This window comes from Salinispora pacifica CNR114 (genome assembly GCF_000514775.1).
In the GTDB taxonomy this organism is placed as follows: domain Bacteria; phylum Actinomycetota; class Actinomycetes; order Mycobacteriales; family Micromonosporaceae; genus Micromonospora; species Micromonospora pacifica.
In genome coordinates this window covers 94819-152489 of the sequence record NZ_KI911468.1, presented here as the reverse complement: position 1 = coordinate 152489, position 57671 = coordinate 94819, and the positions used below count along the sequence as shown (strand labels likewise).

Here is a 57671-nt window from a genome sequence, read left to right as displayed (position 1 = left end):
GTACGGTCGCCGACCACCAGTTCGTGCTCTCTGCCGTCGCAACGCAGCACCATCGGCGGCGCGTCGGGGCGCCCGGCCAGGCCGGTGGCGACCTCGCGTAGGAGCCGGTGGCCGAACGCTTCCGGCCAGTCGGCGGGCTGGTAGTCGACGGCCAGGTCCACGTGGTGCACCTCGACCTCGCGAAGCCGGCCCCAGACGAGGTTCGCCGCGGACCACGGCCCGCGTCGGGTGGTGACCGTGGCGCCCCACGCCTCGGCCGGCATCGCCGCCACCGCCTCGGCGAACCGGTCCGCGCTGCGGCGCAGGTCGTCCCGGTGCGCGGCGGGTGGGCGGGCGGCGCCGGCCTCGATGTCCGCGGAGCGGGCGGCGGGGCTCGCGTACATGGGGATGGGGTCCCCGGTGCGGGCGGCGGTGAGCAGGTTGACGAACCCGTCGGCGTTGCGGGCAAGGTGGGACAGCACGTGTCCCCGGGTCCAACCGGGCAGCAGGGACGCGGCGGTCAGGCTCGTCTCTTCGAGGTCCGCCGTGGTGCGCAGGAGACGGGCCGTGGCGTCGTCCACCTCGCCGGTCAGCCGCAGTGGATCGGAGGTCACCTCTCGACCCTAGCGGTCGGGCCGTCCCTTCGTCGCCGGGGAAATCGGTTTCGGGTGTCGACGGTGCGCCCTACGGTCGGCGACAACGCGAGGCCGGGAGGTCGGAGGAGGTAGTGGATTTCATGACCATCGACCTGACCGCCCTGGGCTGGGACGCCGACCGGGCGTCCGACGCACGACGGCGCGCCGACTATCAGCCGGGCCGGGTGGCCCGGGTGGAGCGGGGGGTGTACACCGTCCTCGGGGCTGCCGGCCCGCTCCGCGCCACCCTCGGCGGGGCGGTGCTGGCCACGGCCGCCCGGGACCGGACGTACCTGCCGTGCGTGGGGGACTGGGTGCTGTTCGCCACCTGGCCCGACCGACACGTCACGGTCGAGGTCGTGCTGCCCCGGCGTACCGCGTTGCGGGAACCGCCCGCCGGCAAGGTCGCCCACGGGCAGATCCTGGCGGCCAACCTGACCGCCACGGCGGTGGTCGAGCCGATGCGTCCCGAGCCCGACCTCAGTCGGATTAGGTGCCTGCTCGCGTTCGCGCGGGAGTCGGGGGCCCGGCCACTGGTGGTGCTGACCAAAGCTGACCTGGTCGCCGATCCGGCTCCGGTGGTGCGGCGGGTTGCGGCGGCAGCGCCGGGGGTGCCGGTGCTGCCGGTGGGTGCGCGGCGGGGTGCGGGGCTCGACCCGCTACGCGCGGAGGTGGCGCCCGGTCGGACCCTCGGCCTGCTCGGCCCGCCCCGGGCGGGCCGGTCGGTTCTGGTAAACGCGCTGGCCGGCGCGGTGGCGCTGCCGACGTCGGCGAGCCGGCGGGTGGATGGCATGGGCCGACTCCACTCCGCCGGGCAGGCGCTGGTGGCGGTGCCGGGCGGTGGCGCGGTGGTGAAGGTCCCGGGGGTACGGGTGGTGCCCGGCTGACCGACGTGAGCTGGGGGAATGCGCGGGCGAAGGGAAGTGTCACACCCCAGGGCTAGGCTTGCCGAGGCACTCTTGGCGCTTGGTGACCAGGCAACCGGGTACATCAAGTGACCAGGTTACAAAGGCGACAAGTGACCAAGGTGGCCAGGTAATCATCCCGCCCAACGGGCGACACAACCGCACAGGTGACCGCTCGGCCGTCATCCGGGTCAAACCTCCCGGGCCGGCCGTCGGGCGACAGTTGCCGATCAATCCGCACCCCGGGAGAACACGCACCGTGGTTGACCGACTCATCATCCGTGGCGCGCGCGAGCACAACTTGCGTGACGTCAGTCTCGACCTGCCGCGGGACGCGCTCATCGTGTTCACCGGGTTGTCCGGTTCCGGCAAGTCGAGCCTGGCCTTCGACACCATCTTCGCCGAGGGGCAACGGCGCTACGTCGAGTCGTTGTCGTCGTACGCGCGGCAGTTCCTCGGCCAGATGGACAAGCCGGATGTCGACTTCATCGAAGGGCTCAGCCCGGCCGTCTCCATCGACCAGAAGTCGACCTCGCGTAACCCCCGGTCGACCGTGGGCACGATCACTGAGGTCTACGACTACCTGCGCCTGCTCTTCGCCCGGATCGGCCAGCCGCACTGCCCGGTCTGCGGCGAGCGGATCTCCCGGCAGACCCCGCAGCAGATTGTTGACCGGGTCCTGGCCATGGCTGAGGGCACCCGGTTCATGGTGCTCGCGCCGGTTGTCCGGGGTCGTAAGGGCGAATATGTGGACCTCTTCGCCGAGCTGCAGGCGAAGGGCTACGCCCGCGCCCGGGTGGACGGGGTGGTGCACCCGCTGACCGAGCCACCGAAGCTCAAGAAGCAGGAGAAGCACACCATCGAGGTGGTCATCGACCGGCTCACCGTGAAGCCGTCCGCCAAGCAGCGGCTGACGGACTCGGTCGAGGCGGCACTCGGGCTCTCCAGCGGTCTGGTGCTGCTGGACTTCGTCGACCTGCCCGAGGACGACCCGGAGCGGGAGCGCCGCTACTCGGAGCACCTGGCCTGCCCCAACGACCACCAGCTCGCGATCGAGGACCTGGAGCCCCGGGTCTTCTCCTTCAACGCCCCCTACGGCGCGTGCCCGGAGTGCACCGGCCTGGGCACGAAAAAGGAGGTCGACCCAGAGCTGGTGATCCCCGACCCGGAGCGCACCCTGCGGGAGGGGGCGATCCAGCCCTGGTCCGGCGGGCACACCCTGGAATACTTCCTGCGCCTGCTGGGAGCGCTGGGCGAGGCGGAGCACTTCGATCTCGACACGCCGTGGCGGGCGCTGCCGGCCCGGATCCAGAAGACGATCCTGCACGGCGCCGACGACCAGGTGCACGTGCGGTACCGCAACAAGTACGGCCGGGAACGCTCGTACTACACCGGCTTCGAGGGCGTGATGCAGTGGATCGAGCGCCGGCACTCGGATACCGAGTCGGAGTGGTCCCGGGAGAAGTACGAGGGCTACATGCGGGACGTGCCCTGTGCCGCCTGCGGCGGTGCCCGGCTCAAGCCGGAGGTGCTGGCGGTCACCGTCGCCGGTCGGAGTATCGCCGAGGTGTGCGGGATGTCCATCGGGGAGTGCGCCGAGCTGCTCGCCGGCGTCGAGCTGACCGATCGGCAGCGGCTGATCGCCGAACGGGTCCTCAAGGAGATCAACGCTCGGCTGCGGTTCCTGCTCGACGTCGGGCTGGACTACCTCTCCCTGGATCGCCCGGCCGGCACCCTCTCCGGGGGTGAGGCGCAGCGCATCCGGTTGGCCACCCAGATCGGTTCCGGCCTGGTCGGCGTCCTCTACGTGTTGGACGAGCCGTCGATCGGTCTGCACCAGCGAGACAACCACCGTTTGATCGAGACCTTGTTGCGCCTGCGCGGGCTCGGCAACACGTTGATCGTCGTCGAGCACGACGAGGACACCATCCGGACGGCGGACTGGATCGTCGACATCGGCCCGGGGGCGGGCGAACACGGCGGTCGGATCGTGCACAGCGGGTCGGTCCCGGCGCTGCTGGAGAACCCGGAGTCGATAACCGGGGCGTATCTCGCCGGCCGGAAGGAGATCCCGACGCCGGAGCGGCGCCGTCCGCAGACGCCGGGCCGGGAGCTGACGGTGCGGGGGGCCCGCGAACACAATCTGCGGAACCTGACCGTGACGTTCCCGCTCGGTCAGCTGATCGCTGTCACGGGGGTCAGCGGCTCCGGCAAGTCGACCCTGGTCAACGACATCCTGTACGCGGTGCTGGCCAACCAGATCAACGGGGCGCGGCTGGTGCCGGGCCGGCACACCCGGGTCGCCGGTCTGGAACACGTGGACAAGGTTGTCGGGGTGGACCAGTCGCCGATCGGCCGCACCCCGCGGTCCAACCCGGCCACCTACACCGGCGTCTGGGATCACGTTCGCAAGCTGTTCGCGGAGACGGTCGAGGCCAAAGTCCGGGGGTACGGGCCGGGCCGGTTCTCGTTCAACGTCAAGGGGGGCCGGTGTGAGGCCTGCTCCGGCGATGGCACTCTCAAGATCGAGATGAACTTCCTGCCCGACGTCTACGTGCCGTGCGAGGTCTGCAAGGGTGCTCGGTACAACCGGGAGACCCTGGAGGTGCACTACAAGGGCAAGACCGTCTCGGACGTGCTGGAGATGCCGATCGAGGAGGCGGCGGAGTTCTTCTCCGCCATTCCGGCCATCCACCGGCACCTTCGGACGCTGGTGGACGTGGGGCTCGGCTACGTCCGGCTGGGCCAGCCCGCGCCGACCCTCTCCGGGGGCGAGGCGCAGCGGGTCAAGCTCGCCTCCGAGTTGCAGAAGCGTTCTACCGGGCGGACGGTCTACGTGCTCGACGAGCCGACCACCGGGCTGCACTTCGAGGACATCCGGAAGCTGCTGATGGTCCTGGAGGGGTTGGTCGACAAGGGCAACACGGTGATCACCATCGAGCACAACCTCGACGTCATCAAGACCGCTGACTGGATCATCGACATGGGGCCGGAGGGTGGCCACCGCGGCGGCACGGTCCTCGCCGCCGGCACCCCGGAGGAGGTCGCCGAGGTGCCCGAGAGCCACACCGGCCAGTTTGTGCGCCAGGTGCTCAAGCTCGACGGTGCGGCGAAGGGCGCGGCGCAGGCCACCTCCCGGGCGGCCAAGGCCAACGGGGCGAAGACCCGCGCGGCCGGGGCGAAGACCCGTGCCCCACAGAGGGCCGCCGTCAAGGCTCGGTAACTGGCCTGCGTCACCGGTCCGGGTCACCCGAGGGCGACACGGACCGGTGAATGATCAGGGCGGCAAGGTGACCAGGACGGTGACCTTCGCCGGCCGGGTAGGGTCGCACGGGTGGCCCCGGGACGCGGACCGGGTGAACCGACGGGGTGCGTTGGTTTCGGGGGACCGACGGGGGCACACCATCATGGCGGTGGTCGTTGGCCGAGGAGACTGTGGAATGAGTGACGAGCAGACGGGGACCGGTGCGGGGGTCGGCACTGGCGACGGCGTACGGACCCGGCGGGCCGTGTTGGCCGGCGCAGGCGCGGTCGGCGCGGCGATGGCCCTGGCCGCCTGCGGCGACAACTCCACCGGCGAAGCCGAGGCCAGCCCTGGCCCGGCGTTGAGCGAGAGCGGCGACCCGGGTGGCGGCGATCGGGAGGGAGCCCAGTCGCTGGCCCGGACCAGTGACATCCCGGTCGGGGGCGGTGTCGTCTACGCCGCGCAGGGGGTTGTCATCACCCAACCGTCAGCGGGCGAGTTCAAGGGCTTCGACCCGATCTGCCCGCACCAGAACTGTCCGGTGGGAAACGTTGACGGTGGCACGATCAACTGCACCTGTCACGGGAGCAAGTTCTCGATCGAGGATGGTTCGGTGCTGACCGGCCCGTCCACCAAGCCCCTCGCCCCGCGGGATGTCAAAGTCAACGGCGACCAGATCTCGCTCGCCTGACCGGCGGCGGTCGGCCTGGTCGACCCCGGCCGGAGCCGACCAGGCCGGAGCTGGCGCGGACGGAGACTGTCGGAGCCGGCGACTAGGCTCGGAACGTGGCTGATCCCTCGTCCTACCGTCCCGCGCCCGGCACGATTCCGGAATCACCCGGGGTCTACCGGTTCCGTGACGGAACCGGCCGGGTGATCTATGTTGGCAAGGCGCGCAACCTGCGCAACCGGCTCAACTCCTACTTCGCCGACCCGGTCAATCTGCACCAGCGCACCCGGCAGATGGTCTTCACCGCCGAATCGGTGGACTGGATCTCCGTCGCCACCGAGGTCGAGGCGCTCCAGCAGGAGTTCACCGAGATCAAGCAGTACGATCCGCGGTTCAACGTCCGCTACCGGGACGACAAGTCCTACCCGTACCTGGCGGTCACCGTCGCCGAGGAGTTCCCCCGACTCCAGGTCATGCGGGGGTCGAAGCGCAAGGGGGTGCGCTACTTCGGGCCGTACTCGCACGCCTGGGCGATCCGCGAGACGCTCGACCTGCTGCTTCGGGTCTTTCCGGCGCGCACCTGCTCGTCCGGGGTGTTCAAGCGGGCCGGTCAGGTCGGCCGTCCCTGCCTCTTGGGCTACATCGACAAGTGCTCCGCGCCCTGCGTCGGCAGCGTCTCCGCCGAGGAGCACCGGGCGATCGTGGACGGCTTCTGCGATTTCATGGGCGGTCGGACCGACCTCATCGTCCGCCGGTTGGAGCGGGAGATGGCCGACGCCAGCGCGGCGCTGGAGTTCGAGCGGGCCGCCCGGCTCCGCGACGACCTGGCCGCCCTGCGCCGGGCGATGGAGAAACAGACCGTGGTCTTCGGCGACGGCACCGACGCCGACGTGGTCGCCTTCGCCGATGACCCGCTGGAGGCGGCCGTGCAGGTGTTTCACGTACGGGACGGGCGCATCCGCGGCCAACGCGGCTGGGTGGTCGAGAAGACCGAGGAGCTGACCATCGGCGACCTCGTCCACCACTTCTGCACCCAGGTTTATGGCGGGGAGCACGGTGAGGCCGATGTCCCCCGGGAACTGCTCGTGCCCGAGCTGCCCGCCGATGTCGAGGCGCTAGCCGACTGGCTCTCCGACCATCGCGGGAGCCGGGTGACGCTGCGGGTGCCGCAGCGCGGCGACAAGCGGGCCCTGCTGGAGACGGTCGCGCGTAACGCCACCGACGCCCTGGCCCGGCACAAGCTCAAACGCGCCGGTGATCTGACCACCCGGAGCAAGGCGCTCGACGAGATCGCTGAGACGCTGGGCCTGCAGACGGCGCCGCTGCGCATCGAGTGTTACGACATCTCCCAGATCCAGGGCACCGACGTGGTGGCCAGCATGGTGGTTTTCGAGGACGGGCTGCCGCGCAAGAGTGAGTACCGGCGGTTCATCATCCGGGGCGCCACCGACGACCTCTCGGCGATGTCGGAGGTGCTGCGGCGGCGGTTCGCCCGTTACCTGGACGCCCGGGCCGAGACGGGGGAGGCCGGGGTCGAGTCGGCCGGTGAGCCAGTCACCCCGGCCGGGCCGGCCTCGACCGGGCCGGGCGCGCCCGACGAGCCGCGGGTCGGCACCCTGGTCGATCCGACGACCGGCCGGCCACGCCGGTTCGCCTACCCACCACAGCTGGTGGTGGTGGACGGGGGTGCGCCGCAGGTAGCGGCGGCGGCGCAGGCCCTCGCCGAGTTGGGCGTCGATGATGTGGCGCTGTGCGGGCTGGCGAAGCGGCTGGAGGAGGTGTGGCTGCCCGACGACGACTTCCCGGCCATCCTGCCGCGCACCTCCGAGGGCCTCTACCTGCTGCAGCGGGTGCGGGACGAGGCGCACCGGTTCGCCATCACGTTCCACCGGCAGCGGCGTTCCCGGCGGATGACCGAGTCGGCGCTGGACCGGGTGTCCGGGCTGGGCGAGGTGCGGCGCAAGGCGCTGCTGCGGCACTTCGGCTCGCTGAAGCGGCTCTCCGCCGCCTCGGTGGAGGAGATCACCGAGGTCCCCGGGGTCGGCAGGCGCACCGCAGAGGCGATCCTCGCTGCGCTCGGCGGCTCTGCGGAGCCAGACGAACCACGCACGTAGCACCTGTTCAATCGGAGCGTTTCTGACAGAAGGGTACGGCACGGGCATGCTGAAGGTGACATCGGTGGACGGCACGGTGATCGCGTACGAACGCTGCGGGGAGCACGGCGCGGATCCGCTGATCGTGGTCGGCGGCGCCACCTGCGACCGGGCGAAGACCCGCCAACTGGCCGAGGGACTCGGCGCCCACCTGCCGGTCGTCAACTACGACCGGCGTGGTCGCGGCGACAGCGGCGACGTCAGCCCGTACGCCGTCGAGCGGGAGGTCGAGGATATCGCCGCCCTCGTCAACGACCTCGGTGCCGACGTCATCCTGTACGGGCACTCGTCCGGTGCCGCACTGGTGCTGCACGCCGCCGCGGCCGGGGTGCCGGCCCGGGCGATCGTGCTTCACGAACCACCCTTCGGCGCGGACACCGACGAGGACCGCCAGGAGGCCCGCGACTACGCCGAGGCCCTGACCACGCTGCTGGCGGAGGATCGACGCGACGACGCTGTGGCGCTGTTCTTCCAGACCACCGGCGTGCCGGCGGAGGCGGTGGCCGAGCTGCGCCACGAGCCGTGGTGGGCCGACGTGGTGGCGCTCGCGCCGACGCTCGCCTACGACTCGGCGGTCATGGGTGACCGTAGCCGTGGTGGCATCCTGCCGGTCGAGATCGCCGCCCGGGTTTCCGTGCCCGCGCTGGTGCTCAGCGGCGGCGAGAGCCCGGACTGGATGATCGAGGTGGCCCGCGCCGCCGCCGCGGCGCTGCCGCAGGGCACGCACCGGGTGCTGCCCGGCGAGGGTCACGTACCGTCGCCGCAGACCCTAACCCCAGTGCTGACGGACTTCATCGCCCGGTGCTGAACCGGCGCTGACGCCGGCACAGGACCTGCACACACCCGGCCAACGTGGGCCACGTGGGACGAGGTTGGGCGACGGAAGCTGCGGCAGAACGCCAGCGACCTGGTACGTCGGGCACGAGCGGGTGAACGCGTGACTATTACCGTCGCCGGTCGGCCAGCAGCCGTGCTCGGCCCGGTCGGTCCCGGCGCCCGGCATGGGTGGGATGACATGGCCAGCGTGTTCCAGCAACCCACGGGTCCTGGGTGGGCAGCGGATCGGCTGCCCACTTTTGATTAAGCAGGGTGTGGGGTGTCGGCGAGTACGGCCAGCACCTGCTCGCCGTACTTCGCCAACTTCGCCTCTCCGACGCCACTGACCTGGGCCAGGTCGGCCAGGGCGGCCGGTGCGTCGGTGGCGATCTGCCGCAGCGTGGCGTCGTGGAAGATCACGTATGCCGGTACGCCCTGCTCCTTGGCGGTGGTGGCCCGCCAGGCGCGTAGCCGCTCGAAGGCCTCGGCGGCGGCCGGCGCCAGCTCGGCGACCACGGTGGCCGCGCCGCGCGGCTTCGCCGGGCGGGCCTTCCGGGCCGGTTCGCGGCGGAGCATGACGGTGCGGCGCCGGCCCAGCACCTCCGCGCTGGTGTCGGTGAGGGCCAGGGTGCCGTAGTCTCCCTCGACCGCCAGCAGCCCCTCGGCGAGCAGTTGCCGGACCACTCCCCGCCACTCCGTCTCGCTCAGCTCGGTGCCGATGCCGAAGACCGTCAGGGAGTCGTGCCGGTGCTGCTGGATCTTGTCGGTGGCGCGGCCGAGCAGGATGTCGACGCAGTGCCCGGAGCCGAAGCGTTGGTTACGTTCCCGGTCGAGCCGGTAGACCGTGGAGAGCAGCTTCTGCGCGGCGACCGTGCCGTCCCACGACTCGGGCGGCTGCAGGCAGGTGTCGCAGTTGCCGCAGGCGGCGGCGGTCTCGCCGAAGTAGTCCAGCAGCTGCACCCGGCGGCAGCGGACCGTCTCGCAGAGCGCGAGCATCGCCTCCAGGTGGGCGGCGAGGTTACGCCGGTGCGCCAGGTCCCCCTCCGAGGTGTCGATCAACCGGCGCTGCTGCACCACATCCGTCAGACCGTAGGCGAGCCAGGCCGTCGCCGGCAGGCCGTCCCGTCCGGCGCGGCCGGTCTCCTGGTAGTAGCCCTCCACCGACTTCGGTAGGTCGAGGTGGGCGACGAATCGTACGTCCGGCTTGTCGATGCCCATCCCGAAAGCGATCGTCGCGACCATGACCAGGCCGTCCTCGCGCAGGAAACGCTGCTGGTGCCGGGCGCGGGTGACCGCGTCCAGGCCGGCGTGGTAGGGCAGCGCGGCAACACCGTTGTCGACCAGGAACTCCGCCGTCTTCTCCACGCTGGCCCGGGAGAGGCAGTAGATGATGCCGGCGTCTCCCGGGTGCTCGTCCCGGAGCAGGGCCAGCAGCTGCCGCTTCGGCTCCCGCTTCGCGGCGATGCGGTACTGGATGTTGGGCCGGTCGAAGCTGGCGACGAAGTGCCGGGCTGAGGTGAGCTGGAGCCGGGTGGCGATCTCGGCCCGGGTGGCGCTGGTCGCGGTGGCGGTCAACGCCACCCGGGGCACCCCCGGCCAACGTTCGTGCAGCATCGACAGGGCGAGGTAGTCCGGGCGGAAGTCGTGCCCCCACTGCGACACGCAGTGCGCCTCGTCGATTGCGAAGAGGCTGATCCGCCCCTGGTCGAGCAGGTGCTGCACGCCCCGGGTGCCCAGGGCCTCCGGGGCGAGGTAGAGCAGATCCAACTCCCCGGCGACGAAGGCCCGCTCGACGGCACGGCGGGCGTCGAGGTCCAGCGTCGAGTTGAGGAAGCCGGCCCGGACCCCGACCGCGGTCAGCGCGTCGACTTGGTCCTGCATCAGCGCGATCAACGGTGACACGACCACCGCGACCCCGTCCCGCAGCAGCGCCGGGATCTGGTAGCAGAGCGACTTGCCGCCGCCGGTGGGCATCAGCACCAGGGCGTCCCCACCGGCCGTCAGGTGCTCGATGACCTCCTGCTGGAAGCCCCGGAAGGCGTCGTAGCCGAAGACACGCCGCAGGGTTTCCAGCGCGGCGGGCTGCGGGTCGGTGGCGGAGGGCATGGGGCGCAGTCTACGAGTGGCCCCTGACGCGACGGTGCACGCCCGGGCCGTGCGGGGCCGGTGGCGGGGAGCCGCCGGACGAAACCTGGGTCGGGTTACCGCGGCCGGCGTCACCGTCGGGTGTGACTGCGCCGCTGATGGGGCAGCGAGCTGTCTCGGTGTCGGGAATGTGACGCGGCGGATCTGGGTGGTTCGGCGGGTTAGAGTCGCTGTTCGAACCCGTGGCCCAGTTCGGGTCGCGGTGCCACAGGTTGGGGGTACCAGGTGATCGAGGGGCAGCCGAGCGTGCCGGAGGGGCTCGACCCGTCGGGCACCGACACCACGCTCGTGGTGGTGACCGGGGTCTCCGGCGGTGGGCGCAGCACTGTCGCCCGCGCCCTGGAGAACGTCGGCTACTACGTGGTCGACAACCTGCCCCAGGCGCTGATGCTGGACATGGCCGAGCTGGCGATGAAGGCCGGTGGCGCCGCCCGCCGTACGGCGATGGTGCTGGATGTGCGCTCCCGGGCCTTCTCCACCGACCTGGCCGGTGCGATCCGGGAGCTCAAGGAGCGGGGCTTCGCCCCGCGGGTGGTCTTCGTTGACGCCGACGACGAGGTGTTGATCCGGCGCTTTGAGAGCGTCCGGCGTTCGCACCCGTTGCAGGGGGAGGGGCGGCTCGCCGACGGTATCGCGGTTGAGCGCGGGCTGCTGGAGGGGGCTCGCGACCAGGCCGATGTGTTCGTCGACACCAGCCACCTCAACGTCAACCAGCTGCGTCGGCGGATCGAGGAGCTCTTCGGCGCCGAGGACGCCCGCCGGCTGCGGGTGACCGTGGTCTCCTTCGGTTTCAAGTACGGCGTACCGCCGGATGCCGACTTCGTCTGCGACGCCCGGTTCCTGCCGAATCCGTACTGGGTTCCGGAGCTGCGCGAGCACACCGGGCAGGTGGAGGCGGTCAGCTCGTACGTCTTGGGCCAGGAGGGCGCCGAGGAATTCGTGGCGACCTTCGCCGACCTGCTCAATGCCACCACCGCTGGTTTCGAGCGGGAGGGTAAGCGGTATCTGACCGCCGCCGTCGGCTGTACCGGTGGCAAGCACCGCAGTGTCGCCATCGCCGAGGAGTTGGCCGCGCGGCTGCGTCAGACCGGGCTCGCCGTCAACGCGCAGCACCGTGACCTGGGGCGCGAGTGACGGCTATCCGGGTGGTCACCTTCGGCGGTGGGCACGGGCTCTCCGCTTCGCTGCGGGCACTGCGGCGCTGCGCTCCCGAACTCGACCTTGATCTGACCGCGGTGGTGACGGTCGGCGACGACGGCGGGTCCAGCGGCCGGCTGCGGGCGGAGCGGGGCGGGCTGCCGCCGGGGGACCTGCGGCAGGCGCTCGTCGCGCTGGCCGGAGATCATCCCGCCACCCAGCGCAGCGCCGGGCTCTTCCAACACCGCTTTGCCACAATCCCGACGCCGACGCCGACGCCGACGCCGACGCCGACGCCGACGCCGACGCCGACGCCGACGCCGACGCCGACCCCGACGCTCGGCGACCGGGCGGCCACCGCGAGCGGACTGACCGGGCACGCCGTCGGCAATCTCGTGCTCTGCGGGCTGATGGAGTTGCTCGGCGACCCGGTGGCGGCGCTGGAGCATGCCGGCGCGATGTTGGGCACGGTCGGGCAGGTGCTGCCGATGTCCTGCGAGCCGGTCGGGATCGAGGCGCGGGTCCGGGGTGTTGACCCCGGCCGGCCGGCGGAGGTCAGCATCGTCAGCGGCCAGCATCAGGTGGCCGTCACCACCGGTCGGGTCGAGTCGCTACGGCTGAACCCGGAGGCGCCGGCGGCCTGCCCCGAGGCGTTGGCCGCGATCGGCACAGCCGACTGGCTCCTCTTCGGCCCGGGCAGCTGGTATACCAGCGTACTGCCGCACCTGTTGGTGCCGGAGCTGGCCGCGGCCATCGCCGCGAGCCCCGCCCGCCGGCTGGTCACCCTGAACCTGGCCGCCGAGAAGGAGACGTTCGGGCTCTCGGTCGCCGATCACCTGGCCGAGCTGCGGTGGTACCTGCCGAAGCTGCGGGTCGACTGCGTGCTCGGAGACGTCAAGGCGGTGGGCGATCCCGCACCGGTCGAGCGTGCGGCAGAATCGCTGGGCGCTCGGCTGATCCTCGCCCCGGTCGCGGTCAACGACGGCACGCCCTGTCATGATTCGGCTGCTCTCGCCGCTGCTCTGGTGCCGGTCCTGGGCGCCGCTCGTTAGACACGTACGTAATCTCCGGCGACACGCCGGAACCGGTCCGTGAGAGGACGCACAATGGCGATGACGGCGGCGGTCAAGGACGAGCTGAGCCGGGTTGACGTGCCCAAGCCCTGCTGCCGGCGGGCGGAGATGGCGGCGCTGCTGCGCTTCGCCGGTGGGTTGCACATCGTCTCCGGTCGGGTGGTCGTGGAGGCCGAGCTGGATACTGGGGCGGTGGCCCGGCGGCTGCGGCGGGAGATCGCCGACGTCTATGGCTACCCCAGCGAGATCCATGTCCTCGCCTCCGGCGGCCTGCGCAAGGGCAGTCACTTCATCGTGCGGGTGGTCAAGGACGGGGAGTTCCTGGCCCGGCAGACCGGCCTGCTCGATGTCCGCGGTCGGCCGGTGCGGGGTCTGCCGCCGCATGTGGTGGCCGCCAACGTCTGCTGCGCGGTCTCGGCGTGGCGCGGCGCGTTCATGGCGCACGGTTCGCTGACCGAGCCGGGTCGCTCCAGTGCGATGGAGATCACCTGCCCCGGCCCGGAGTCGGCACTCGCCCTGGTCGGCGCGGCCCGCCGGATCGGCATCGCCGCGAAGAACCGCGAGGTGCGCGGCGTGGACCGGGTGGTCGTCAAGGACGGCGACGCCATCGCCGCCCTACTCACCCGGATCGGTGCCCACGCCAGCGTGCTGGCCTGGGAGGAACGTCGGGTCCGGCGGGAGGTGCGGGCCACCGCGAACCGGTTGGCGAACTTCGACGACGCGAACCTGCGTCGGTCGGCGCGGGCGGCGGTCGCCGCCGCCGCCCGGGTCACCCGTGCCCTGGAGATCCTCGCCGACGACGCGCCGTACCACCTGACCTCGGCCGGGCGGCTGCGGCTGGAGCATCGCCAGGCATCGCTGGAGGAGCTGGGCGCGCTCGCCGACCCGCCGTTGACCAAGGATGCGATCGCCGGACGGATCCGGCGGCTGCTCGCGCTCGCCGACAAGCGAGCCCGCGATCTCGGCATCCCGGATACCGAAGCGGCAGTCACGCCCGACATGCTCGTGGTCTGATAGGACGGCGGCGGGATCACCACCCGCCGGAGCAAGACCCCCCATGCTCGGATAGGGTCGCTGCGTACGGCAAGGGAGCCGGCACTCGGCACTCCTCGCCGTGCGCACCGCCTCGGGCGGTCGGTCCCTCGGACCGCGGCGGGGCGGCCGAGATGAACCGTCAAACGGCCGGTTCCACCGGCTGGCGCAGACTAGTCGCCGGCCCGTGGGTCATCACGCCGGCGGACTAGAACGCGAGGAGATGGGACCTGTGACCATCCGGGTTGGCATCAACGGCTTCGGCCGGATCGGCCGTAACTTCTTCCGGGCAGTGCTGGCGTCCGGCGCTGACATCGAGGTCGTGGCGGTCAACGACCTGACCGACAACGCGACGCTCGCCCACCTTGTCAAGTACGACAGCATCCTCGGCCGGCTGCCGCACGAGGTGAAGGCCAGCGCGGACGAGATCACCGTGGGTGGCAAGACCATCAAGGTGTACGCCGAGAAGGACCCGGCGAAGCTGCCCTGGGGCGAGGTGGGCGTGGACGTGGTCATCGAGTCCACCGGTCTGTTCACCGACGCCACCAAGGCGAAGGCGCACGTCGACGGCGGCGCCAAGAAGGTGATCATCTCCGCGCCGGCAAAGAACGAAGACGTCACCGTGGTGATGGGCGTCAACCAGGCGGAGTACGACCCGGCCAAGCACACCGTCATCTCCAACGCCTCCTGCACCACCAACTGCCTGGCGCCGATGGCGAAGGTCCTGCAGGACACGTTCGGCATCGAGCAGGGTCTGATGACCACCATCCACGCCTACACGCAGGACCAGAACCTCCAGGACGCTCCACACAAGGACCTGCGTCGGGCCCGTGCCGCCGCGCTGAACATCGTGCCGACCTCCACCGGTGCGGCGAAGGCGATCGGCCTGGTGCTGCCGGAGCTCAAGGGCCGGCTGGACGGCTACGCGCTGCGGGTGCCGATCCCGACCGGGTCCGCCACCGACCTGACCGTCACCGTCGGCCGGGAGACCACGGTGGACGAGGTCAACGCCGCGATGAAGGCGGCCGCCAACGGCCCGCTCAACGGTGTCCTGTCCTACAACGAGGACCCGATCGTCTCGGCCGACATCGTCACCGACCCGGCGTCCTGCATCTTCGACGCCCCGCTGACCAAGGTGATCGGCAACCAGGTCAAGGTCGTCGGCTGGTACGACAACGAGTGGGGCTACTCGAACCGCCTGGTGGATCTCGTGAAGCTGGTTGGTCAGTCGCTGTGAGTGCGCGTAGGCAGCTCGCGGGGGGCCTGGTGACGAAGGGAAGGTCGGTCCGGTGACTATCCGCACCCTCGACGACCTGCTCGCCGAGGAGGTAACGGGTCGGCGGGTGTTGGTCCGCGCGGACCTGAACGTCCCGCTTGACAAGCAGACCGGTCAGATCACCGACGACGGCCGGATCCGGGCCGTGCTGCCGACCCTGGGCGCGCTGGTCCAGGCCGGCGCGAAGGTGGTCGTCTGCTCCCACCTGGGGCGGCCGAAGGGCAGCCCCGACCCGGCGTTCAGCCTGCGTCCGGTGGCCGGGCGGCTCGGTGAGCTGCTCGGCGCGCCGGTCCACTTCGCCGAGGACACGGTCGGTGACTCGGCCCGGTCCACGGTGGCGGGTCTCGCCGACGGCCAGGTCGCCCTGCTGGAGAACCTTCGGTTCAATCCGGGTGAGACCAGCAAGGACGAGGCGGAGCGGGGCGCCTTCGCCGACCAGCTCGCCGCGCTCGCCGACGCGTATGTGGACGACGCGTTCGGCGCGGTGCACCGTCGGCACGCCAGCGTGTACGACGTACCGGCCCGGCTGCCACACGTGGCGGGCCGGCTGGTGCTGCGCGAGGTGGAGGTGCTCGGCGCCCTCGCCGGGGAGCCGGACCGCCCGTACGTGGTGGTGCTCGGTGGGTCGAAGGTCTCCGACAAGCTGGCGGTGATCGAGGCGTTGCTGCCGAAGGTCGACCGGTTGCTGGTCGGCGGCGGCATGTGCTTCACCTTCCTGAAGGCGCAGGGCCACGAGGTGGGCTCCTCGCTGCTGGAGGAGGAGATGGTCGAGACCTGCCGGAGCCTGCTGGAGCGCGCCGACGGCAAGATCATGCTGCCGGTTGACGTGGTGGTGGCGGATGCGTTCGCCCCCGACGCCCCACACGACACGGTGCGGGCCGACGGGATCCCCAGCAAGCGGGTCGGGCTCGACATCGGCCCGGAGACGGTGGCTGGTTTCGCCACCGCGGTGCGGGACGCTCGGACGATCTTCTGGAACGGCCCGATGGGCGTGTTCGAGATGGCGGCCTTCGCGCACGGCACTCGCGGTGTCGCCGAGGCGATCGCGGAGTCGGACGCGTTCACCGTGGTCGGTGGCGGCGACTCCGCCGCCGCGGTGCGGGCGCTCGGCCTCGACGAGCAGGCGTTCAGCCACATCTCCACCGGTGGCGGCGCCAGTCTTGAGTACCTGGAGGGCAAGACCCTCCCCGGCATCGCGGCCTTGGAGAGCTGAATGGCCAACCCCACCCGCCGGCCGCTGATGGCCGGCAACTGGAAGATGAACCTCAACCATCTCGAGGCGAACCTGCTGGTGCAGAAGCTCGCCGCGAGCCTCACCGCGAAGCAGCTCACCGACGTCGAGACGGTGGTGCTACCGCCGTTCACCGACCTACGGACGGTGCAGACCGCCGTGGACGGGGACAAGCTGCTGGTGGGTTACGGTGCGCAGGACCTCTCGCCGCACGCGTCGGGAGCGCACACCGGTGACATCGCCGGGCCGATGCTGACGAAGCTGGGCTGCACCTACGTGGCGGTCGGCCACTCCGAGCGGCGGGCGAACCACCACGAGGATGACGCGGTCGTCAACGCGAAGGTGCAGGCGGCGCTCACCCATGGCCTCGCCCCGATCCTCTGCGTGGGGGAGGGGCTGGACGTTCGGGAGCAGGGCGGCCAGGTGGCGCACTGCAACGACCAGCTCGACGCCGCCCTCAAGGGGCTCTCCGCCGAGCAGGTGACCCAGGTTGTCGTCGCGTACGAGCCAGTCTGGGCGATCGGCACCGGCAAGACGGCCACCCCGGAGGACGCCCAGGAGGTCTGCGGGGCGCTCCGTGAGCGCCTTGCCGGGCAGTTCGGCCAGGAGACGGCCGACCAGGTGCGGATCCTGTACGGCGGCTCGGTCAAGTCGTCGAACGTGGCGGCGATCATGGCTCAGCCAGACGTGGATGGCGCCCTTGTCGGCGGCGCCAGCCTGGACGCTGAGGAGTTCGCGAAGATCTGCCGGTTCCCGGAGCACACCACCGGCTGACCGCTTCGCTATCCTTGACTCCGCCCGTCCGCCGGTCGGTGCCACCGTGCCCGTTCTGCTCGGGCGAGGATCGCAACGAGAGGACTGTCCCCCGCCATGCCGATCTGGTTCGCGTACACGTTGATCGTGTTGCTGGTCATTACGAGCGTCATGCTCACCCTGCTGATCCTGCTACACCGGGGTAAGGGCGGTGGGATGTCCAGCATGTTCGGCGGCGGGGTCAGCTCCAGCCTGGCTGGGTCGTCGGTCGCCGAGAAGAACCTGGACCGCTACACCGTTCTGGTGGGCATTGTCTGGTTCGCCTGCATCGTCGGTCTTGGGCTCTGGCTGCGACTTCAGCAGGCCAGTGTCGGCTGAGCCCAGCACCTAGAGTCAAAACCGCGCGCGGTTCGTCTTCGGACGGGCCGCGCGCGGTTCGTTTTCCCAACCCGCCGCAGCTGCCGGGGCGTCCGCGGCGGCGCCCGATCCGCGGCGCCGCCACGGGCGGCAGCTCAGCGGATGCTGCGGAAACGGGCGGGTAGGTCGGCGGCGGCGCTGCGATCCAGCAGCCAGAGGGTGCGGTTGATGCCCCGCACACCCGCGGCCGGTAGCTGCATCGGCCCCGCACCAGCCAGCGCCAGGCCGACCGCGCGGGCTTTGTCCGCCCCGCTGGCGACCAGCCACACCTCCTCCGCGGTGTTGATCGTCGGCAGGGTCAGGGTGGTCCGGATCGGCGGTGGCTTCGGGCTGCCCCGGACCGCACTGACCGGCCGGCTCTCGTAGTGCACCGGATGCTCCGGGAAGACCGAGGCCACGTGTCCGTCCTCGCCCACCCCCAGCAGGAGCACGTCGAAGTGGGGGAGGACGGCGGTGCCGGGGCGGGCTGCCTGGGCCAGCTCCGCCGCGTACCGGGCGGCGGCCTCCTCCGGGTCACTGCCGGCCGGGTCGTCCGAAGCCGGCATCGGGTGTACCCGGGCCGGGTTCAGCGGCACCGCGTCCAGGAGCGCCGCCCGGGCCTGCGTCGCGTTGCGCTGCGGGTCGCCCTCGGGCAGGAACCGCTCGTCGCCCCACCAGACGTCCACCCGGGACCAGTCGACCGCGTCGCGAGCGGGCAGCGCCGCCAAGGCACGGTAGACGGCGGCGGCTATCCGCCCGCCGGTCAACACCACCGACGCCTGACCGCGCCCGGTCTGCGCATCGAGGATGCGGACCAGTAGCCGGGCGGCTACCGCCTGCGCCAGCAGCTCGGCGTCGGCGTGGACCGCGATGCTCGCCTCGCTCATGCCCGCGCGATCCCAGCGTGCGCGGCGATTCCCGCCTCGGCCCGGTGGGCCTGAGCCGGGTCCTTCCAGACATGTACCCGTTGGGCCGGGCGGCGTTCCAGCCCGGAGAGCCCCGTCGCGGCACCGAGCGCCTCCGCGTACACCTGGTCGGCGTCGAGTCGGCGTAACTCCTCGGCCAGCTCGTCGCCGAGCGGACGGCGTACCAGCGGCAGGAGGCGGTCCTCCTGGCCGGTGCGGCGGAACACCGCCATGCTGTCGTTGCGGGTCAGCGTCAGCTCGTCGCCGTTGGCGCAGCGCAACTGCACCTCATGCATCCGGGAGTACTGGTCGGTGTGCCGCCACTCGGGATCGATCTCCAGCCGGGCGGCGAGCCAGCCGCGCATCAGCGCGGCCGTCGGGTCGGTCGGCGGTGCCACCACGGTCGCCGCGGTGACCCGTGCCTCGGTGGTGTCGAAGGCGCCCGCCACCAGGGTGCGCCACAACGTGACCCGGGTCCAGGCCAGGTCGGTGTCACCGGGTGCGTAGTCGTGCGCCCGCTGCCGCAGCGCCTCGATCGGGTTGTCGGCCTGCGCGGCGTCGGTGATGCGCCGGTCGGCCACCACGCCCAGGAAGTCGGTGGCGATCTCGGCTGGCGGATCCGCGTGCCACCAGGTCACCACCGGTACGTCCGGCACCAGCAGCGGCATCACCACCGACTCGGCGTGCAGGGCCAGCCGCCCGTGCATCCGGGCCACCACTGCCTCGCCGGGGCCGAGTCGGCCCCCCACGACGATCTCCGCGTCCAGTCGGCTTCGGTCTCGATCCACATCGGAGCGAACCACGATCAACAGCCGGCACGGGTGGGCGGCGGAGGCGATCGTCGCCGCCGCCTCCGCCTCGCGGACCCGCTTCTCGTCCACCACCACGATCAGGGTGAGGGCCATGCCACTGGCCACCCCGCCGGCGCTGCGCCGCTCGGCAGCGAGCGCCTTGACCACCTCGTTGCCGGTGGTGTCCCACAGGCCGATCATCGCTGCCTCCCAGTCCGCTCGTGTCGCCCGGTCGTCACGCCCGCCGCCAGGCGCGGCCCGCCTGGGCCAGCATCTCGTCGGAGCGGCGGGGACCCCACTCACCGGATCGGTAGGGCTCCGGCTTCGTGCCCGCCCAGGCCTGTTCCAGCGGGTCCACCACCCGCCAGCTCTGCTCGACCTCGGCGGCGTCCGGGAAGAGGGTGCGGTCGCCGATCAGGACGTCCAGCACCAACCGCTCGTATGCCTTCGGGCTGGCCTCGGTGAACGCCTCGCCGTACTGGAAGTCCATCGCGATGTCGCGGACCTCCATCGCGGTACCGGGCACCTTGGAGCCGAACTTGAGGACCACGCCCTCGTCCGGCTGGACCCGGATGACGAGTTGGTTGTTGCCCAGCGACTTCACATCGGCGTCGTCGAACGGCAGGTGTGGGGCCTTCTTGAACATCACCGCGACCTCGGTCACCTGCCGGGGCATCCGCTTGCCGGCGCGGATGTAGAAGGGCACCCCCGCCCACCGGCGGTTCTGGATGCCGAGCTGCACCGCGACGTAGGTCTCGGTGGTCGAGTCCGCCGGGACCCCCTCCTCGTCCAGGTAGCCGAGTGCCCGTTCGCCGCCGACCCAGCCGGGCAGGTACTGGCCGCGTACGGTCCCCTGGCTCACATCTGGTGGCAGGGTGATGGCCTTGAGTACCTTGAGTTTCTCGGCGCGGATCTCGTCGGCGGCGAAGCTGGTGGGCTCCTCCATCGCCACCAGCGCGAGCAGCTGCAGGAGATGGTTCTGGAGCACGTCCCGGGCGGCGCCAGCGGTGTCGTAGAACCCGGCCCGGGTGCCGATCCCCACATCCTCGGCCATGGTGATCTGCACCGAGTCGACGTATCTCGAGTTCCACAACGGCTCGAACAGATTGTTGGCGAACCGCAGGGCGAGGATGTTCTGGACCGTCTCCTTGCCCAGATAGTGGTCGATGCGGAAGACGTCCCGACGGGTGAAGACATCGTCCACCAGGTCGTTGAGTTCCTTCGCCGAGGGCAGATCCTGCCCGAACGGTTTCTCGACCACGACTCGGCGCCACCCGCCGCAGCGGGCGTTATCCGACATTCCGGTGCGGGCGAGTTGCTTGAGCACCACCGGGAAAGCCGTTGGGGGGATGGCGAAGTAGAAGGCGGCGTTGCCGGGGATGCCATGCGATTGGCGTAGCCCGTCCAACGTGCCCGCCAACTGGTCGAAGGCGTCGTCGTCGTCGAAGGAACCACCGACGAACTTGATGTTGCCGGCCAGCCGCGCCCACACCTCCTCCCGCCAGGGAGTACGGGCGTGCGCCTTCGCCGCGGCCTGGGCGACGGACTCGAAGTCGCCGTCACCCCAGTCCCGGCGGGCGAAGCCGAGCACGACGAAGCTCGGGGGCAGCAGTCCCCGGTTCGCAAGGTCGTACACCGCGGGTAGTAGCTTTTTGCGGGCCAGGTCCCCGGTAACGCCGAAAATGACCAGAGTGCAGGGTTCCGGGATGCGGGGCAGCCGTCGGTCCTGCGGGTCGCGTAACGGGTTGGTCACGCCGTCTCCTCGCTCCGCCTTGTTTCGTCCGTCATCGTCGCTTGGGTAGCGCGCCAGCCGCCTCCAACAGCTGCGTCACCCCCGCCGACCGGTCGGTCAGGTGTAGCCGCAGCACCGGACGCTTCCGGTCAGCCAGGGCCTGCCGGTCGCCGGCGGCCTGCGCCGCCTGCAACTCCCCGAAGCTGTACGCCTTCCCGGGCACCGGCAGATCAACGTCGACCGTACCGGTTAGCTGGAGGAAGCTACCCACCTGTGGGCCGCCCTTGTGATATTGCCCGGTGGAATGCAGGAACCGGGGGCCCCAGCCGAAGGTCACCGGTGGGCTGAGGGCCTCGGCCAACGTGGGGCGGAGCCGGGCCGCGTCGGCATCGGCCCCGCGGTCGAGGTACGCCATGACCGCGAGGTAGCCGTCGTCATCCACGCCGTCGATCAGCCAGCGCACCGCGCCGGCCAGGTCGTTCGGTACACCCGCCGGGGCGTACACCTCGATCGCGCCTTCGGTGAAGGACGGCTGCTCCGTCGGCGCGCCCGAGGCCAGGATCCTGTTGGTGTTCTCCTTGCTCTCGGTGACGTTCGGTTGGTTGAACGCGTCGATGCCGAGCACCACGCCGGCAACCGCGATCGCATACTCCCAAGCGAGGAACTGCGCCCCCAACGGCCCGTTGACCGCCACGTCCGGCGCGCCGCCGGGCCCCTCCCCGCTGCTGAGTTCCCCGGCGGTCAAAGCCCCGCCGTAGCTGATGGTGAGGATGTCCTCGCCAGTCGCGCCCGGGCTGGTCGGCGACTCGACGACGACCGGCAGGATGCCGCTCCCGGACTTGCCGGTCGACTCGGCGATCAGCTGCTCGGCCCAGTCACCGAGCCCATCGATTCCGCTGCCGTCCGGGACCAGCGCCACCTTGTCCCGGCCGGCGGTGGCCGCCGCGCCCAGCGCGGCGCCCAGCGCCAGCGCCGGGTTGTCCCGCTCGGCGGCCAACGACCCGGCGAAGGCCTCGGCCTGGTCCAGCAGTTCGGCCACCTCGACGCCGGCCAGCGCCGTCGGAACGAGTCCGAACGCGGTCAGTGCGGCGAAGCGCCCGCCGACATTCGGATCGGCCAGCACGGTGAACGCGCCCATCTCGGCAGCGGTTGCCGCCAGCGGCGAACCCGGGTCGGTGACGATCACGAAGTGTCGCCCGGCCTCCGCCTCGGACATCCCCGCGTCGAGGAACGCCTGCCAGTACGCGCGTCGCTGGCTGTCCGTCTCCACGGTTGAACCGGACTTGCTGGCCACCACGACGACGGTCCGCTCCAGGCGGTCGGCGAGCGCCGCCCGGATCTGGCCCGGATCGGTGGTGTCCAGGATGGTCAGCGGTCGGCCGAGCGTCCGGGAGATCACCTCGGGAGCCAGCGACGAACCGCCCATCCCACAGAGCACCACGTGATCCAGGTCGGCCAGCTCCGAGGTCAGCTCGGCGAGTTGCGGAAGCAGATCCCGGCTGCGGGTGTGGGTGTCGACCCAACCCAGCCGGATCCGCGCCTCGGCCTCCGCCTCCGGCCCCCAGAGCGTGGGGTCCTTCGCCGCCAGTTTGCCTGGAACACCGGCCGTGGTCACCGCGGTCCGGGTGGAGGCGGCCGCGGCCTGGTCAACCGCGTCTGCCCCGCGCACCGAGAGGCCGGCGGCGGCCTCGACGGGCGGTCCGAGAAGCTCGCTCACGCGTTGCCCCCCGCCTGCTCGGCGGCCTGCGCGTTCTTCGTCGCGGCGTCGCCGGGGTGGTCGATGCCCCGGTTCGCGGCGGCGAGGGAACGGCGGACACCTTCGAGCAGCTCGTTCCAGCTCGCCGCGAACTTCTCCACCCCCTCGCGCTCCAGGGTGTCGATCACGTCGGTCAGGTCAACCCCCGCCGCCGCCAGGCCCGCGAAGACCTCCCGCGCCTCGTCGTAGCCGCCGGTGACGGTGTCGCCGCTGGTCTCGCCGTGCTCGGCGTAGGCGTCGATCACCGGTTCCGGCATCGTGTTGACGGTGCCGGGGGCGATCAGCTCCTCGACGTAGATCACGTCCCGGTAGTCCGGGTTCTTCGTCGAGGTGGAGGCCCAGAGCGGTCGCTGCGGATGCGCCCCGGCGTCGGCGAGCGCCTGCCACCGGTCGGAGGCGAAGACCTGGCTGTAGCGCTCGTAGGCCAGTCGGGCGTTGGCGATCGCGGCCCGACCGCGCAGCGCGCTGGCCTGCGCCGAGCCGACCTTCTCCAGCCGCTTGTCGACCTCGGTGTCGACCCGGGAGACGAAGAACGACGCCACCGAGCCGATCTTGGACAGGTCGTGGCCGTTCGCCTTCGCCTGCTCCAGGCCGGTCAGGAACGCCTCCATGACCGCCGAGTAGCGGTCCAGCCCGAAGATCAGGGTGACGTTCACGCTGATCCCCTCGGCCAGGGCAGCGGTGATCGCCGGCAATCCCGCCTCGGTGGCCGGGATCTTGATGAACAGGTTCGGGCGGTCCACCAGCCACCAGAGCGCCCGCGCCTCGGCGATGGTCTGGTCGGTCTCGTACGCCAGCCGCGGGTCCACCTCCAGCGAGACCCGTCCGTCCACGCCCGCCGACGCCTCGTACGCCGGTCGCATCACGTCACAGGCCCAGCGCACGTCGTACGCGGTGAGGGTGCGGACCGCCTCCTCGACCTTGACCCCGCGCATCGCGAGGTCGTGTAGCTGCCAGTCGTAGTCCTTGGCGTCGCCCAGGGCCTTGGCGAAGATCGTCGGGTTGGTGGTCACCCCGACCAGGTGCTTCTCCCGGCGCAGCCGGTCCAGCCCGCCCGAGCTGAGTCGCGTCCGCGAAAGATCGTCGAGCCAGACCGCCACGCCCGCGGCGGTGAGCTCACCCAGCCTGTCCGTCATGCCGTCGCGCTCCCCTCAGTTGCCGGTCGGATTACCGGTGATGTCGCCGACCCGGGTCAGCGCGGCATGCGCCGCACCCACGATCCGGTCCGGGGTGAAACCGAACTCCTCGAAGAGCACGGTGTGCGGGGCGCTCGCCCCGAAGTGCTCCAGGCTGATGGTCTCGCCGCAGTCACCGACGAAGGCCCGCCAGGACATCGCGACACCCGCCTCCACGCTCACCCGTGCCCTTACCCCACGGGGCAGGACCAACTCCCGGTACGCCTCGTCCTGGGTCCGGAACCACTCCTGGCAGGGCATGGAGACGACCCGGGTGGGGGTGCCGTCGGCCTCCAGCCGCTCCCGGGCGGTGAGGCAGAGCTGCACCTCCGAGCCGGTGCCGATGAGGATCACCTGCGGCTTGCCGCCAGTGGCCTCGGCCAGCACGTAGCCGCCGCGGGCCACCCCCTCCGCGCTGTTGAGCACGGCCCGATCCAGGGTCGGCAACGGCTGGCGGCTCAGTGCCAACGCGGCCGGTCGGTCGGTGTGCATCAGGACCTGCCGCCACGCCCAGGCGGTCTCGTTCGCGTCGGCGGGGCGTACCACGTCCAGTCCGGGGATCGCCCGCAGCGAGGTGAGGTGCTCCACCGGCTGGTGGGTCGGACCGTCCTCACCGAGGCCGATCGAGTCGTGCGTCCAGACGTAGGTCACCGGCAGCTTCATCATCGCCGCGAGCCGCACCGACGGGCGCATGTAGTCGCTGAAGACGAGGAAGGTGCCGCCGTACGGGCGGGTGCCGCCGTGCAGGGCGATCCCGTTGAGGATGGCGGCCATCGCGTGCTCACGGATGCCGAAGTGCAGCGTGCGGCCGTACTCGTTGCCCGGGAAGTCCTTGGTGGCGTGCTCGGCCGGGATGAAGGACGGCTCGCCCTTCATGGTGGTGTTGTTGCTGTCCGCCAGGTCGGCCGAGCCGCCCCACAGCTCCGGCAGCACCGGTGCGAGCGCGGCGAGGACCTTGCCGGAGGCCGCGCGGGTGGCGAGGCCCTTGGCGTCGGCGGGGAACGTGGGTAGGGCGTCCGTCCAGTCCGCCGGCAGGGTCCGGGTGGCCAGCCGGTCCCAGAGCGCCCGCCGTTCCGGGTTCGTCCGTCCCCAGGCCGTGAAGGTCTCGGTCCACTCGCGTTGCGCGGCGATGCCGCGTTCCAGTACCTGGCGGGTGTGCTTGAGGACGTCCTCGTCGACCTCGAAGGTGCGCTCCGGGTCGAAGCCGAGGAGTTCCTTGGTCGCCGCGACCTCGTCGGCGCCGAGCGCCGCACCGTGGATCTTGCCGGTGTTCCGCTTGTTCGGTGCTGGCCAGCCGATGATGGTGCGCAGCGCGATGAACGACGGCCGGCCGGTCTCCGCCCTGGCCGCCAGGAGCGCCCGGTACAGCGTGGCCACATCCTCGTGGTAGTCGCCCTGGTCGGCGTCGCCGGGCCGCCAGTCGACGGTCTGCACGTGCCACCCGTACGCCTGGTAGCGGGCCACGACGTCCTCGCTCTTGGCGATCCGGGTGTCGTCCTCGATCGAGATCTCGTTGTCGTCGTAGATCACGCAGAGGTTGCCCAGTTGCTGGTGCGCGGCGAGGGCGCTGACCTCGTGGCTGATCCCCTCCTCGATGTCGCCGTCGGAGGCGATGCACCAGATGTCGTGGTCGAAGAGCGAGGTGCCGCGCGCCGGCTCGGGGTCGAACAGTCCGCGTTCCCGGCGGGCGGCCATCGCCATTCCGACCGCATTGCCCAGGCCCTGCCCGAGCGGACCGGTGGTGGTCTCCACTCCCGGGGTGTGCCCGTACTCGGGGTGGCCGGGGGTGAGGGAGCCCCACTGCCGCAGCCCTTCAAGGTCGGCGAGGCTCATCGGGTAGCCGGCGAAGTAGAGCTGGATGTAGAGGCTGAGGCTGGAGTGCCCGGCGGAGAGGACGAAGCGGTCTCGGCCGGGCCAGGTCGGGTCGGCGGGGTTGTGGCGCATGACCCGGTTGAAGAGTAGGTAGGCCGCGGGCGCCAGGCTCATCGCGGTGCCGGGATGGCCGTTGCCGGATTTCTCGACGGCGTCCATGGCCAGTACGCGGACCGTGTCGACCGCCCGACGGTCGAGGTCGGACCAGTTGAGTGCAGGAAGCTCGGGTCGGTTGTCAGCCACGTTCGGTGTGCTCCTCGGCAGATGGGCGGAACCCTCACCCGTGACCCTATCGAGCGGTCCTAAACGTCCGCCCACGGATCCGTGCATGCTGTTCTCCCGGTTCGGGCCGCTTAGTCGCGTCCGGGTGTGACGCCCCGCACCGTTGCTGGGTCACCAGGGCAGCCACTACGGCGGCGCGTAGGGTGGGGCGGTGGTGGTCCCGGAGTGGGGCCCGATCATTTCGACCTCCCTCGCCCATGCCGGAAGGTGGCATCCGTGAGCATGATCACCGAGCGCCCCGTCAGCGACACCGCCGGGCAGTCGGTCAGCACAAGGGGGGAGGGGGCGGTCGGCTCGCGGCGGGAGCTGCGGGCGGTGGTCGCGGCGTACGTGGCGTTGACCAAGCCGCGGATCGTGGAGTTGCTGCTGGTTACCACCGTGCCGGCGATGATGCTCGCGCACGGCGGTCTGCCGTCGCTCTGGCTGATGGCGGTGGTGCTGGTCGGCGGGTCGCTGGCGGCTGGCGCGGCCAGCGTCCTGAACTGTTACATCGACCGGGATATCGATCAGGTGATGCGGCGCACCAAGCGTCGCCCGCTGCCGGCGCACACCGTCACACCGCGGAACGCATTGATCTTTGGCCTGGTGCTGGCAGTGGTCTCGGTCACCCTGCTGGCTGTCTTCACCAACGCGTTGGCCGCCGGGTTGACGCTGGCCGCGATTCTCTATTACGACCTGGTTTACACCGCCTGGCTCAAGCGCACCACCGCGGCGAACACCTTCTGGGGCGGGGCCTGTGGGGCGGCGCCGGTGTTGATCGGCTGGGCCGCGGTGACCGGTTCCCTCGCGCCGGCCGCCTGGGCGCTCTTCGGGGTCGTCTTCTTCTGGCAGATGCCGCACTTCTACCCGCTGGCGATGAAGTACAAGGACGACTATGCCCGGGCGGGCATCCCGATGCTGCCGGTGGTGGCGTCCACCCGGCGCGTCAACGCTGAGATTCTCATCTTCGCCTGGCTGACGGTGCTGGTCTCGCTGGTGGCCTGGCCGCTCGGGGCTGGGATCGGGCCGATCTACGGGCTGCCGACCCTCGTCGTGGGGGTCATCTTCCTGATCGAGGCGCACCGGCTGTGCCGTCGGGCGGCGCGGGGGCAGGCGGTCAAGCCGATGCGGCTGTTTCACTGGTCCACCACCTACCTGACCGTCGTCTTCGCGGCGGTTGCGCTGGACGCGCTGATCTGACCGCCCTGTCCTGGTCGGGGCGAAGGTATTGGGTTTGTCGGGTTTCGTCATTGACCTGTGGGAATCTCTGGTTGGTCGGAAATCCGTCACCCTGGTTTTTGTTTTGGAAATCCCCTGGCTGCTAATGCGAAAATTATGCAGGTAAATCGGACCAAAAGGGGCATCTTGGGTCACGCTTTCGGGGTAACTGGCATCACAAAAGGTTCACCGAACTCGCCCGCATGGGGGGAACTCTGCTTAGGCTTCGCGTCATGGCAGATCGTTCCGATACGACGCTGACGGCCGAGCAGGCCGCCAACGGTCCGGCCCCCAGCGGCCTGGTGGCCGGCATCAAGTCGTTCGCCGCCGGGCACGGTGGGGCGAAGGCGGTCATCGAGTATGTCGGCAAGCGTGGTGCGCGCATCGTCCTCGTCGGCTCCGACGGGGTCTGGGGCGACCAGTTCGCCGACGACACCGTCGTCGCGCGGCAGGCGTGCGCCAAGGCGGGCGTCACCGTCGAGAACGCGTGGGAGCGTGAACTGATGGACCAGATGCGTCCGAGTAACGATCTCTGGCGGTCGATGGCCCGGCGCACGATGGCTCGTTAGGCTCCCGGCTATGGTGATCACTTCGCCCGAGTCGGCCCGGCGGGAGCCCCGGGTCGCCATCGTGACCTGTGCGGCCCTTCCTGACCTTGAGACTGACGACCGCCTCGTCCACGCGCCGCTCGCGGCTCGTGGCATCACCGCCGAGGCGGTGATCTGGGATGATCCCGCCGTTGACTGGGCGGGTTATGACCTCGTGGTCCTCCGCTCGCCGTGGGACTACACCGCCCGTCGGGACGCCTTCGTCGCCTGGGCGGCGACGGTGCCGGCGCTGGCCAACCCGGCGGACATCGTCCGCTGGAACACCGACAAGCGCTACCTCGAGCAGCTCTCCGCCGCGGGAGTGGCCGTCGTCCCCACCTCCTGGATCGAACCGGGGCAGCAGTGGTCGCTCCCCGCGGAGCGTGGGCAGTTCGTCATCAAGCCCTCGGTCAGCGCGGACAGCCAGGACACCGGCCGGTACGACCTGGCCGACCCCGAGCACCGGGAGCTCGCCCAGGCGCATGTTCGGCGCATCGGCGCGGCCGGACGAGTGACCATGGTGCAGCCGTACCTCTCCGCCGTTGACACCGACGGGGAGACCGCGCTGCTCTTCCTTGCCGGCCCCGACGGCCTGCGTTTCAGTCACGCGATCCGTAAGGGCGCGATGCTGACCGGCCCGGACCTGGGGCCGGAGGAGCCCCGTAAAACCGAGCGGATCACCCCCCGCGCCGCGAGCCCGGAGCAGGTGGCGGTGGCGGAGAAGATCCTCGCCGAGGTTCCGGGCGGACCGGAGCGGCTGCTCTACGCCCGGGTCGACCTGATCCCGGGCGAGGGCGACGTGCCGCTCCTGGTCGAGCTGGAACTGACCGAGCCGTCACTCTTCCTCGGGTACGCCGACGGCGCCCCGGATCGCCTCGCGGATGCCATCCTGACCCACCTGCAAAGCCAACCCTGAGACATTCTCGCCCAACGTCGTCGGACGCGGTTTCGCGTCCGACGACGTTGGCGTTTGGGCCCCCAGGCCGCTGCGGTCCGGCCGGGGCCGACGGTTCAGGCTCGGCCGGGGTCGACGGCTCAGGCGGCTCAGGCGGGTACGGGGGCCGACGGCTCGTTCGTGGTGTCGCGGGCGGTGGTGGCGCTCGGGGTGGGGGCGACGGCCGGCCGTCGCTCCCGGGTCGACCGAAGCACCGCGAGGGTGGCCAGCAGTACCAGGCAGGAGCCGAGCATGTGGGCGCCGACGAGAAGTGCTGGCAGGTTGGTGAAGTACTGCACGTAGCCGATCACGCCCTGCCCCGCCTCCACCCCCACCAACACCAGCGCTGCCCGGGCGGGGCCGGCGGCGCCGACCGCCCGAAACGCGAAGACCAGGGCCACCGAGAGGCCGATCAGCAGGAACACGCCATCGGCGTGGATCTGGGAGAGCTGCTCGGGGTCGAGGCCGTTGCGGGCCGCCCCACCGTCACCGGCGTGCGGGCCGCTGCCGGTGACCCAGGTGCCGACCACGAGGACAGCCCCGCAGACCACGGTGGTGATCACAGCGAGGGTGCGCAGTGGCCCGGGCACCACCGGCACGGTCGGGCCGTCCGGTTCCGCGATCCGCCGCCAGAGGGCGTACGCGAGGGCGATCACGACCATCGAGGCGAGGAAGTGCAGCCCGACCACCCACGGGTTGAGATTGGTGCGGACGGTGATCCCACCGATCACCACCTGCGCCGGGATGCCGAGCAGGACGGCGACCGCGAGCGGCAGCAGGCCGCGTCGGCGTGGTCGGTGTAGCAGGACGGCCACCACCACGGCGATGGCGACGATGCCGACCGCGAAGGTGAGCAGCCGGTTGCCGAACTCGATCACCCCGTGCAGGCCCATCTCCGGCGTGGCGGTGTACGACGTGTCGGTACATCGGGGCCAGGTGGGGCAGCCCAGGCCGGAGGCGGTCAGCCGGACGGCCCCGCCGGTGACGACGATCAGCACGTTCGCGAGAATGTTGGCGAACGCCAGCCGGCGAAGCATGGTGGTGGAGACCGGGAACCGGGCGGCGACAGTCACGGCGCAAATCCTACGCATCGTAGTGGTGCCCCCTCGGGCGGCTTCGCCACAACGGTGTTTTGGATCACCGGACCCCGAGTTTGCAGGCCTCCGGCGAATTACGTAACGTTGGCGTTGTGAAAAAGGTGGCGGGGCTCTCGGGGCACCAGCCGGCGCCTGTCGGGCTCGCCGGTGGGTCGGCCGTCGCCGACCCGTCAACCCGCGACCGGGTTACCCAGCTGCTGCTGGAGCGAGGTGCCACCACCGCCGCGCAGCTCGGGCGCGAGCTCGGGCTCAGCCCCGCCGCGATTCGACGGCACCTGGACGCGATGCTCGCCGAGGGAGATGTCCTCGCCCGCGATCCGGCGGTCCGAGGTCACCGCGGGCGTGGCCGTCCGGCCAGGGTCTTCCTGCTGACCGAGGCGGCCCGCGGTCGGTGCGGCACCCACCACTACGACAACATGGCCACCGCCGCGCTGCGCTGGATCGCCCGGGGTGGGGGATCGGCGGCGGTGGCGGCCTTCGCCGCCGAGCAGGTCTCCGCCCTGGAGGCCCGCTGCCTGGCAGCCATGGAAGACGCCGGCGACGACCCGCTCGCCCGCGCAGAGGCACTCGCCGCCGCCCTGACCGCGGAGGGCTACGCTGCCAACGCCTCCACGATCGCCTCGGGGGGGCAGCTGTGCCAACATCACTGCCCGGTCGCGCATGTGGCCGCCGAGTTCCCCCAACTGTGCGAGGCCGAGACCGCGGTGATCTCCCGTCTGGTCGGCACCCACGTGCAGCGCCTGGCGACCATCGCGCACGGCGATGGGGTGTGCACGACGCACATCCCGGCCCAACCGGGGCATGTTCAGTCCAGTAAGACCGTCACCACTGTGAGGACAGATAGATGACCGAGCAGACCGTTCAGCCCCTGACCCAGGAGGAGCAGCTCGCCGCCCTCGGTCGCTACGAGTACGGCTGGGCCGACCCCGACGCGGCCGGGGCCGTCGCGCAGCGTGGCCTCAACGAGGCGGTCGTGCGGGACATCTCGGCCAAGAAGGCTGAGCCGGCCTGGATGCTCGACCTGCGGCGCAAGGGGCTGCGGTTGTTCGATCGCAAGCCCATGCCGGCCTGGGGCGCCGACCTCACCGGGATCGACTTCGACAACATCAAGTACTTCGTGCGCTCCACCGAGAAGCAGGCGACCAGCTGGGAGGAGCTGCCGGAGGACATCAAGAACACCTACGACAAGCTGGGTATCCCCGAGGCGGAGAAGCAGCGGCTGGTCGCGGGGGTGGCGGCGCAGTACGAGTCCGAGGTCGTCTACCACAAGATCCGTGATGACCTGGAGGAGCAGGGCGTCGTCTTCCTCGACACGGACACCGCGCTCAAAGAGCACGAGGATCTCTTCAAGGAGTACTTCGGCACGGTGATTCCGGTCGGCGACAACAAGTTCGCCGCCCTGAACACCGCGGTCTGGTCCGGTGGCTCCTTCATCTACGTGCCGAAGGGCGTGCACGTGGAGATCCCGCTCCAGGCCTACTTCCGGATCAACACGGAGAACATGGGCCAGTTCGAGCGGACCCTGATCATTGTTGACGAGGGTGCGTACGTGCACTACGTCGAGGGCTGCACCGCCCCCATCTACTCCTCGGACTCGCTGCACAGCGCCGTCGTGGAGATCATCGTCAAGAAGAACGCCCGCTGCCGCTACACCACCATCCAGAACTGGTCGAACAACGTCTACAACCTGGTCACCAAGCGCGCGGTGTGCCACGAGGGCGCGACCATGGAGTGGATCGACGGCAACATCGGCTCCAAGGTCACGATGAAGTACCCGGCGGTCTTCATGACCGGCGAGCACGCCAAGGGCGAGGTGCTCTCGGTGGCCATGGCCGGTGAGGGCCAGCACCAGGACGCCGGTGCCAAGATGGTGCACGCCGCACCGCGCACCAGCAGCACCATCGTCTCGAAGTCGATCGCCCGCGGCGGCGGTCGTACCTCGTACCGCGGTCTGGTGCAGGTGTTGGAGGGTTCCCACAGCAGCAAGAGCACCGTGAAGTGCGACGCGTTGCTGGTCGACACGATCTCCCGCTCGGACACCTACCCGTACGTCGACATCCGCGAGGACGACGTGTCGATGGGGCACGAGGCGACCGTCTCGAAGGTCAGCGAGGACCAGCTCTTCTACCTGATGAGCCGGGGACTGAGCGAGGACGAGGCGATGGCGATGATCGTCCGTGGCTTCATCGAGCCGATCGCCAAGGAGCTCCCGATGGAGTACGCGCTGGAGCTCAACCGCCTGATCGAGCTGCAGATGGAGGGCGCGGTCGGCTGAGACCGCCGCGGTCGTGGCGGACCCGACCCGTCCCCTGTTACTGACACCGTCGTCGCAGAACAGAACCAAGGAAGAGATGACTACCCAGGCTTCCGCGCCGCCCAGCACCAAGTCGCAGGCGCTGCGCTCATACGATGTCACCGACTTCTCGGCCCTCACCGGGCTGGAGGAAGAGTGGCGCTTCACCCCACTCAACCGACTCCGGGGCCTGACCGGCGAGGTGCCGGCCAGCGCGGGCGCGGTCCGGCACGAGTACGGCGACCTGCCCGCGGGCGTCACCGTCGAGCCGATCGCGAAGGACGATCCGCGGATCGGCAGCGTACTCGTCCCGGTGGACCGGATCAGCGCGCTGGCGTACCGCGGTGCGGCGCAGGCGCAGCTGGTGCGGGTCGCCGATGAGGCCGTGCTGGCCGAGCCGGTGACCCTGCGGGTGGTCGGCGCGGGCGCCGACGAGCTCGCCTTCGGGCACACCTTCGTCGAGGTGGGCCGGTTCGCCGAGGCGACGCTGGTGCTCGAGCACGTCGGTTCGGCGACGCTCGCCGACAACGTCGAGGTCTCGGTCGCCGACGGCGCGAAGCTGACCCTGGTCACCGTCGCCGACTGGGCCGAGGACGCGGTGCAGGCGCAACACCTGAAGGTGCGGCTGGGGCGCGCCGCCCGGGTTCTGCACGTCCAGGTCAGCCTCGGCGGCGACCTGGTCCGGCAGTACACCACCGTGGAGTACACCGAGCGGGGCGGCGAGGCCGAGCTGTACGGTGTCTACTTCGCCGACGAGGGGCAGCACCTGGAGCACCGGCAACTGGTGGACCATTCGGTCCCGGACTGCCGCAGCCACGTGGGCTACCGCGGTGCCCTACAGGGCGAGAGCGCCCGTACCGTCTGGGTCGGCGATGTGCTGATCCGGGCCGAGGCGACCGGCACCGACACCTACGAGATCAACCGGAACCTGCTGCTCACCGAGGGCGCGCGGGCGGACTCCGTACCCAATCTGGAGATCGAGACCGGGGAGATCGCCGGTGCCGGCCACGCGAGCGCGACCGGCCGTTTCGACGACGAGCAGTTGTTCTACCTGATGGCCCGGGGCATCCCGGAGGCCGAGGCGCGGCGGCTCGTGGTCCGCGGCTTCTTCGCCGAGCTGCTGAACAAGATTCCGGTCGAGTCCCTGCGGGAGCGGCTCGGCGCGGCGATCGAGGCCCGGCTGGCCGGCGGGGGGAGCGAGTTCGCCGACCCCACGCACGCGAGCGGGGACGTCGCCGCGAAGGCCGGCGCGTGATGATCCGCATCTGCTCCGCCGAGGACGTGCCGAAGGGCAGCGTGGTCAGCGCGGACATTGACGGTGTGAAGGTCGCGATCGTGCACGGCGAGGACGGCGCCTTCTACGCCGTCTACGACGAGTGCTCGCACGCCGCGGTGGCCCTCTCCGAGGGAGAGGTCGAGGGCTGCACCCTGGAGTGCTGGCTGCACGGTTCCCGGTTCGACCTGCGCACCGGTGAGCCGACCGGGCTACCCGCCACCGAACCCGTTCCCGTCTATCCCGTCGAGATCCGCGACGGCGACATCTACATCCCAGTGGGCGCCGACGGCCGCCCGATGCCAAGCAATGGAGTGACCCGATAATGAGCACCCTTGAGATCCGTGACCTGCAGGTGTCGGTCAAGCTGCCCGAGGGTGAGCTCAAGCCGATCCTGCACGGTGTCGACCTGACCGTCCGGTCGGGGGAGACGCACGCCATCATGGGCCCGAACGGCTCCGGCAAGTCCACCCTGGCCTACTCGGTCGCCGGGCATCCGAAGTACGAGATCACCGGTGGTTCGGTGACCCTCGACGGCGCCGACGTCCTGGCGATGTCCGTGGACGAGCGGGCCCGCGCCGGCCTCTTCCTGGCCATGCAGTACCCGGTCGAGGTGCCCGGGGTGTCGGTGGCGAACTTCCTGCGCACCGCGAAGACCGCGATCGACGGTGCGGCCCCGAAGCTGCGCACCTGGGCGGGTGAGCTGCGGGGCTCCATGGAGCGCCTGCAGATGGACCCGGCGTTCGCCCAGCGCAACGTCAACGAGGGCTTCTCCGGCGGCGAGAAGAAGCGGCACGAGATCGTGCAGCTGGAGCTGCTCAAGCCGAAGGTGGCGATCCTCGACGAGACCGACTCCGGCCTCGACGTGGACGCGCTCCGCGTCGTCAGCCAGGGCGTCAACCGGGTCCGGGAGACCGGCGACACCGGCCTGCTGCTGATCACCCACTACACCCGGATCCTGCGGTACATCAAGCCGGACCACGTGCACGTCTTCGTCGCCGGCCGGATTGTCGAGGAGGGCGGCCCGGAACTGGCCGACAAGCTCGAGGACGAGGGTTACGAGCGGTACGTCACCGGGGCCGGCTCGGCGCGGGCCTGACGACCTCAAGGAAAGGCCGGTCACGATGACCACCATCGCGATACCACCGGGTATGCCGCAGTACGGCGACGTACCAAGCTACGACGTGGCGGCGGTGCGCGCTGACTTCCCGATCCTGGACCGGAAGGTCAACGGGCACCCGCTGGTCTACCTGGACAGCGCGAACACGTCACACAAGCCACGGCAGGTGCTCGACGCGCTGCGGGAGCACTACGAGTGGCGTAACGCGAACGTGTCGCGCTCGGTGCACACGCTGGGCACCGAGGCGACGGAGGCGTACGAGGGCGCGCGAGCCAAGGTCGCCGCCTTCATCAACGCCCCGAGCCCGGACGAGGTGGTGTTCACCAAGAACTCCACCGAGGCGATCAACATCGTGGCGTACGCCTTCTCGAACGCGTCGCTGCGTCCCGACGCCGACCCGCGGTTCCGGTTGGGCCCGGGAGACGAGGTGGTGATCTCCGAGATGGAGCACCACTCGAACATCGTTCCCTGGCAGTTGCTCTGTGAGCGCACCGGCGCCACCCTGCGCTGGTTCCCGGTCACCGACCATGGTCGGCTGGACGAGTCCGGCTTGACGGACCTGGTCAACGAGCGGACGAAGATCGTCTCGCTGGTGCACATGTCCAACATTCTCGGCACCGTCAACGCGACGTCCCGGATCACGCAGCGGGTCCGGGAGGTCGGTGCGCTGCTGCTGCTCGACTGCTCGCAGTCGGTGCCGCACATGCCGATGGACGTGGTCGACTACGACCCGGACTTCATCGTCTTCACCGGGCACAAGATGTGTGCCCCGAGCGGCATCGGAGTGCTCTGGGGCCGCACCGAGCTGCTCGCGGCGATGCCGCCGGTGCTTGGCGGTGGGTCGATGATCGAAACGGTGGCGATGTCGGGGTCGACCTTCGCCCCGCCGCCGACCCGGTTCGAGGCGGGTACCCCGCCGATCGCCGAGGCGGTCGCGCTGGGCGCGGCGGTGGACTACCTCTCCGGGGTCGGCATGCGGGCCATCCAGTGGCACGAGAAGCAACTCACCGCGTACGCCCTGGACGCCCTGGCGACGGTGCCCGGGCTGCGGATCTTCGGGCCGAACGTTCCGGTGGGCCGGGGCGGGACGATCTCGTTCGCGCTGGGTGACATCCACCCGCACGACGTCGGGCAGGTACTCGACTCGCTGGGCGTGCAGGTGCGGGTCGGTCACCACTGTGCCCGCCCGGTCTGCACGCGGTTCGGGGTGCCGGCCACGACCCGGGCCTCGTTCTACCTCTACACCACCACCGAGGAGATCGACGCCCTGGTGGCGGGGCTGGAGCAGGTGCGGAAGGTGTTCGCCTGATGCAGGTTGACCAGCTCTACCAGGAGATCATCCTGGACCACTACAAGCACCCGCACGGCCGGGGGCTGCGCGACGCGGACGACCCGGCGGCATCCGTCGCCGAGGCGCACCACGTCAACCCGACCTGCGGGGACGAGGTCACCGTCCGGGTCGCCACCGACGGCGCGGTGCTGCACGACGTCTCGTACGACGGGTACGGCTGCTCTATCAGCCAGGCCTCGGCGAGTGTGCTGCACGAGCTACTCGCCGGCCGTCCGGCCGCCGAGGCGTTCGCGGTGCACGCGGCGTTCGTGGAGTTCATGTCCGGCCGGGGCGAGGTCACGCCGGACGAGGAGGTACTCGGGGACGGGGTGGCTTTCGCGGGCGTCGCCCGCTACCCCGCCCGGGTGAAGTGCGCGCTGTTGCCGTGGATGGCGTTCAAGGACGCCGCGGCACGCGCCGGTGTGGACACGAGCCCGACGGAGGTTCAGGGATGAGCGAGGACACTGCCACCGAGGCCACGCCGGCCCCTGGTGATGGCGCGACCGGTGCGGCGGCTCCGGAGGGCGTGCCGGCCGGCAAGGCCGCCGTCGCCGATGTCGAGGAGGCGATGAAGGATGTCGTCGACCCCGAGCTGGGCATCAACGTGGTCGACCTGGGCCTGCTGTACGGCGTCCACGTTGACGACGACAACGTCGCCACGCTGGACATGACGCTCACCTCGGCGGCCTGCCCGCTGACCGACGTCATCGAGGACCAGGCGCGGTCGGCCCTGACCACCGGTCCGGGGGGCGGCCTGGTCAACGAGATGCGGATCAACTGGGTGTGGCTTCCGCCGTGGGGCCCAGACAAGATCACCGACGAGGGGCGCGAGCAGCTTCGGGCGCTGGGCTTCAACGTCTGACGCCACGGGCGTCCGTCGGGCAAAACCGGTAGCCGCGGGCCTGGGGACGGCGCAGGATGACGGCATGATCGAGCCGTACCTGTTGCCGTTTCCGGTCCGCGTAGCCGAGGCCGGGTGCCGACAGCAAACTCGGCTGCCCGGCGCCGGCCCGGCCTGTTGCCCACGACCATGACCGGGGTGTTTCTGGCTGGGCTGGTCGCCGGATTCGGGGTGGCCATCCCAGTCGGCGCCATCGCGGTACTCGTCATGGGGCTGGCCGCGCGGACCTCGTTCCGGGTGGGGGCCGCCGCGGCCCTCGGGGTCGCCACGGCCGATGGACTGTATGCGGCCGTCGCTGCCCTTGGCGGGGCGGCCCTGGTCACGGTGCTCACCCCGGTCGCAGGTTCGCTGCGGGTGGTCGCCGCGGTGATCCTGCTTGCCTTGGCGACCCACACCGCGGTGCGGGCCCTACGCTCCGTCCGGTCGGGTTCGGTTGCTGGCCCCGGCTCCGACACCACATCCGGATCTGGCGGACCGGACGCCGGCAGCCGACCGTTCGCGGGCCGCTGGGGCCTGGAGACGCCGCCACGGGCGTTCACCGGGGTGCTGGCGTTGACCCTGTTGAACCCCGCCACCGTCGTCTATTTCGCGGCGCTGGTGCTCGGCCGTCAGGACTCCGCCGCCCCGGCTCTGCCGGCCGCCGGGGCGTTCGTGCTCGGGGCGTTCGTCGCCTCCGCGAGCTGGCAGCTACTGGTCGCCGGGGGCGGCACGATGGTCGGCCGGGTCCTCGCCGGTCGCCGTGGCCGGCTCGGCACGGCTCTGGTGTCCAGCGCCATTATCGCTGCCCTCGCCGTCGTCATGCTTGTGGCGGCCTGACCCGACGAAGGGCAGCCGGACCGCGGGGGTAGGTTCGGGGTGTGCGTAGTAGGCCCGCAGCGGGAGGCGGCCGGTGGGTTGAGGTGGACCCGGGCCGGGTCCCGCGCTGGGTTGCCGGCTTCGCCGACCGGCACGGTCCGTCGATCTCCACCCCGCAGGAGTACGGGCTGCTGTTGACCGCCCCGGACGGTACGACCGCCGAGGTGCATACCCCGCCCGGCGTACCCGGCACGGCTGACCTGGACGGGTTCCTGGCAGCCGTCTCCCGGCCCCGGCGGATCGGCCTGCTGCTCGTCCGCAAGGGCGCGGTGGCCCTCGGCGTCGCCGAGGGAGCGGAGCTGGTCGTGTCGAAGGTCGACACGCACTACGTCCAGGGCCGGACGGCTGCCGGCGGTTGGTCGCAGCAGCGGTTCGCCCGGCGGCGGGAGAACCAGGCGAAGGCGGCGGTGGCGGACGCGGTCGAGCTGGCTGTGCGTCTGCTGCTGCCGGCGGCTCCGACGCTGGCGGCCCTGGTCTGTGGTGGGGACCGGCGGACGGTGGACGCGGTGCTCGCGGATCGTCGGCTGGCTCCGCTGGTCGGGCTGCGGGCCGAGCGCCTCCTGACTGTGCCGGAGCCGCGCCGCGCCGTGCTGCTCGATGCCATTCCCGCCGCCCGGGCCGTTCACATCCTCGTTCGTGATCCCGAGGTGGGGGCCGCGGGCAACGCCGGATCCGCCACCTGACCGGTTGGTCGGCGCCGGCCACCCCGGCGGGCGGCCCGAGGCCGGTCAGTGATCTTGGCGGCGTTATCCGCAGGACCGGGTGGGGGGTGTCCCGGTACAATTGGCGCGTGCTGCTCTGCGAAGGCTGAACCGCCCCGCACCGACGGTCCTCCGGCCCGCCGGTGCTTTCGCGTGCCCTGAGTCAGCCCTTCCACCCCGAGAGCGAGTCTTCCGACATGATCACTGCCACCGGCCTGGAACTCCGCGCCGGCTCCCGAATCCTGCTCTCCGACACCACGCTGCGGGTGCAGCCGGGGGACCGGATCGGCCTGGTCGGCCGCAACGGCGCCGGCAAGACCACGACGCTGAAGGTGCTGGCCGGAGAGGGGCAGCCGTACGCCGGTCAGCTCGACCGCCGCAGCAACATCGGCTACCTGCCGCAGGATCCGCGTACCGGGGATCTCGACGTCACCGGACGAGATCGGGTCCTCTCCGCCCGCGGCCTCGACCAGCTGATGACCCGGATGGCGGAGCTGGAGGCGAAGCTCGCCGAGGCGCCGGAAGACAGGTTGGTCCGCCGCTACGGCACGCTGGAAGACCAGTTCGCCTCGCTCGGCGGATATGCGGCCGAGGCGGAGGCGGCCCGCATCTGCGCCAACCTCGGGCTCCCCGACCGGGCGCTGGCCCAGACCATCGGCACCCTCTCCGGTGGCCAGCGCCGCCGGATCGAACTGGCGCGGATTCTGTTCCGCGACGCGGGCGAGAACGGCGGCGGCATCCTGCTGCTCGACGAGCCGACCAACCACCTAGACGCCGACTCGATCACCTGGCTGCGCGGGTTCCTCGCCAACCACAAGGGTGGCCTGATCGTGATCTCCCACGACGCCGCTCTGCTGGAGGCGGTGGTCAACAAGGTCTGGTTCCTCGACGCCACCCGTTCGGTGGTGGACGTCTACAACCTTGGGTGGAAGGCGTACCTGGAGGCGCGGGAGACCGACGAGCGGCGTCGCCGCCGGGAGCGGGCCAACGCGGAGAAGAAGGCCGGCGCGCTGATGGCGCAGGCGGACAAGATGCGGGCCAAGGCCACCAAGACCGTCGCCGCCCAGAACATGGCTCGGCGGGCCCAGCGGCTGCTCTCCGGTTTGGAGGAGGTCCGGGTCTCCGACAAGGTGGCGAAGGTGCGCTTCCCCACCCCCGCGGCGTGCGGTCGTACCCCGCTGACCGCGAGTGGACTGTCGAAGTCGTACGGGTCGTTGGAGATCTTCACCGATGTGGATGTCGCGGTCGACCGCGGCTCCCGGGTGGCGATCCTCGGCCTCAACGGCGCCGGCAAGACCACCCTGTTGCGGATCCTCGGTGGCCTGCTGGAACCGGATACCGGCGAGGTGCGGCCCGGGCACGGCCTCCGGCTGGGCTACTACGCCCAGGAGCACGAGACCCTGGACGTCCAGCGGACGATCCTGGAGCACATGCGCAGCGCCGCGCCGGAGCAGAGTGACACCGATCTGCGCCGGATCCTCGGTGCGTTCCTCTTCTCCGGGGAGGACGTGGAGAAGCCCGCCGGAGTGCTCTCCGGTGGGGAGAAGACCCGGCTGGCCCTGGCTACTCTGGTCTGCTCCGGTGCGAACGTGCTGCTGCTGGACGAGCCGACGAACAACCTCGACCCGGTCAGCCGGGAGCAGGTGCTGGACGCCATCGCTCGCTATCCCGGTGCGATCGTGCTGGTCACGCACGACCCGGGCGCGGTGACCGCGCTCAAGCCGGATCGGGCCATCCTGCTGCCCGACGGGGACGAGGACGCCTGGAGTGACGACCTCCTGGAGTTGGTCGAGCTGGCCTGACCGATCGTGGGCCTTGGTATCGGGAAGCCGACATTACATAGCGTGTCGGTTGGCGAATAGTTGATATCTGGCGCATGATCGTTCGAGGCGGTCTAATAGGTGGGACCGTATCCGAACCGCACAGTCTGGGACGTGAGGACACAGTATGGCAGCCACTGGCACAGCCACCAGCACTGAGAAGGGTCGCCGGATCGTCGGGGCCGAGCGTCAGACGCTCGCCAAGGACCTGGTCAAGCGGTACACCTCGGGGGAGAGCATCCGTGCGCTCGCGGCCTCGACCGGCCGTTCCTACGGATTCATCCACCGGGTGCTCACCGAGTCCGGGGTGCAGCTGCGGCAGCGCGGCGGCGCCCGGCGTCGCAAGAAGGCGTGAGCCACCGAGCGGCGTCACCCATCAGCACCGTTCCCCGGGCCGCCCGGTGACTGCCGAGGCGACCGGGGTCCGGCTGGAGTGTGACGGGGCGGTGGCCACGGTCACGCTGGCTCGGCCCGACGTGCTCAACGCGCAGACTCCGGCGATGTGGCAGGCGCTGCGCGACTTCTCCCGGAAGCTCCCCGGTGACGTACGCGTCGTGGTCGTCCGCGGTGCGGGCCGGGCCTTCTCCGCTGGCCTTGACCTTTCCGTGGCGGGTGCTTCTGGGCCGGGTTCCTTCGCCGAGCTGTCCACCCTGCCCGAGCAGGAGTGCGCGGACCGGATCGCCGAGTTCCAGGACGCCTTCACCTGGCTGCACCGCCCTGACCTGGTGTCGGTCGCAGCGGTGCAGGGGCATGCGATCGGCGCGGGCTTTCAGCTGGCGCTCGCCTGCGACCTGCGGGTTCTTGCCGAGGATGTCCGGTTCTCCATGGCCGAGGTGACGCTCGGTCTGGTCCCCGATCTGGCTGGCACCAAGCGCCTGGTCGAGCTCGTGGGCTACTCGCGAGCCCTGGAGCTCTGCGCCACCGGGCGGCGGTTGGACGCCGCCGAGGCGGACCGGATTGGGCTGGCAACTCTGGTCGTGCCGACCGGGGAGCTGGCCGGCGCGGTCAGCGACCTGACGGCGGGGCTGCTCGCCAATGACCGGAACGCGGTCGTGGAGATCAAGGCGTTGCTCGCCGGTGCGTCCGGCCGGACCCCGGCCGAGCAGGAACGGGCTGAACGGGAGGCGCAGACCCGGCGGCTGCGGGAACTCGCCGGCCGGGGAGAGTAGTAAGGGCCGTACGGGAAGATTCGGGTTACTTACCGGGTTGTCACAGGCGTCGGGAGAATCGACCCGGAGGTTGTGGTCGGCCCGATGACCCGGAGGTGAGCGTGTCCAATCCGATGTCCGGCGGCGGCATGGGCGGCTGGAGCATGCTCCGGTCGATGCGTAGCCACGACGAGATCTCGGCGCACCGGCTCCAGCGCGGGGTGGCGCGTCGGATCGTCGGCTTCGCCCAGCCGTACCGGCGGGACATCGTCGTCTTCCTGGCTACCGTCGTGCTGGCCGCGATGATCGGGGTCGCCACCCCGGTGCTCGCCGGTAAGGTGATCGACGCCATCACCCGGGGCGGCACCGAGGCATCCGCCCTGGTCGTTCGGCTGGCATTGGTGATTGCCGCGCTCGCGGTGGCAGATGCGCTGCTCTCACTCGCCCAACGGTGGTACTCGGCCCGCATCGGTGAGGGCATCATTCTCGACCTGCGGACCCGGGTCTACGACCACGTCCAGCGGATGCCGTTGCAGTTCTTCACCCGGACGCAGACCGGTGCGCTGGTCAGCCGACTCAACAACGACGTGCTCGGAGCCCAGCGGGCGTTCACCTCGACCCTGTCCGGGGTGGTCAGCAACGTCATCCAGCTGGTGCTCACCGCGGCGGTGATGTTCACCCTCTCGTGGCAGATCACCGCGCTGTCGCTGGTGCTGCTGCCGGTGTTCATCATTCCGGCCCGTCGGGTCGGGCGGCGCCTCGCCGAGATCACCCGCGAGTCCTACAACCTCGACGCGAAGATGAACGCGACGATGACCGAGCGCTTCGGCGTCTCCGGAGCACTGCTGGTCAAGCTCTTCGGCCAGCCCGACAACGAGGCACGCCGGTTCACCGCGCGGGCCGAGCGGGTCCGGGACATCGGCATCCAGTCCGCGATGTACTCGCGGACCTTCTTCGTGGCGATGCTGCTGGTGGCCTCGCTCGCACAGGCGCTCACCTACGGGCTGGGCGGGTGGCTGGCAGTCACCGGCAGCGTCAGTGCCGGCACCGTCGTCACGCTCGCGCTACTACTCACCCGGCTCTACGGCCCACTCACCGCGCTGTCCAACGTACGGGTTGACGTGATGAGTGCGTTGGTCTCGTTCGACCGGGTCTACGAGGTGCTCGACCTACAACCCGCCATCACCGAGAAGGCCGCCGCCGTCACCGTGCCGCGGGGCGACGGACGGGTCGAGTTCCGGTCGGTGCGTTTCCAGTATCCGAGCGCCGCCGAGATCTCGCTGGCGTCTCTGGAGGAGGTCGCCGCCCTCGATCGGACGGCCACCGAGCCGGTGCTCCGGGGGGTGTCGTTCACCGTCCAGCCGGGGCAGATGGTCGCCCTGGTCGGGCCCTCCGGTGCGGGCAAGTCGACCCTGTCCATGCTGATCTCTCGGCTCTACGACGTTACCGACGGTCAGGTACTCGTCGGCGGGGTTGATGTCCGGGACGCCAGCCTGGACTCCCTGCGCGACGAGATCGGTGTCGTCACCCAGGATTCACACCTGTTCCACGAGACCATCGCCGAGAACCTGCGGTACGCCAAGCCGGCGGCCACCGACGACGAACTCTGGGCTGCCCTCGCCGGTGCGCAGGTGGCGGACCTGGTGCGGGCGTTGCCCGACGGCCTGGACACGGTGGTGGGTGAGCGTGGCTATCGCTTCTCCGGCGGGGAGAAGCAACGCATCGCGATCGCCCGGGTTCTGCTCAAGGCACCCTCGATCGTGATCCTCGACGAGGCCACCGCGCATCTGGACTCGGAAAGCGAGGCAGCGGTGCAGCAGGCGCTCTCGGTGGCGTTGACGGGGCGGACCGCGCTGGTCATCGCGCACCGGCTCTCCACGGTGCGAGAGGCCGACCAGATTCTCGTACTCGATCAGGGGCGGATCGTCGAGCAGGGGCGACATGAGGAGCTGGTCGTCCTGGGCGGGCTCTACGCCGAGCTGTACCGGACGCAGTTCGCGGTCGCCGACTCGCCGACGCCGTACCAGGACGCGACCGGGCCGGAACCGGTGACGCTGCCGATGCGCTCTTACGTCGCCGAGGAGGCGCTGCCGCCGGCCGCCGCCAACTAGCCAGCGCTGCCCCCGACCGTGGCCTGCTGTGGGACTGGCCGCCAACTACAGCCCGCGCAGCGCGCCGCCATCCACCGGTAGCGTGATTCCGGTCAGGTAGCTGGCGGCGGGGGAGAGCACGAACGCCGCCACCCGGCCGAACTCCGCCGGCTCACCCAGCCGGCGGAGCGGGATCTCCGCCTCCGCCGTGGCGCGGGCCTGTGCGGGGTCCCCGGCGGCGGCGAAGAGCTGCGCGCTCCGGTCGGTCAGGAGCCGCCCGGGCAGCAGCCCCACCACCCGGACGCCCTGGGGGCCGTACTCGTCGGCCAAATCCTTGGCGACCCCGGCCAGGCCGGGCCGGAGGCCGTTGGAGATGCCCAGGCCGGCCAGCGGCGCCCGGGCCGAGGTGGACAGCACCAGTCCGATCGCCCCGCCAGCGGGCAACGCGGCGGCGACGGTCCGGGCCATTCGGACGGTGCCGAGGAATATCGTTTCGAAGGAGTTGCGCCACTGCACGTCGGTCACCGTGGCCGCGCTACCCGGCGGTGGGCCGCCGACCGACACCAGCGCGCCATCCAGCCGCCCGAACGCGTCCCGGGCGGCCGCCGTCAGCCGCTCGGGCAGTTCCGGGTCGGCCAGGTCGGCGGTCACACCGACGGCGTACGCGGGGCCACCGAGGCGGTCAGCGGCGGCGGTCACCGCGTCGGCGTCCCGGGCGGCGAGGACGACGCGCGCCCCGTCCGCGACGAGCGCCGCCGCGGTCGCGTAGCCGAGGCCCCGGGAAGCACCGGTGAGTACGTACACGCGGTCAGTCAGGCCGAGATCCATGCCCTGATCCTGCCGTATCCGGTGCCCGCCGGCGGGGTTGGCTAGGGCTGGCGGCGGGCGGGACGCAGGAGGCGCACCCGCCCGGCGAACTGAATCGCGACGGCGCCGCCGACCCGCCCCCAGGACGGCAGCCGGCGTGGCCGGGGCGGGCGACCCGGCTCCGGGTAGTGGTATCCGGCCTGCCGGCAGGCCAACTCGTCCGCCCCCAACGGCGGCAGTTCACCGGCGCCGTGTAGGTAGCGGGCCAGATCCCAACCCTCGCGAGGGGCACCGGCGGGCGGTCGCCCGGCCGCCCAGTGCTGGAACACCTCCAGCCACCGCGGGTGCAGGCCGGTGGCGAGCAGTGGCCAGTACCGGGCCACCTCGCCGGCCCGCTTACGCAGCAGGGCGGTCCGGGTCGCGGCCAGCGCTTCCGGAACGAAACCTGGTGGCGGCGGGGCGCCGGCCACCAGAGCGGCGACGAGGGCGGCCTGCCGGGCGGCCAGCGTGGTCTCCGTCGGGCCGGTGGGCTGCGTCGCCGGTACGTTCGCCGGGCTGGTGGGGTTCATGTGATCACCGGCAGACCACCGACGGCGGCGAGCGCGTCCAACTCGGCGCGGAGGGCAGCGGCCGGGGGGTAGTTTCCGTCCCGCTCCAGCAGCAGGGCCGGCGGTCTGTGACGAGCGCACAGCTCACCCACCAGGTCGAGTACCGGCCGGGACACTGGGCTGGTGTGGGTGTCGTGGTAGTAACCGTCCTGTTCGGCCCCGCCGGCCACGTGCGCGTACGCGACCCGTTCCAGCGGCAGCCGGTCCAGCAGGTCGAGCGGGTCGGCGCCGCGGTTGCGGGCGTTGGCGTAGACGTTGGCGATGTCGAGCAGCAGGTGGGCGCCGGTGCGGTCCAGGATCTCGGTGAGGAACGCCGCCTCGTCCAGTTCGTCGTCGGGCCAGTCGAAGAGCGCGGCGATCGGCTCCAGCGCGATCGGCACCGGCAGTTCGGCTTGGGCGCGGGCGACGTTGGCGCAGACCGCCGTCACCGCCTCCCTGCTGCGCGGTAGGGGCAGCAGGTGACCAGCCTCCAACCCGCCGGCCCGGACGAAGGCGATGTGCTCGCTCACCAGCGCCGCGTCGGTCAGCTCAGCCACCGCGACCAGGTGAGCTACCCGGGCCGAATCGACCGGTTCGGCGCTGCCGAGGGAGAGCCGCACCCCGTGCGGCACGACGGCCACGCCGCGTTCCCGCAGCGCGGTGAGCTCAGCCGGCAGCGGACCGGCGGCCGGCACCGATTCGGCGATCACCTCGACGAAAGGTAGCCCGGGGAGTCCGGCGACGAAGCCAGCGATCTCGGGCCGCCATCCGATGCCCACTCCGACCGGACCGGTCATCCGCCGCACCCACCACCACCGCCGCCGCCACCGCCATCACCGCTACCTGCTCCGGCGGTCCCGCCCCCGCCGGCTGCCGTCCCACCAGCCAGGAACTGTTGCTGGATCTGCGCCTGCTCGGCGAAGCCGGGATCCATGGCCCACAGGGCGGCCGTGCCGAAGAGGGCGACGCCCATCGCCGCCCCGGCGGCGCCATAGGTGGCAGGGGCCGGATTGTGGTGGGGTGCCAGGTGCGTGTGCCGGTGGCGTAGCCGGCGTAGAACTCGGTCGGCGTTGCGGGTGCGCCATGGACGCTGGAAGAGCAGAACTATCACGGCCAGCAGCGCGACCTGGATCAGGAACAGCCAGCCGATGGGACGTTCGTTCGCCAGACCGGCCCCGAGCCGCAGCATGCCGACTGCGAACAGGCCGGTGGGTAGCAGTGCCGTGTCGCGCAGGGCAGCCCGCTGCTCGGCGGAGATCGCCAAGCCGTGTCGCGTCAGGTCGGCGCGGAGCTGGTGGACGGCGTGTCGCACCCCTCGGTCTCGGCTGAGTTCCTGGGCGCGTAGGCCCCGGCTGGCGGCGAGGTGGATGGCCTGGTCCAACGACGTGCTGCCGATGGACAGCGAGTCGCTGGCGGTCAACCGTCGATCCGGGCCCACGTTGATCGCACCAGCGCTGCGGAGCCCCGCGAGAGCTGTCCAGACCGCCAGCTGCGTACCACCGTGGAGGTAGGCGACCTGCTGGGGGCCGAGCAGGTTCGCGTCGTACGCCGAACCGTTCAGGACCTCGTTTCGACGTCGGAGTGCGATGGCGACGAGAACGGCGGCGGTCACCAGGTACAGCCCGAGGAAGACCGGGCCGGGAATGCCCCAGGTGTTGCTGGGGGCGGCGAGGAGGACCATCGGACACTCCTGTCGTGGGGGATGAAACCCATTGTGGGTCACCGTTGCCAACCGAGGGGAGGGCCGCCAAAGCAGGTCTGGGTGGGGATGGTCAACGCCGGCGGACGGCCTCCTCGACCAGGTTCAGTACCGGTCCGAGGTCGTCGGCGGGGCGGCCCATCGCCAGGTGCAGGACCAGACCGTCGTACGCCAGCTTCAGGAACTGGGCGAGCACATCGAGCGGGATGTCGTCGCGTAGGACGCCCGCCTCGCGCTGGCGGAGTAGGCGGTCGCGGGTGGCTTCGGCGATCGCTGCGGACCGTTCGGTCCACCGCCGGGCGAACGCGGGATCGGTGCGCAGCCGGCGCGACACCTCCAGCTGGCTGCCGAGCCAGCCCGTCGTGTCGGGGGAGGCAGCCCGGGCCAGCAGATCGCGCATGACCTGCACCAGGCCATTACGGGCGACAGTTTCGACCATCGCCGCCGCATCGTCCTCGGCCACGGCGAGGAAGAGGGAGTCCTTGTCGCGGAAGTGGTGGAAGATCGCTCCACGGGACAGCCCGGTCGCCTCCTCCAGGCGGCGCACGGTGGCGCCCTCGTACCCGTGGCGGGCGAAGCAGACCCGGGCGGCGGTGAGGATCTCCTGCCGGCGCGCGTCGAGTTGGTCCTGACTTACTCTGGGCACGGTTCGATCGTGTCAAACCACCCGGCGTCCTGCAAACCGTACGTACGGCTTGCGGTGTGGCCGGCCGGCTCGGTTCGCGCGGCGGAGGAGCCCCGATCGGCTGGCGCGTGTGCCGGCAACCCCGGTCCGCCTCCAGCGGCCGAATCTCCTACCAGTGCTTAGTCCGTTTGTCGCGAATTTCTGGACATTTGGCTGCTTGGGGCTGTCGGGCGGACACCTCCGTCCCGTAAGGTGCCGGAGTGCCGCTGCTCCTTCTTGACCTGGATAACACCCTGCTCGACCGAGAGAATGTGTTCCGAACCTGGGGCGAGCGCTTCCTGGTCAAGATCGGTGCGCCGCCAGGTGACCTCCGTTGGCTGCTCTCCGTCGACGCGGACGGGTTGACCGATCGGTGGGATGTGGCCGATGCGATCCGTAACCGCTACTCACTGGCGGTCCGCTCGGTCGACCTGGTGGAGGAGCTGCACGAGGGGGTGCTCGCCGACACCCGGCTTGATCCACTGGTGGCGTGCGCGCTGCGGATCGTCGGCGATGCCGGGTGGATGCCGGTGGTGGTCTGCAACGGGGCGGTACGGCAGCAGGAGGAGAAGATCCGGCGGACCGGGCTGGACCGCTACCTGGCCGACTGGGTGATCTCCGAGGCGGCCGGGGTCAGCAAGCCGAACCCGCGAATCTTCGCACTGGCCGCGCAGCGGGTTCGGATGCCGCTGCGCGGGGCCTGGGTGGTCGGTGACGGCCCGGAGGCGGATATCGGCGGTGCCGCGGCCGTGGGGCTGCCCAGCGTCTGGCTGCACCGGGGGCGCACCTGGACCGACGGACGATTCGCCCCCACCTTCACGGTCGATGGTCTGATCGCCGCCCTCGCCGCGGTGCTCGCGGCGTAATACCGGTTGCCGCGCCGCGATCCGACGGCGAGCATGGGACCGCACGGCGCACCCGGGCGAGTGGCCCGGTCGAGGGGAGGAGGTCGGTCATGGCCGTCTACACAGGTCACTTTTCGCTGTCTCCATCGACCTCGACCGAGGGAATTCACCGCAGTGCGCGATCACGACTCTCCGGTGCCGGAACGCCGGACCCGCGGCAGACGCCGCTTCGACGATGACGAACCACGCTTCATTAAGCGCGGGTGGAGAGCCGGGCCGCAGCCCGCTGACTCCGACCCGCTGCCGGACGCCCAGCCCTGGTCGTCCTGGGACGACGCGATCCGGGGCCCCCAGCCGTACCCCGCCTGGCTGGTAACGGAGCTGGCCGCCAAGGACACCGAACTGGGCGTACTCAAGACCGGCAAGGAGGCAGACGTCCACCTCGTCCGCCGCGCCGTGCCCGACACCGATCGGTCCTGCCTGCTCGCGGCGAAACGATACCGAGCTGCCGACCATCGGCTCTTCCACCGGGACGCGGGATATCTGGAGGGGCGGCGCGTGCGAGGCTCCCGGGAGATGCGGGCGATGACCCGGCGAAGCGCGTTCGGCCGGCAGATGATCGCGGGGCAGTGGGCGGCGGCGGAGTTCGCCGTGCTCGGCCGCCTCTGGGAGATCGGTGCCCGGTACGGCACGATCGCCGTGCCCTACCCGGTCCAGCTCCGCGGCACCGAGCTGATGCTGGAGTTTCTTGGTGACGGCGACGAGGGGCGGGCCGCCCCGCGGCTGGCGCAGCTGCGGCCGGCGGAGGCCGACCTGCGTGACCTGTGGGGACAACTCGTCGAGGCGCTGGTGGTACTCGCTCGGGCTGGCCACGCCCACGGTGACCTGTCGCCCTACAACCTCCTGGTGCACGAGGGGCGGCTGGTGCTCATCGACCTGCCGCAGGTCGTGGATCTGGTCACCAATCCGCAGGGGCCGGAGTACCTGGCCCGAGACGTCCGGGTCGTCGCCACCTGGTTCGTCGCTCGTGGCCTGCCGGCGGAGCAGGCAGAACCGCTCGCCCTCACCGAACACCTGCTCCGGGAGGCGGGCCTGCGTTGAAGCACTCCTCCAGCCGGGGGCCTACTGGAGGTAGCGCGCCACCTCCGGTGCCGGACGTCCGCCCTGGGCGTCCGGGTCGCCGTGGGTGGAGCGGGCGGCACGCCGCCGGCGCAGCAGGTCCCAGCACTGGTCCAGGGACGCCGACAGATCCCGGAGCCGGTCGCGGCTCTCGTCGTCGGTGCCCTCCTCGTTGGCCTGGGCCGCGGCGCGGAGCTGGTGTTCCTCGTCAACCAGCGCGGAGATGCGCTTCAGGATGGTCTTGTCGTCCATGACCACGAGCCTGGCACAGCATGGCGAGATCACATCCGGGATCGGGCCGCTGTCTCACGGCCGACGCCTGGTCGGCCGTGATGGCGGTGGCGAGGCGGGGAACCGTTCGGGTAGGTAGCCCGGCCCGACCCGCCGGACGGAAACGCGACGGGCCCCCACCGTGGTGGGGGCCCGTCCGTTACCGCTTCAGCCGATCATCCGCCGCAGCACGTACTGCAGGATGCCGCCGTGCCGGAAGTAGTCCGCCTCTCCTGGCGTGTCGATGCGGACCACCGCGTCGAACTCGACCCCGGTGTCGGTGGTCACCTGGACGGTCCGCGGGGTGTTGCCCTCGTTGAGGGCGGTGACTCCGGTGATGGAGAAGGACTCGGTGCCGCACAGGCCCAGCGACTCGGCGGTCTCGCCGGCCGGGAACTGCAGCGGCAGGACGCCCATACCGATCAGGTTGGAGCGGTGGATCCGCTCGTACGACTCGGCGATGACCGCCTTGACACCCAGCAGCATGGTGCCCTTGGCGGCCCAGTCCCGGGACGAGCCCGAACCGTACTCCTTGCCGGCCAGGACGATCAGCGGGATCCCCGCCTCCTGGTAGGCCACGGCGGCGTCGTAGATGGTGCTCTGCGCGCCGGTCAGGTGGTTGACCGTGAAGCCGCCCTCCGGCAGCGCGGCCCCGGCAGCGGAGTCGGCACCGGGCACCCGAAGCTGGTTACGCAACCGGATGTTGGCGAAGGTGCCCCGGATCATCACCTCATGGTTACCCCGGCGGGAGCCGTACGAGTTGAACTCGTGTCGCGGCACGCCGTGCTCGGCGAGGTACCGACCCGCGGGGGAGTCGGCCTTGATCGCGCCGGCGGGCGAGATGTGGTCGGTGGTTACCGAGTCGCCGAGCTTGGCCAGGACCCGCGCCGCCCCGATGTCGCGGACCGGCGCCGGCTCGCGCTGCATGCCCTCGAAGTACGGGGGCTTGCGGACGTAGGTCGACTCGCCCTCCCAGGCGAAGGTGTCGCCGGTCGGCGTCGGCAGCGACTGCCACCGCTCGTCACCGGCGAAGACGTCCGCGTACGCCGAGCTGAAGCCGCCGGCGCCGATCGCGGCGGCGATGACCTCCTGGATCTCGGCGCTGCTCGGCCAGATGTCGCGCAGGAACACTGGGTCTCCCTGGGCGTCCTCGCCGATCGGCTCGTTGGCCAGGTCGATGTCCATGGTGCCGGCGAGCGCGTACGCGACCACCAGCGGCGGGGACGCCAGGTAGTTCATCTTGACGTCCGGGTTGATCCGGCCCTCGAAGTTGCGGTTGCCGGAGAGCACCGAGACGACCGAGAGGTCCTTCTCGTTCACCGCGGCGGAGATCTCCTCCGGCAGCGGGCCGGAGTTGCCGATGCAGGTGGTGCAGCCGTAACCGACCAGGTGGAAGCCGAGCTTCTCCAGGTACGGGGTGAGGCCGGCCCGCTCGTAGTAGTCCATGACGACCTTCGAGCCCGGGGCGAGGGTGGTCTTCACCCACGGCTTGCGGGCCAGGCCCCGTTCCACGGCGTTGCGAGCCAGCAGCGCGGCGCCGATCATCACCTGCGGGTTGGAGGTGTTGGTGCAGGAGGTGATGGCAGCGATCACCACCGCACCGTGGTCCAGCTCGAACTCGGTGCCGTCGGCGCCGGTGACCCGGATCGGGTTGGTGGCCCGGCCGCCGGAGCCCACCGCCGCGGTGACCAGGTCGCGCGGGGCGTCAGCGGGGTCGGTGACCTCGTTGGCGGGGGCATCGCTGGCCGGGAAGGACTCGGCGCTGGCCTCGTCGGCGGGGCCGCTGATGCCCTGCTCCGGCTCGCCGTCGGCCGCGTCCACGGCGACGTAGTCGGTGAGGGCGGCCCGGAACAAGGTCTTGGCGTTGCCCAGCGGCACCCGGTCCTGGGGCCGCTTCGGGCCGGCGAGCGACGGCTCGATGCTGCTCAGGTCCAGCTCCAGCCGCTCCGAGTAGTTCGGCTCCGCGGCCGGGTCGTGCCAGAGGCCCTGTTCCTTCGCGTACGCCTCGACGAGCGCGACCTGCTGCGGGTCGCGCCCGGTCAGCTCCAGGTAGCGCACCGTTTCGGCGTCGATCGGGAAGATCGCGACGGTGGAGCCGTACTCCGGGGACATGTTGCCGATGGTGGCCCGGTTGGCCAGTGGCACCGCGCTGACGCCGGGGCCGTAGAACTCGACGAACTTGCCGACCACACCGTGCTTGCGCAGCATCTCGGTGATGGTCAGGACCAGGTCGGTGGCGGTGGTGCCGGCTGGCATCTCCCCGGAGAGCTTGAATCCGACGACCCGCGGGATGAGCATGCTCACCGGCTGGCCGAGCATGGCCGCCTCGGCCTCGATGCCGCCGACGCCCCAGCCGAGCACGCCGAGGCCGTTGACCATCGTGGTGTGCGAGTCGGTGCCGACCACCGTGTCCGGGTAGGCCTGGCCGTTGCGCTCCATCACCGTACGGGCGAGGTATTCGATGTTGACCTGGTGCACGATGCCGGTGCCCGGCGGGACGACCTTGAATTCGTTGAAGGCGGTCTGACCCCAGCGCAGGAACTGGTAGCGCTCCTTGTTGCGCTCGTACTCCAGCTCCACGTTGCGCTGGAAGGCGTCCTCGCGGCCGAACAGGTCGGCGATGACGGAGTGGTCGATGACCAACTCGGCCGGGGCGAGCGGGTTGACCCTGGTCGGGTCGCCGCCCAGACCCCGCACGGCCTCACGCATGGTGGCCAGGTCAACTACGCAGGGTACGCCGGTGAAGTCCTGCATCAGCACCCGCGCCGGGGTGAACTGGATCTCCACGCTCGGGTCGGCGGCCGGCTCCCAGGCGCCGAGCTGCCGGATGTGGTCGGCGGTGATGTTCGCGCCGTCCTCGGTCCGGAGCAGGTTCTCCAGGAGGATCTTCAGGCTGTAGGGGAGTCGGTTGTGCCCCTCCACCTTGTTGATCTTGAAAATCTCGTAGCTCGCGTCGCCGACGCGTAGCTGGGTCTTCGCACCGAAGGTGTCGAGGCTCGCCACGTCGTACTCCTTCACACCAGTGGCCGTGAGCAGTCCTGAGCAGTCTGTCGCACCGGCGGGGGCGGTGCGGTGCTTAGGGGGTCCTTACCTGCATTAGCTGCGGGTACAAACCGTACGTCCGTCTTGCTATTCGCGCAACCCTGACCCCGGTGCGGGGCGAGGCCAGCCGGTTCGCCGCTTGCGCCGAGTGGGTGCGACGGTGGTGAGTGCGCGCCGGTGCGCCGCCGGTTGCGGTCTCGCCCCTTGCCGGCGGCGGGGCGTAGCCGGTTCGGGTTGAAGTCCGGTCGACGGCCGAGTTGGTTCTTGATTCCGGCTCGGAGCTCCCGATTTAGCCACTATTTTGAGTAAATGGCAACAATCATCTTCGCGGTGCTGCTCGTCGCCGGCTGGCTCATCGTGCGGGGCGGCGGGCGCGGGACAGTCCTCGCCGCGTGGACGGTTTCGCTCTGCGCCATCCTGCTGCTCTTCAACTATCACGTGGGCGCGAAGCTGCCGCTGAACTTCTGATCGAATGAGGATGTTATGACCGGCCGTCTGGGCTTCTGGCTCGCGCACCTCTTCGTCCTCGCCTACTGCGGTGTGCTGCTCGGCGGGTTCGTGGTGCAGTTCGTGACCGGCGATCTCCCGTGCCCGCTCTGCATCCTGCAACGGATGGCGATGATGCTGGTGGCCTTCGGGCCGCTCTATATCATCGCGCGGACCCGCCGTGGCGATGTGCGGCTCGCCGACTACGCCATGGGGTACGGGATGAGTATCGTCGCCGCCGTGGCCGGTGCCGCCATCGCGGTCCGCCAGATCCTGCTGCACATCGTGCCGCCCGACCCCGGCTACGGGTCGCCCCTATTGGGGCTACACCTGTACACCTGGGCATTTATTACGTTCTGCGTGGTACTGGTGTTCTGTGGGGTGAGTCTGATCTTCGCCCGCGCGTTGGTACCGCGGGGTGTGCGGTTCGGTTGGCCGTCCAAGGTGGTCTGCGGGCTGTTCCTGGTGATCGTGGCGGCGAACCTGGTGGTGGTGTTCCTCCAGGCGGGCTTCCACTGGTTCCTGCCGCCTGACCCCGACCGCTACGAGATCTTCCATGGTCTGGCGTTGTGGAGCGCTGGGGCGATATCGGGCGGCGCTACGGAGTGAGGGCGGGCGTCGAGTTCACCTTGTGCAAGGTGCCTGCAGAATTTCGACCAAACTTGCAAGGGATTGCAGAAAGTTTCGACGGCAGCTAGCGTGCGGCTCATCAGCGACCAGAGGAAGGCCGTCGATGAAACCCCCGCCGATCCCGCGCAAGGCGCTGCTCACTCTCGCCTCGCTGGCGACCCTCACCCTCGCCGGCACCAACACCCTCGTTCACCTCCAGCCACCCGGCGACGCCGATGCGCCGGCCGTGGCCGGTGCCGAGCCGTGGGCCGCCGACCACCTCGACACCACGCTGCTCGCCGCCGGTGACCACCAACCCGCATTCGGGACCACCACCGGCCTCGACCTGACCGCGCAGCAGGCGCACTGGATTGACCGCGGCACCGTCGCCTGGCCGACCGAGATCCCGGACGGCACGAGGTACGCCCTGGTAGCCTCCGCGGCCGGCGAGGTGACCCTGGTTGACGGCGAACTCGTCGGGACGTACCGGACGATCCCGCTGCAGGCCCGGCGGCACGGGCTGACCGCGGCGCAACGCGAGCGGTTCCCGCACCTGGCGGCGTACCAGGCCCTCGCCCTGAACCGAAAGCACCTGGCCGGGGTACCAGCGGCGCTGCGCGGACAACTCGTGGTGACCGAGCGGGACGCCGGAGGCGCCCTGCGCGCCGCCACCGGCGTCCAGATCCCAGGTGTGCTCGACGACGTCTACGCCCCGGCGATCCGGGCGCGGCTCGGCCCGACCTTCACCGGTGCGGCGCCGACGCTCGCGGTCTGGGCCCCCACCGCCCGCACGGTGACACTGCAGTTGTTCGACACACCGACATCGCGACCGCGGCCAGTGGCCATGCAACGGGACCACCGCACCGGCGTGTGGTCGGTGCGGGGAGCCCCATCCTGGACCGGGAGGTACTACCGCTACCAGGTCGAGGCATGGCAACCGGCCGAGCAGCGGATGGTCACCGCGGCGGTGACCGACCCGTACTCGCTGGCGCTCGCCCCCGACTCCACCCACAGCCAGATCGTCGATCTCGCCGACCCTCGGCTTGCGCCACCGGGCTGGACGCAACTACCGAAGCCGGCGGCGGTACCGGCGACGCGGGCGCAGATCTCCGAGCTGTCGGTACGAGACTTCTCGATCGCGGACAGCACGGTGCGGGCCGAGCGACGCGGCACGTTCCGTGCCTTCACCGACCCGGCCACCACCGGGATGCGACACCTGAAGGCGCTCGGCGACGCCGGGACGACCCACCTACACCTGCTCCCGGCATTCGACTTCGCCACGATCCCCGAACGCCGCGCCGACCAGCAGCAACCCCCCTGCGACCTGGCGGCGCTCCCGCCAGACTCGGACGAGCAGCAGCGATGCGTCACCGCAGTCGCCGACACCGACGGGTACAACTGGGGGTACGACCCGCTGCACTACACCGTGCCAGAGGGCGGCTACGCCGTTGACCCGACCGGGGCGGCGCGGACCAACGAGTTCCGGCGGATGGTCGCCGGGGTGAACGGCGCCGGGCTGCGGGTGGTGCTCGACGTCGTCTACAACCACACCTCGGCGGCGGGCACCGACCCGAAGTCGGTGCTGGACCAGGTGGTTCCCGGCTACTACCACCGGCTGCTGGCAGATGGCTCGGTGGCCACCTCGACCTGCTGCGCGAACACGGCCCCCGAACACGCCATGATGGGCAAACTCGTGGTCGACTCGGTGGTCACCTGGGCCAAAGAGTACAAGGTGGATGGATTCCGGTTCGACCTGATGGGTCACCACCCGAAGGCAAACATGCTGGCCGTCCGCGCCGCCCTCGACGAGCTGACCATCGTCCGTGACGGAGTGGACGGTCGTAGCATCCTGCTCTACGGAGAGGGCTGGAACTTCGGCGAGGTAGCCAACGACGCGCGGTTCGTTCAGGCAACCCAGGCCAACCTGGCCGGCACCGGCATCGGCACCTTCAACGACCGACTCCGGGACGCGGTGCGCGGAGGCGGTCCCTTCGACGCCAACCCGCGTCGACAGGGCTTCGCCTCCGGGCTGTACACCGACCCCAACCACGACCCGGTGAACGGGTCAGCGGCGCAGCAACGCGCCCACCTGCTGCACCAGCACGACCTGATCAAAGTTGGGCTCACCGGCAACCTGCGGGACTACCGATTCACCAACACCGCCGGCGAGCAGGTCACGGGGGCGCAGGTGGACTACAACGGATCGCCAGCCGGCTACACAGCCGCACCGGGGGAGTCGGTCACCTACGTGGACGCGCACGACAACGAGATCCTGTACGACGCGTTGACGTACAAGCTGCCGGAAGACACCACGGCGGTAGACCGAGCACGGATGCAGGTACTCGCGCTCGCCACCGCACTGCTGGGGCAGGGCACCGGATTCGCCACCGCCGGCAGCGAGCGGCTGCGGTCGAAGTCGCTGGACCGTAACTCGTACAACTCTGGTGACTGGTTCAACCAGATCCGATGGGACTGCGCCCAGGGCAACGGGTTTGGCATCGGACTCCCATCCGAGCAGGACAACAAGGACAAGTGGTCGTACGCTCGTCCCCTGCTTGCCGATCCGGGGTTGGTGCCGGACTGCGCGACGATCGACCTGGCCGGGAGCCGGCACACCGAGTTGCTTCGGATCCGCTCCTCGTCGCCGGTGTTCGGGTTGCGGACGGCAGCGCAGGTGCAGCAACGGGTGGCGTTCCCCTTGTCGGGCCCCGCGGAACAGCCGGGGGTGCTGACGATGACGCTGGACAGCCGCGGGTTGGGTGGTCCCTGGAAGTCGGTGACGGTGGTCTTCAATGCCACCCCCCAGGCGGCTGCCCAACAGCTCACCGACCTGCGCGGAGCGGACATAGCGCTGCACCCGGTGCTGCATACCTCCGCCGATGAGGTCCTGCGAACGTCCTCGTTCGCGGCCGACAGTGGCACGTTCACGGTTCCGGCCCGCAGCGTGGCGGTCTTCGTGCAGCGGTGACCCGACGCGCAATTGGTCCGGCCCCCTCCGCTGACGCGGAGGGGGCCGGACTGACTAGCTGGTCGATCAGCCGAAGCAGTTCTCGATCCGCTCGAGGCTGCCCTGACAGTTGGTCGGGTCATTGCCCTTGATCGCGGACTTGTTGTCGACTGTGACCTTCCCCAGTGCGCTGAACACGCCACCCGGCTTGAAGGTCGAGCGGTTCTTCGTCACCTTGGAAGCAGTCAGATCGACGCTGCCCAGGACGTTGAAGATCCCGCCGCCGGAGAAGCCGGCGAGGTTTTCGGAAACTGAGCTGTACCGGAAGGTGACCGCGCTGAGGAGGTTGAACACACCGCCCCCGAAGACGCCGGCCTTGTTGTCCGTGATGTTGCTCTTGTCGACGTTGGCAATCACGCCAAGTGCCAGCGCCATGCCTCCACCGTCACCGACGGTGCCGTTGTTAACGAGCTGTGCCTCCTGCAGGTAGAGGCTGCTTCGCTCGGCCGCGGCGATCCCACCGCCGGCGAGCAGCGCCAGGTTCCGGGCAACTATGGTCTGCTTGACCGTCATGTCGCCGCCGAGGTCGAACAGGCCGCCGCCGAAGCCAAGTGCATCGTTACCGGTGACCTCGGCCTTTTCGACCGAGACCATCCCGGCCTTGATGTCCTTGCGGTCCAGGAACGCTGCCCCGTTGGCGATACCGCCACCGCCGATGACAGCGCCGTTTTCCATCACTCGGGACGAGGAGACCCGCAGGACACCCCCGTTGAAGATGCCGCCGCCATAGTGGAAGGCGTCATTCTTGATCAATGACGTGTGGTAGAGGTTGGTCTTGCCGAAGTTGGCGATCCCACCTCCGACACCACCGGCGAGGTTGTGCTCCAGGTAGGACTTCTCAAAATCGGCGGTGCCGCCGGCCTGCACCAGGACGCCAGCGCCGTCCTTGGTGTTGTGGTGCGGGAACAACTTGTGCTTCGCACCTTCAGCGGCAGGGGCCGTCCACTCGGCAACTGGTGCGCCGACGGTGGCGTCCCCACTGGCGGCGCCGCTCTGGTTCCAGCTGGCGGCGCCGTTTTCGTTGGTGGCGTCCCCACTGGCGGCGCCGTTTTCGTTGGTGGCGTCCCCACTGGCGGCGCCGTTCTGGTTCCAGCTGGCGGCGTCGCCGTTGACGGCTGCGTCCACGCTTGCGGTGGCCGTGGCCTCATCCGCGACGGTGGCGTCCGTGGCCTCGTCCGCGACGGTGGCCTCGTCGGCGACAGCGGTGTCGGTGGTGGTGGCCTCGTCCGCGA

Annotated in this window: 51 protein-coding genes and 1 pseudogene (1 of these 52 running past the window's edge); 35 read left to right on the top strand and 17 right to left on the bottom strand. The window is 70.5% G+C overall.

The features are described 5' to 3' along the window. On the bottom strand, positions 1-593 hold the 5' portion of the coding sequence (locus B118_RS0127525; RefSeq protein WP_018811220.1) for a maleylpyruvate isomerase family mycothiol-dependent enzyme. The gene continues 124 nt to the left of window position 1, outside the view; the window shows 593 of its 717 coding nt (coding positions 1-593); it begins with the start codon at positions 591-593; its stop codon lies off the left edge, out of view. Positions 594-706: 113 nt separating this feature from the next. Here B118_RS0127525 and rsgA point away from each other — a divergent pair, with 113 nt between their 5' ends. The 6 genes from rsgA to B118_RS31465 all read left to right on the top strand — a co-directional run bounded on the left by rsgA (position 707) and on the right by B118_RS31465 (position 8670). Next, a complete protein-coding gene (gene rsgA, locus B118_RS0127520; protein ID WP_027646239.1) occupies positions 707-1501 on the top strand; it encodes a GTPase RsgA in 795 nt (264 codons plus the stop codon). A 277-nt stretch (positions 1502-1778) separates the two neighbouring features. Beyond that, complete coding sequence (gene uvrA / locus B118_RS0127515) at positions 1779-4742, top strand: excinuclease ABC subunit UvrA (protein ID WP_018223361.1); 2964 nt, start codon at positions 1779-1781, stop codon at positions 4740-4742. A 217-nt stretch (positions 4743-4959) separates the two neighbouring features. Further along, the gene (locus B118_RS0127510) at positions 4960-5454 is read left to right on the top strand and encodes a Rieske (2Fe-2S) protein (RefSeq protein ID WP_018811218.1); all 495 of its coding nucleotides are present in this window, start codon (positions 4960-4962) and stop codon (positions 5452-5454) included. A 95-nt stretch (positions 5455-5549) separates the two neighbouring features. After that, positions 5550-7547 carry an excinuclease ABC subunit UvrC gene (gene uvrC / locus B118_RS0127505; RefSeq protein WP_018811217.1) on the top strand — a complete coding sequence of 666 codons (1998 nt, stop codon included), beginning with the start codon at positions 5550-5552 and terminating at the stop codon, positions 7545-7547. 46 nt (positions 7548-7593) lie between these two features. Further along, on the top strand, positions 7594-8394 hold the full coding sequence (locus tag B118_RS0127500) for an alpha/beta fold hydrolase (RefSeq protein ID WP_018223364.1): 801 nt from the start codon (positions 7594-7596) through the stop codon (positions 8392-8394). Between the two features lie 78 nt (positions 8395-8472). Continuing rightward, a complete protein-coding gene (locus tag B118_RS31465; RefSeq protein ID WP_080678187.1) occupies positions 8473-8670 on the top strand; it encodes a type II toxin-antitoxin system prevent-host-death family antitoxin in 198 nt (65 codons plus the stop codon). Here B118_RS31465 and recQ read toward each other — a convergent pair. Next, a complete protein-coding gene (recQ, locus tag B118_RS0127495; protein WP_027658754.1) occupies positions 8667-10508 on the bottom strand; it encodes a DNA helicase RecQ in 1842 nt (613 codons plus the stop codon). The genes B118_RS31465 and recQ overlap by 4 nt on opposite strands. A 264-nt stretch (positions 10509-10772) precedes the next feature. Here recQ and rapZ point away from each other — a divergent pair, with 264 nt between their 5' ends. The 7 genes from rapZ to secG all read left to right on the top strand — a co-directional run bounded on the left by rapZ (position 10773) and on the right by secG (position 17427). Next, positions 10773-11681 carry an RNase adapter RapZ gene (rapZ, locus tag B118_RS0127490; protein ID WP_018811214.1) on the top strand — a complete coding sequence of 303 codons (909 nt, stop codon included), beginning with the start codon at positions 10773-10775 and terminating at the stop codon, positions 11679-11681. Further along, positions 11678-12736, top strand: coding sequence for a gluconeogenesis factor YvcK family protein (locus B118_RS0127485; protein WP_028193811.1), 1059 nt, complete (start codon positions 11678-11680; stop codon positions 12734-12736). Before rapZ ends, B118_RS0127485 begins: the two co-directional genes overlap by 4 nt. Before the next feature lie 54 nt (positions 12737-12790). Further along, positions 12791-13771: a DNA-binding protein WhiA gene (gene whiA, locus B118_RS0127480; RefSeq protein ID WP_018223368.1), complete on the top strand. Its 981-nt coding sequence runs from the start codon at positions 12791-12793 to the stop codon at positions 13769-13771. A 250-nt stretch (positions 13772-14021) separates the two neighbouring features. Then, entirely contained in the window at positions 14022-15026 is a 1005-nt protein-coding gene (gene gap, locus B118_RS0127475) for a type I glyceraldehyde-3-phosphate dehydrogenase (protein WP_018223369.1), read from the top strand. Positions 15027-15078: 52 nt separating this feature from the next. Next, positions 15079-16278: a phosphoglycerate kinase gene (locus tag B118_RS0127470; protein ID WP_028193810.1), complete on the top strand. Its 1200-nt coding sequence runs from the start codon at positions 15079-15081 to the stop codon at positions 16276-16278. Continuing rightward, entirely contained in the window at positions 16279-17070 is a 792-nt protein-coding gene (gene tpiA, locus B118_RS0127465) for a triose-phosphate isomerase (RefSeq protein WP_018223371.1), read from the top strand. 96 nt (positions 17071-17166) lie between these two features. Then, positions 17167-17427, top strand: coding sequence for a preprotein translocase subunit SecG (gene secG, locus B118_RS0127460; RefSeq protein WP_018216261.1), 261 nt, complete (start codon positions 17167-17169; stop codon positions 17425-17427). 134 nt (positions 17428-17561) lie between these two features. On the opposite strand, the gene pgl is transcribed toward secG, so the two are convergent. From pgl to tkt, 6 genes are read right to left on the bottom strand one after another with little or no spacing between them, the layout of a single operon-like run. Next, positions 17562-18332 carry a 6-phosphogluconolactonase gene (gene pgl, locus B118_RS0127455; protein WP_018811210.1) on the bottom strand — a complete coding sequence of 257 codons (771 nt, stop codon included), beginning with the start codon at positions 18330-18332 and terminating at the stop codon, positions 17562-17564. After that, the gene (locus B118_RS0127450) at positions 18329-19342 is read right to left on the bottom strand and encodes a glucose-6-phosphate dehydrogenase assembly protein OpcA (protein WP_018223373.1); all 1014 of its coding nucleotides are present in this window, start codon (positions 19340-19342) and stop codon (positions 18329-18331) included. Before B118_RS0127450 ends, pgl begins: the two co-directional genes overlap by 4 nt. A gap of 34 nt (positions 19343-19376) precedes the next feature. Then, on the bottom strand, positions 19377-20894 hold the full coding sequence (zwf, locus tag B118_RS0127445) for a glucose-6-phosphate dehydrogenase (RefSeq protein WP_018223374.1): 1518 nt from the start codon (positions 20892-20894) through the stop codon (positions 19377-19379). A gap of 31 nt (positions 20895-20925) precedes the next feature. After that, the gene (locus B118_RS0127440) at positions 20926-22590 is read right to left on the bottom strand and encodes a hypothetical protein (protein WP_018811208.1); all 1665 of its coding nucleotides are present in this window, start codon (positions 22588-22590) and stop codon (positions 20926-20928) included. Further along, positions 22587-23765, bottom strand: a complete 1179-nt coding sequence (gene tal / locus B118_RS0127435) for a transaldolase (protein WP_018223376.1) — start codon at positions 23763-23765, stop codon at positions 22587-22589. Before tal ends, B118_RS0127440 begins: the two co-directional genes overlap by 4 nt. Positions 23766-23780: 15 nt before the next feature. Beyond that, a complete protein-coding gene (gene tkt, locus B118_RS0127430) occupies positions 23781-25919 on the bottom strand; it encodes a transketolase (RefSeq protein ID WP_028185885.1) in 2139 nt (712 codons plus the stop codon). Between the two features lie 255 nt (positions 25920-26174). On the opposite strand from tkt, the gene B118_RS0127425 reads away from it, so the two are divergent. The 3 genes from B118_RS0127425 (at position 26175) to B118_RS0127415 (ending at position 28658) form a co-directional block, all read left to right on the top strand. Next, a complete protein-coding gene (locus tag B118_RS0127425) occupies positions 26175-27137 on the top strand; it encodes a heme o synthase (protein WP_027648018.1) in 963 nt (320 codons plus the stop codon). Between the two features lie 251 nt (positions 27138-27388). Further along, positions 27389-27724: a hypothetical protein gene (locus B118_RS0127420; protein WP_018223379.1), complete on the top strand. Its 336-nt coding sequence runs from the start codon at positions 27389-27391 to the stop codon at positions 27722-27724. 10 nt (positions 27725-27734) lie between these two features. After that, positions 27735-28658 (top strand): ATP-grasp domain-containing protein, encoded by a 924-nt coding sequence (locus B118_RS0127415; protein WP_018811205.1) that lies wholly within the window; start codon positions 27735-27737, stop codon positions 28656-28658. A gap of 128 nt (positions 28659-28786) precedes the next feature. Here the strand turns inward: B118_RS0127415 and B118_RS0127410 are convergent, their stop codons facing one another. Next, entirely contained in the window at positions 28787-29767 is a 981-nt protein-coding gene (locus B118_RS0127410) for a COX15/CtaA family protein (protein WP_028188817.1), read from the bottom strand. A gap of 98 nt (positions 29768-29865) precedes the next feature. Between B118_RS0127410 and B118_RS0127405 the strand changes: the two genes are divergently transcribed. From B118_RS0127405 to B118_RS0127340, 14 genes are all read left to right on the top strand, one after another. Beyond that, complete coding sequence (locus B118_RS0127405; protein ID WP_026270672.1) at positions 29866-30621, top strand: helix-turn-helix transcriptional regulator; 756 nt, start codon at positions 29866-29868, stop codon at positions 30619-30621. Next, a complete protein-coding gene (gene sufB, locus B118_RS0127400; RefSeq protein ID WP_012014297.1) occupies positions 30618-32048 on the top strand; it encodes a Fe-S cluster assembly protein SufB in 1431 nt (476 codons plus the stop codon). The genes B118_RS0127405 and sufB overlap by 4 nt, the downstream gene beginning before the upstream one ends. A 76-nt stretch (positions 32049-32124) precedes the next feature. Continuing rightward, positions 32125-33321 (top strand): Fe-S cluster assembly protein SufD, encoded by a 1197-nt coding sequence (gene sufD, locus B118_RS0127395; protein ID WP_018223383.1) that lies wholly within the window; start codon positions 32125-32127, stop codon positions 33319-33321. Beyond that, positions 33321-33665, top strand: a complete 345-nt coding sequence (locus tag B118_RS0127390; protein ID WP_018223384.1) for a non-heme iron oxygenase ferredoxin subunit — start codon at positions 33321-33323, stop codon at positions 33663-33665. The genes sufD and B118_RS0127390 overlap by 1 nt, the downstream gene beginning before the upstream one ends. Next, on the top strand, positions 33665-34438 hold the full coding sequence (gene sufC / locus B118_RS0127385; protein WP_018223385.1) for a Fe-S cluster assembly ATPase SufC: 774 nt from the start codon (positions 33665-33667) through the stop codon (positions 34436-34438). The genes B118_RS0127390 and sufC overlap by 1 nt, the downstream gene beginning before the upstream one ends. 25 nt (positions 34439-34463) lie before the next feature. Then, the gene (locus tag B118_RS0127380) at positions 34464-35768 is read left to right on the top strand and encodes a cysteine desulfurase (protein WP_018223386.1); all 1305 of its coding nucleotides are present in this window, start codon (positions 34464-34466) and stop codon (positions 35766-35768) included. Next, a complete protein-coding gene (gene sufU, locus B118_RS0127375; protein WP_028193809.1) occupies positions 35768-36244 on the top strand; it encodes a Fe-S cluster assembly sulfur transfer protein SufU in 477 nt (158 codons plus the stop codon). Before B118_RS0127380 ends, sufU begins: the two co-directional genes overlap by 1 nt. After that, the gene (locus tag B118_RS0127370; RefSeq protein WP_018216244.1) at positions 36241-36651 is read left to right on the top strand and encodes a metal-sulfur cluster assembly factor; all 411 of its coding nucleotides are present in this window, start codon (positions 36241-36243) and stop codon (positions 36649-36651) included. Before sufU ends, B118_RS0127370 begins: the two co-directional genes overlap by 4 nt. A gap of 168 nt (positions 36652-36819) precedes the next feature. Beyond that, positions 36820-37506, top strand: coding sequence for a LysE family transporter (locus B118_RS0127365; RefSeq protein WP_033668564.1), 687 nt, complete (start codon positions 36820-36822; stop codon positions 37504-37506). Positions 37507-37547: 41 nt separating this feature from the next. Next, a complete protein-coding gene (locus tag B118_RS0127360) occupies positions 37548-38228 on the top strand; it encodes an acVLRF1 family peptidyl-tRNA hydrolase (protein ID WP_272945124.1) in 681 nt (226 codons plus the stop codon). A 215-nt stretch (positions 38229-38443) separates the two neighbouring features. Further along, entirely contained in the window at positions 38444-40048 is a 1605-nt protein-coding gene (locus B118_RS0127355; protein WP_018223389.1) for an ABC-F family ATP-binding cassette domain-containing protein, read from the top strand. Between the two features lie 145 nt (positions 40049-40193). Beyond that, the gene (locus tag B118_RS0127350; protein WP_007462679.1) at positions 40194-40421 is read left to right on the top strand and encodes a helix-turn-helix domain-containing protein; all 228 of its coding nucleotides are present in this window, start codon (positions 40194-40196) and stop codon (positions 40419-40421) included. Between the two features lie 46 nt (positions 40422-40467). Beyond that, complete coding sequence (locus B118_RS0127345) at positions 40468-41235, top strand: enoyl-CoA hydratase/isomerase family protein (RefSeq protein ID WP_018223390.1); 768 nt, start codon at positions 40468-40470, stop codon at positions 41233-41235. A 113-nt stretch (positions 41236-41348) separates the two neighbouring features. Beyond that, positions 41349-43325 carry an ABC transporter ATP-binding protein gene (locus B118_RS0127340; protein ID WP_043542286.1) on the top strand — a complete coding sequence of 659 codons (1977 nt, stop codon included), beginning with the start codon at positions 41349-41351 and terminating at the stop codon, positions 43323-43325. A gap of 45 nt (positions 43326-43370) precedes the next feature. Here B118_RS0127340 and B118_RS0127335 read toward each other — a convergent pair whose 3' ends face one another. The 5 genes from B118_RS0127335 to B118_RS0127315 all read right to left on the bottom strand — a co-directional run bounded on the left by B118_RS0127335 (position 43371) and on the right by B118_RS0127315 (position 47043). Beyond that, positions 43371-44132, bottom strand: a complete 762-nt coding sequence (locus tag B118_RS0127335; protein ID WP_027648016.1) for an SDR family oxidoreductase — start codon at positions 44130-44132, stop codon at positions 43371-43373. Between the two features lie 41 nt (positions 44133-44173). After that, on the bottom strand, positions 44174-44680 hold the full coding sequence (locus B118_RS0127330) for an SCO6045 C-terminal-like domain-containing protein (protein WP_027658757.1): 507 nt from the start codon (positions 44678-44680) through the stop codon (positions 44174-44176). Then, positions 44677-45495, bottom strand: coding sequence for an MbnB/TglH/ChrH family RiPP precursor modification enzyme (locus B118_RS0127325; protein WP_026185818.1), 819 nt, complete (start codon positions 45493-45495; stop codon positions 44677-44679). The genes B118_RS0127330 and B118_RS0127325 overlap by 4 nt, the downstream gene beginning before the upstream one ends. Further along, positions 45492-46379 (bottom strand): TIGR04222 domain-containing membrane protein, encoded by an 888-nt coding sequence (locus B118_RS0127320; RefSeq protein ID WP_027658758.1) that lies wholly within the window; start codon positions 46377-46379, stop codon positions 45492-45494. The genes B118_RS0127325 and B118_RS0127320 overlap by 4 nt, the downstream gene beginning before the upstream one ends. A gap of 91 nt (positions 46380-46470) precedes the next feature. Then, on the bottom strand, positions 46471-47043 hold the full coding sequence (locus tag B118_RS0127315) for a TetR/AcrR family transcriptional regulator (RefSeq protein ID WP_018223396.1): 573 nt from the start codon (positions 47041-47043) through the stop codon (positions 46471-46473). Between the two features lie 239 nt (positions 47044-47282). Here B118_RS0127315 and B118_RS0127310 point away from each other — a divergent pair, with 239 nt between their 5' ends. Both B118_RS0127310 and B118_RS0127305 read left to right on the top strand, forming a co-directional pair. After that, a complete protein-coding gene (locus tag B118_RS0127310; RefSeq protein WP_018223397.1) occupies positions 47283-47927 on the top strand; it encodes an HAD family hydrolase in 645 nt (214 codons plus the stop codon). A 153-nt stretch (positions 47928-48080) separates the two neighbouring features. Next, positions 48081-49007: a serine protein kinase RIO gene (locus tag B118_RS0127305; RefSeq protein WP_028193807.1), complete on the top strand. Its 927-nt coding sequence runs from the start codon at positions 48081-48083 to the stop codon at positions 49005-49007. Between the two features lie 21 nt (positions 49008-49028). Here B118_RS0127305 and B118_RS0127300 read toward each other — a convergent pair whose 3' ends face one another. Then, positions 49029-49277: a DUF2630 family protein gene (locus B118_RS0127300; RefSeq protein ID WP_018223399.1), complete on the bottom strand. Its 249-nt coding sequence runs from the start codon at positions 49275-49277 to the stop codon at positions 49029-49031. Positions 49278-49463: 186 nt separating this feature from the next. Next, positions 49464-52313: an aconitate hydratase gene (locus B118_RS0127295; RefSeq protein ID WP_018223400.1), complete on the bottom strand. Its 2850-nt coding sequence runs from the start codon at positions 52311-52313 to the stop codon at positions 49464-49466. Between the two features lie 333 nt (positions 52314-52646). Here B118_RS0127295 and B118_RS32635 point away from each other — a divergent pair, with 333 nt between their 5' ends. From B118_RS32635 to pulA, 3 genes are all read left to right on the top strand, one after another. After that, positions 52647-52805 (top strand): DUF5993 family protein, encoded by a 159-nt coding sequence (locus B118_RS32635; RefSeq protein WP_018223401.1) that lies wholly within the window; start codon positions 52647-52649, stop codon positions 52803-52805. Positions 52806-52820: 15 nt separating this feature from the next. Beyond that, entirely contained in the window at positions 52821-53432 is a 612-nt protein-coding gene (locus B118_RS0127285; RefSeq protein WP_018223402.1) for a disulfide bond formation protein B, read from the top strand. A gap of 124 nt (positions 53433-53556) precedes the next feature. After that, the gene (gene pulA / locus B118_RS0127280) at positions 53557-56400 is read left to right on the top strand and encodes a pullulanase-type alpha-1,6-glucosidase (RefSeq protein ID WP_028193806.1); all 2844 of its coding nucleotides are present in this window, start codon (positions 53557-53559) and stop codon (positions 56398-56400) included. A 66-nt stretch (positions 56401-56466) separates the two neighbouring features. Here pulA and B118_RS29465 read toward each other — a convergent pair. Continuing rightward, positions 56467-57671, bottom strand: a pseudogene (locus B118_RS29465) (hypothetical protein); the annotation flags it as partial.

Excerpts from the sequence above, each read along its gene's own strand:
- B118_RS0127350 (WP_007462679.1), top strand. The coding sequence starts at position 40,194 with ATGGCAGCCACTGGCACAGCCACCAGCACTGAGAAGGGTCGCCGGATC.
- B118_RS0127300 (WP_018223399.1), bottom strand. The coding sequence starts at position 49,277 with ATGGACGACAAGACCATCCTGAAGCGCATCTCCGCGCTGGTTGACGAG.
- B118_RS0127325 (WP_026185818.1), bottom strand. The coding sequence starts at position 45,495 with ATGACCGGTCCGGTCGGAGTGGGCATCGGATGGCGGCCCGAGATCGCT.
- B118_RS0127415 (WP_018811205.1), top strand. The coding sequence starts at position 27,735 with ATGGTGATCACTTCGCCCGAGTCGGCCCGGCGGGAGCCCCGGGTCGCC.
- whiA (WP_018223368.1), top strand. The coding sequence starts at position 12,791 with ATGGCGATGACGGCGGCGGTCAAGGACGAGCTGAGCCGGGTTGACGTG.
- B118_RS0127335 (WP_027648016.1), bottom strand. The coding sequence starts at position 44,132 with ATGGATCTCGGCCTGACTGACCGCGTGTACGTACTCACCGGTGCTTCC.
- B118_RS0127340 (WP_043542286.1), top strand. The coding sequence starts at position 41,349 with ATGTCCGGCGGCGGCATGGGCGGCTGGAGCATGCTCCGGTCGATGCGT.
- B118_RS0127365 (WP_033668564.1), top strand. The coding sequence starts at position 36,820 with ATGACCGGGGTGTTTCTGGCTGGGCTGGTCGCCGGATTCGGGGTGGCC.
- B118_RS32635 (WP_018223401.1), top strand. The coding sequence starts at position 52,647 with ATGGCAACAATCATCTTCGCGGTGCTGCTCGTCGCCGGCTGGCTCATC.
- B118_RS0127330 (WP_027658757.1), bottom strand. The coding sequence starts at position 44,680 with ATGAACCCCACCAGCCCGGCGAACGTACCGGCGACGCAGCCCACCGGC.
- B118_RS0127320 (WP_027658758.1), bottom strand. The coding sequence starts at position 46,379 with ATGGTCCTCCTCGCCGCCCCCAGCAACACCTGGGGCATTCCCGGCCCG.
- sufB (WP_012014297.1), top strand. The coding sequence starts at position 30,618 with ATGACCGAGCAGACCGTTCAGCCCCTGACCCAGGAGGAGCAGCTCGCC.
- B118_RS0127450 (WP_018223373.1), bottom strand. The coding sequence starts at position 19,342 with ATGATCGGCCTGTGGGACACCACCGGCAACGAGGTGGTCAAGGCGCTC.
- sufC (WP_018223385.1), top strand. The coding sequence starts at position 33,665 with ATGAGCACCCTTGAGATCCGTGACCTGCAGGTGTCGGTCAAGCTGCCC.
- B118_RS0127420 (WP_018223379.1), top strand. The coding sequence starts at position 27,389 with ATGGCAGATCGTTCCGATACGACGCTGACGGCCGAGCAGGCCGCCAAC.
- recQ (WP_027658754.1), bottom strand. The coding sequence starts at position 10,508 with ATGCCCTCCGCCACCGACCCGCAGCCCGCCGCGCTGGAAACCCTGCGG.
- pgl (WP_018811210.1), bottom strand. The coding sequence starts at position 18,332 with ATGAGCGAGGCGAGCATCGCGGTCCACGCCGACGCCGAGCTGCTGGCG.
- B118_RS0127380 (WP_018223386.1), top strand. The coding sequence starts at position 34,464 with ATGACCACCATCGCGATACCACCGGGTATGCCGCAGTACGGCGACGTA.
- sufU (WP_028193809.1), top strand. The coding sequence starts at position 35,768 with ATGCAGGTTGACCAGCTCTACCAGGAGATCATCCTGGACCACTACAAG.
- B118_RS0127510 (WP_018811218.1), top strand. The coding sequence starts at position 4,960 with ATGAGTGACGAGCAGACGGGGACCGGTGCGGGGGTCGGCACTGGCGAC.
- tal (WP_018223376.1), bottom strand. The coding sequence starts at position 23,765 with ATGACGGACAGGCTGGGTGAGCTCACCGCCGCGGGCGTGGCGGTCTGG.
- B118_RS0127390 (WP_018223384.1), top strand. The coding sequence starts at position 33,321 with ATGATCCGCATCTGCTCCGCCGAGGACGTGCCGAAGGGCAGCGTGGTC.
- pulA (WP_028193806.1), top strand. The coding sequence starts at position 53,557 with ATGAAACCCCCGCCGATCCCGCGCAAGGCGCTGCTCACTCTCGCCTCG.
- B118_RS0127370 (WP_018216244.1), top strand. The coding sequence starts at position 36,241 with ATGAGCGAGGACACTGCCACCGAGGCCACGCCGGCCCCTGGTGATGGC.
- secG (WP_018216261.1), top strand. The coding sequence starts at position 17,167 with ATGCCGATCTGGTTCGCGTACACGTTGATCGTGTTGCTGGTCATTACG.
- B118_RS0127285 (WP_018223402.1), top strand. The coding sequence starts at position 52,821 with ATGACCGGCCGTCTGGGCTTCTGGCTCGCGCACCTCTTCGTCCTCGCC.
- sufD (WP_018223383.1), top strand. The coding sequence starts at position 32,125 with ATGACTACCCAGGCTTCCGCGCCGCCCAGCACCAAGTCGCAGGCGCTG.
- B118_RS0127355 (WP_018223389.1), top strand. The coding sequence starts at position 38,444 with ATGATCACTGCCACCGGCCTGGAACTCCGCGCCGGCTCCCGAATCCTG.
- B118_RS0127500 (WP_018223364.1), top strand. The coding sequence starts at position 7,594 with ATGCTGAAGGTGACATCGGTGGACGGCACGGTGATCGCGTACGAACGC.
- B118_RS0127410 (WP_028188817.1), bottom strand. The coding sequence starts at position 29,767 with ATGCGTAGGATTTGCGCCGTGACTGTCGCCGCCCGGTTCCCGGTCTCC.
- tpiA (WP_018223371.1), top strand. The coding sequence starts at position 16,279 with ATGGCCAACCCCACCCGCCGGCCGCTGATGGCCGGCAACTGGAAGATG.